The sequence below is a fragment of the Achromobacter sp. UMC46 genome (assembly GCF_014170335.1).
In the GTDB taxonomy this organism is placed as follows: domain Bacteria; phylum Pseudomonadota; class Gammaproteobacteria; order Burkholderiales; family Burkholderiaceae_B; genus Achromobacter.
Map to the genome: position 1 here is coordinate 110,585 of NZ_LZZS01000042.1, position 42,435 is coordinate 153,019.

The following is a 42,435-nucleotide window of genomic DNA, read 5'->3' on the forward strand; positions in this document are numbered from 1 at the left end:
TAGAGTTAAGGTTGCTTCTCAGCGCCCCAAACGGGGCGAGGAGAAGCCATGAAACGGTCGAGATTTATCGAAGAGCAGATCACCTTTGCGCTGCGATTGGCCGATAGTGGTACGCCGTTGGTCGACCTATGTCGGCAGCTGGCGTGTCGGAGGCGTCTTTCTACACGTGGAAGAAGAAATACGCCGATTTCGGGGTGAGTGAGCTGCGTAAGCTCAAGCAGCTTGAGGAGCAGCGTGCAGCGCGCTTGCGCACTGGCGCTGCTGCAACGGTCGACCTGGTACGCCAAGAGTCATGCGCGAAACCAAAGCGCGCTGCGCCAGCGCATTCGCGCGTGAGTGAGCGAATGGATGCTTCTGAGATCTAGGCAGGGCCTACGTTTTCCAACTCACCGACTGCAACCGCTTTTGCCCAACATAATGAGGCCGATTCGTCAGATTCAGAATAAGCCCGACCGCCGCCGTCGTGAACTGACCTCGGGTATCAACGTGAACGTCGCCATAGCTTTTTGCTGAAAGCTGGAGTTGTGCGCACAGGCTCACGATCCGTTCTGTCTTGAATGACACCTTGATTTGATGTGCGAACTCGTTACGCACCTTTCGAATCAGCTCGCACTCTCGATACTCAACCTCCGACAAGAGGCCCAGGGCGAACGCCGACGCGATGCGCGCAGAGAAGGTACCAAGCGGAGCATTGAAGCCGTCGAGCAAAGCCTTGCTCCCTTTGTTCGGAATCAGGAACGATTCGATGATCCGCCCCAGCAACTCATCGAGCATCGCTGCAGCCGCAAGAGCCGTTCCGCGCTCAGTCTCTTTGTTGAACTCGGCCAGGAAATCCATGAAACCGTTCAGGTGCGGATGGGTCTCAGAGAACGGCTTTCGAAGTTCTCCGATCACCGCCTTGCTCGCAAACCTCCCGGCCTTCATGTCCTCGACTGATCGCAGCAGCACGGCCTGGAATTCCTTCTGCTCTTCGTCCATGGCATTCCAAGATTTGATAGTTGCGGTCGAACCAGCGGTCTGGTCAATATTTGAAATATTAGGCTCGAAGATCATCGCGAGGCTCAAGCCCCAAACTTATGATCGATTGTCCGTAGGTGCATGCCTGTGGGCGCTGGATTTGTCCGCATCACTTCAGCGACACAACGATGCCGATCACAGCCAAGGCATTGCCGGTGATCCACTGCCAGTGCTTCAGCCAGAAGGTACCGAGCAACTTAACTGCCGTTGCAAGCGGCGGCTGAAGGAATATTTGCATGTCCGATAGCCCCCGACAACTGCCTCAGTCGCGCTAGAACGTCTTTCGCCTCATCAGGACGTGCCGCGCGTAAGGTAAGCAATGCTGCGGCAAGTGCTGCCTTATCGGTGTACTGCAATAGCTCCGCAATTTCCTCGGTAGGCGCAGGCAACGCATTACACATGTATTCAAGGACGTCAGCCTCGATCCGTTGGGTTAACACCCGCTCTATTTCGTCTTGTTGCGCTGCGGCTACGACTTTTCTCCACTGAGTCAACCTGGTACTCCGCAAAGCGACGGGGTCCAGACCGTAACCGAATTTCTCAACTGCTCGCTCTACGTAGGGGTCGAACTTATACGCAGGCCATTCGCGGTCCAGCCGAAATTGAAGTTGTGCGACAAGCTGTTCACCGTCAATGGGATCGCTCAGTTGATCACAGGTCCTAATTGCGAGCGTCAGAAGTTCCGACAGCTCGATGAGGAGCGCGTCAAAACAGGCCTTCCACTGGCTTGGGCTTACGGGAGTGCCGGCGCCACATGTTTTTGCAAACCAGTCCGCGGCACTGCGCAGAGTCTTGATGTCGCGCGTGCTATCCAACGCAAGGTTGTGGCTCGTCGCAGTACGTAACGCGCCAACGTGGGGGAGCAGGGCGCTTGCCACGCTCCAGGGGGGAAGTGACTTCAGGAAGCCTAACGGGACCTTTGCCGTTTCGTTGAGCATGACGTAACCCCACGCCACCAAACGATAGAAAGAAAGCTCGTCGGAATCGCCTTGCGGCGGCTCGAGCGTGATCTCGGCCAGCGGCGGAGATACGTGCACCGCGAGGCGTCGCCGCAGATTGGTCAACGAAGAATGCAGCATTACGAATGTCATGGCTTTCCTCCGATACGGATCGGATCGGCGATCGGCCCGAGGAAATTGAATGCGATGTTGAATTCCCGGATTTCTCGTCCGTTTCGGAGGTCCTGTTCTGGGAACTGCCTGGCCTCAAGATCGATCGTCCCGGAAAAACTCTTTACTGAAATTGACCAATTGCCCTCCTTGCGGAGGCGTTCCACCGTGCCACGATATCCTTCCGGGTCCTTGCTAACCAGGAGTAGCCGACGTACGACGCGAGAGCCATCCTCAAAGTCCGAGTCACGCGACAATTGGTTGAATTGCTCACGTGCCAGCGTGGGATTGCCGACGATCCAGTGCAGTGCCGCCTCGAGGAGGCGATAAACATTGGATGCGCCGGTCCCGGACAATTCATTCAAGGAGCGCACATATTTCAGAATCGTATTCTGGAAGGTAGGGTCTTGCGGAATGACGCATCTATCACGTCGCAGTAGTCGATCGCCCGCTACGGCTAGCCATCGCAGCTGGATCAATAGCTGCAGGGCGCGAGCGTCGTGGACAATTCTCTCGTATCGATCTTCAAGATAAGTGGCGCCGCTGTCAGCGTCTCTTAGCATTGCCGCGTCAACAGGGGCTGCTCCGTCGAGTACGTCTGGGCAAAACGAACGCGCGCGCAAATAATAGGCCGTAGCGGGCTTGAGTAACTCAAGTTTATTAAATGAGGTTTCCTCGAGTTTGTTGTCTCGAAGTACTAGTGCAACCTTCAGACGCCGCTCCTCGAACTCCGGCCGATAGCGTTGCAGACTGTTGTCCGCATTAAAACTGTCAATCGTGGAATAGATATCGGCGACCAATTCCAGCTTTCCTTCGTCTGAGAGAACATTCTCTCGCACGATAAGCGCGGGTGCCCACATCGCAACGTCGAACGGATGGAATGAGTTCGCTGTGGATGCGGTAGTTATCGCTACTCGCGCAGCGCCGTAGGCGATCATTACCTGTTCGGCACTGGCGTTTCGGCTGGCCAGCCCACATGCCTGATAGCAATATATCGTTGCGCGTTCAACGTATAAGCTTTGCCGTGTTCTCTTGCCTGCGGACAGCTTTCCAGCCGCTGTCTCTCTTAGTGCAATTTCGATTACTTCTCGCGCCTCTTCAAGAATTTGGTCGCGCTGCTCGTCGGACAGCCGGTCGTTCTCATCAGCCGTCTGATCCGAAATGTAGACCGTGTCGCGGCGGAACGCCGACTCCTGGAGCATCAGGCTTGCATCATGCACGTTGTACCGCGTGCGCAATTCCGTCAGGGCACGAGCGAAATCCAAATATCCTTTCTGGTAATTCTTTAGCCTCGGTCCGTCACGGCGCATCTTGTGCAAAAGGTCGAGCAGGAAGTCGCGCTCGGCCGTGGCGTCTACGCTAGAAAGCCGTGCTGCGCGGATTAGCTCCACAATGTAGCTGACCTCACGCGATGTATTGGTCAAGCGTCTAGCGCAAATCAGCTCGGCCTCCAGCTGCAATCGAGGGAACACTAACAGATCGTTGCCCTCAGTGTCGGCCATCTTCCACCGGAAAAGGTCCAGCTGGTCGAACATGTAGAGGATTTGCGCGTAGTCTAAGTTGTTATTGACGTTGCGTATTGCACGAAGCAACAAGTTGACAGGAACAGCGCAGTCAAGCCGTCCGGCGATCATTACGTAATCAACGAAACGCCCCGCAGCATCCTCGCCGTCGGCTACTGCGGCACCTTCGTCGAAAATGTCCATGTTGCCTTCGACTAAACCAGCGTCAATCAGCTTTTGCGCAAGCTGCGACTGGATACGTTGCGGCCTCGGGACATTCCGCGCTCTAAGACGGATCAATTCCTCCGTAGCACGTGCCTCGTCGTTGACACCCCCGACGAGGCGCGCTCGGCTGACCGACAGATGTCGATACAACATAGGAAGCACTTGGTCGCCGGCGCGATGGTAGTCGATTCCCACGCTTTGCCCGAACCGCGCAATTAGTGTTTTGAGTCGCATGGACTCGCCAGGGCTTAAGGTCGGTAAGGCTTCCGCATATTTCGCGTCCGGAGCGCGTGCCTTTTCTTCGAGTCGATAGCAAGTGCCGATGAGGATGACTCGACGACCCCGACTCTTCAGACCATCTATCAGTTCCCTGTAGCGGCGGATATCGGAATTGCAATCACACAAAATCGCCGTGCATTCAGCGCCGCTGCGTTCTGCTATCTCGCAAAACGCGTCTAATTCCGTCGGCACCGGCACGCGGGCCCACGAATACAGCACTGGTAGGTTGAACTCGTTCCGCAACCGCAGCGCGGCGCGTGCGATCGCGAGGCTTTTCCCCATGCCCGACTGGCCATGAACGATGAGCAAGCTTTCTCCTTGCCCGGGCCGCTGCACAATTTGCTCCAAATAACCCCAGAGCTTCGCCTCGAAGTCTCGAGTGATCGAAAATTCTCTAGCTGTGCCCTCAACTAATCCGCGGGCACCGGCCAAGTCGCCATGGAACCTACGAAAGGCTTCGGTCAATTGGAAGTTGTCGAGTGGCTCGGGTGGATCAGTCCACGTGTCGTCTACGACAGCTGCTGCGGCCTCAACGCGGAGTCGCGTGCCCGCTGGCAGGCGTAAAAATCTGTCGCCGCCCAACATGATGGTGCCGGAGTCGGACTGAAAAATTGTCGGCGCGCTGGGAGACGAGTCTTGCGCAATTTCAATTGCCAGTACAGCCTCTTCAAGGCTTCGCTCGTCAAAGTGCAGATTGCCGCTGGCGACGAGGTCGGCAAAAAACTCAGACGGTGGCGGTGTTTGGTGCGCGAGGAACCAAATAATGCGTAGACCAGGCTCGGAGGACAACGGCGCGAGCAGTTCATCGACTGCAAGCCAATCACCAGCGTCAAGGCCTGCGACTACTAGAAGGCCTAGCGATGTGGCGGTCTCGGGAATTCGATTGATCAGGGCATTGGCGTGAACCAGGCGCCGTGTTTGTAAGTCCTTTCGTGATCGTGGTGCGCGAGTTTCCGGTGATGTCTCATCAGCCCGACCGAAAAGATAGTGGACTCCTGGGCGGGCGCGGCTCCGGGGCACTCGCGGGAAATGATCCTTGGAAAGAACAGACTCTGGGATTCGCCCCCGCGTCTCGAGCCGCATTACGATTCGAGGATCTACGGCTGACGTAAAAACCGCACTCCATGCGACCTGAAATATCTGCTCAAGCGTCTCGGATAGCACTTGGCGCTCAAAACGCTCAACGATCCAGCCATAGATTTCATCATTCAATGGCTGCTGCAATACGGAGGTCCACGTTGGATGAGGACTGGGCGTGCCGAGATGTTCTTCAATCTTGGCCACGAGGGGGTCCGGACCGGCGCACGGGCTGGAATATTTCTGCCCCAAGAATAGGACAACGGGTCGACTGCTCGTGATAGCGTCACCGAACTGCTTCAAAACCTCGTCGGACACACCTGGCCTCTCGCATAGTTACTAGGAAGGCGTCTCCCTTTAGATCAACGCCGAAGAACTGCTGGTAATAGGAATGCAGAAGCCTAGCATCCGGGTCGCCGAGTCCGCATAGCTTTCAGATCGCAAGAAATAATAAGATATATTTTATTACAAAATCGGGCGCGTGGAGCGCCGCTCGAGTCGATTTTATTGAAGCGATTATGGAGATCGAACGACCGAGCGACATGGGTCGGCGGTCGCCACTCATTTAGTCGACGACCTTTGAATTGGTTGAGCGCCAAGAGCCGCTCGCGACCAAATCGGATGCGCCGCCTGCGATGGGCTTCCAGCGACGGGCGGCCGCCTGTCTTTATCAAGTGGGGCTTAGTTTAGTTTCCATATCGTTGGGGCAGCCCAGCGACACGAACCCCACGCGCGGCGCGCGACCCGGATCCGCGCCCTGCGCGGCGGCCGTGATGGCGTTCAGCGTCGAGTTGCTGCCATCGCTGGCGGAAGTGCCGGCGCCTTTGCCGGGCCGGGATTGTTCAAGGATTTCCAATCTAGTTCACCGTAGGTTCGCGCACCGGCTCTTGCGGTGCGGCGGGGTATTCGTCAAGTGTTCGGGTTCAGGCGGATTCGCCTGGGTGGCGGGGCGGCAGGTCGCGCAGCGTTTCCGGGTGGAGGATGGCCACTTGCAGCAGGGTCTGGGCCGCTCCCGACGGATGGCGGCGGCCCTGTTCCCAATCCTGCAAGGTGCGCACGCTGACGCCCAGCAATTGCGCGAAATCCGCTTGCGGCAAACCGACGCGGCTGCGCGCTTCGCTGATATGCGACGCCTGCCACCGGGCGGGAAGCGCCGGCGGAGCTACTTTCTTCATGACTCGTTCAATTTACGGGCAGCGCCGCCTCTCGCCATCGCCTGGGTTCATGCGATGCGCCGGGAGCAGCAACTGCGGGGAAGCGGGGAATTATACGGCAATGCCGTAGGGGGCGATAGCGAAAGGGTTCCGCGGTGTGGCGTAGGTGGGCGCGGTACACGATATGTCTTCGCAACGCCGGTGCCGCGGATAGTGGAAACGATTAGCAATGGTGCGTCCCTGATTGTTGGCCGCGCCTCCAGGGCGCCCTAATCCCTTTTGCCCTTTACGGCGCTCCGCGCCGGTACAGCGCCAGCGTTCCCGCCAGGCCGATCATCAGGCTGCCGCAAACGCGGTTCAGCCAGCGCAGGCCCGACCCCTGGAAGGCGCGCACCAGTTGGGCGCCCAGCGTGGCGTAGACCAGCATGGTCAATATATTGATGGTGGCCAGGACGCAGGCCACGATGGCGTATTGGGTCGCCAGCGGCGCTTGCGGGTCGATGAACTGGGGCAGGAAGGCCGACATGAACAGCAGCGCCTTCGGATTGGTCAGCGCCACCATGAAGCTGCGCATCCCCAGCGCCAGGCCCACGGGCCGGTCCGCGCCAGCCGTGGCCGACGGCAGGACGAGCGCCGCGTCCGAGCGCAGCATCTTCCAGCCCAGATAGGCCAGATAGGCCGCGCCCACCCATTTGATGAGCAGGAAGGCGACTTCGGACGCCGCCAGCACCACGCCCAGGCCGGAGGCCACCGCGCCGACCAGGATCAGGTCCGCCAGCACCGCCCCGGCCATCCCCCAGCCCGCGGCGCGCACGCCATGGCGCGAGCCGTTGCTCAGGGCCAGCAGGGTCGTGGGGCCGGGCGTCACGATGGCGACGGCCGAGGCCAGGATGAACAGCAGCAGCGTGGCGGTGGTCATGACGAAAGCGCTCCCGGGTAGGGGCCAGTTTGACGCGCGGGCCGCCATTCGTCCAGGTGCGGCTACCATATCGGTCTTATCTTCTGAATTCCCACCATGTCCACGCGTTCCGACTCCCCCCATCTGGCCCCCCCGCTTTCCTCCGTTCTTCTTTCCAGCGCGGGGGTGGTCGAGGGCGTGCTGGACGGCCGTTCCCTGACGGACGCGCTGACGGACGTGAGTTCCGCCCTGCGCCCGGCCACCCAGGCCGTGTCGTTCCATGCGATGCGCTACCTGGGCTGGGCCGACGCCGTGGGCCGCGAACTGGTCCAGCGCTATCCCAGCGTGCTGTTCGAATCGCTGCTGCTCGTGTCGCTGACCTTGCTGAAAGAAGAGGGCGAAGCCGCCTCCGCGCTGCCCGGCATGCCGGTGTACGCGCCGCATACGGTCGTGGACCAGGCCGTGACGGCCGCCTCCAATACCCGCGCCCTGGCGTCCTTCAAGGGCATGCTCAACGCCTGCCTGCGCCGTTTCCTGCGCGAGCGCGCGGCGCTGGAAGCCGCAGTGGCGGATAGCCCCGAGGCCCAGTGGAACCACCCCGGCTGGTGGGTCAAGCAGCTGGGCGTGGCCTATCCGCAGCAATGGCGCGAGATCCTGGCCTCGGCCAACGTGCCCGCCCCGCTGACGTTGCGCGTGAACCGCCGCCGTGCCAGCCGCGAGCAGGTGCTGGCGGCCTTCCAGGACGCCGGCCTGTCGGCGGAGCCCGTGGGCCAGTCCGGCCTGGTGATGAGCAGCCCCAAGCCCGTGACCCAGTTGCCCGGCTTCGCCGAAGGCTGGTGGTCGGTGCAGGACGCCGGGGCGCAGTTGGCGGCCGAACTGCTGGCGCCGGCCGACGGCATGCGCGTGCTGGACGCCTGCGCGGCGCCCGGCGGCAAGACCGCCCACCTGCTGGAGCTGGCCGATATCGACCTGGTGGCGCTGGACGCCGACGGCGAACGGCTGGAACGCGTGGAGCAGAATCTGGACCGCCTGGGTCTGGCCAGCAGCCGCGTCCAGCTGGAAGCGGCCGACGCGTCGGACCTGGACGCCTGGTGGGACGGCAAGCCGTTCGACGCGGTGCTGGCGGATGTGCCCTGCACGGCGTCGGGCATCGTGCGCCGCCACCCCGACATCCGCTGGCTGCGCCGCGAAAACGACGTTCGCCGCACGGCCACGCTGCAGGCCAAGATCCTGGATTCGCTGTGGCAGACCGTCGCGCCCGGCGGCCGCCTGCTCTATGTGACGTGCTCGGTCTTCCCGATCGAAGGCGCGCGCCAGGCCCTGGAATTCCTGCAGCGCCACCCGGAGGCCCAACGCCTGGACGCGCCGGGCCAATTGCTGCCAGTTGCGGTCGATGCAACACCGGCGGCCCAACATGACGGGTTTTTCTACGCCTTGTTTGCCAAGCAGTCCTGAATCCCCAAGAATAGGGGCATGACGGTGTTTCGGTGTCGTATGTCCATTATTTCGCGTTTATTTCTTGGGTTGTTGCTCGTATCCGCCTTGCTTTCACTGGTGCCGGGCGGCGAGGTATATGGCGCCGAGCCGAAGGTCGTGCGGGTCGAACCGGTCGTGCGCGACGGCCGCCTGGAGATCGACGCGGACATCGAATTCGAACTGAACCAGCAGTTGCGGGACGCCGCCCAGCGCGGCGTCCCCCTGTATTTCACGGCCGATCTCACCATGACGCAGGAGCGCTGGTGGTGGTTCGACAAGGCGCTGGTCGACACCTCCCGCACGTGGCGCGTCGTCTATAACGCGTTGACCCGGCAATGGCGCGCGGGGGTGGGCGAGCTGTCCTTCCCGGTGGCGTCGCTGGACGACGCCATGAGCGTCATCCGCCACATCCGGAGTTGGTCGGTGGCGGATGCCGGCGACTTCGACGAAGGGGTGTTGTACGCCGGCCAGCTCCGGCTGCGCCTGGACACCTCGCTTTTGCCCCGGCCGTTCCAGGTGAACGCCTTGAACAGCAGCTCGTGGGCGCAGGGGACTCCCTGGATGGACTTCTCGTTCACGCTGAGCGGCAAGGAGAAAGATCCCTCATGAGGCTGTTGCTCCGGCTGGCCCTGATGGTGGGTGCCGTAAGCGGCCTGGCGTTGCTGGGTTTGCTGGCATGGTCCACGGGCAATGCTTCGCGCTTTGCGCGCTATTACGACACGCTGCTGGTGCTGAACGGCATTTTCGCGCTGGCGCTGTTCATCTGGGTGGTGGCGCTGACGGTGCGGCTGGCCCGCCAGATCCGGCGCCGGCAGTTCGGCGCGCGCCTGACGGCGCGCTTTTCGCTGGCGTTCGCGCTGATCGGCGTGGTGCCCGGAGCCCTGATCTACACCGTGTCGGTGCAGTTCATGTCGCGCTCCATCGAATCCTGGTTCAACGTGCGGGTGGATACGGCGCTGGAGGCGGGCCTGAACCTGGGCCGCGCCGCGCTGGATTCGCTGCTGGCCGACCTGGATGCGCGTGCGCGCTCCATGGCCATGGAGTTGAACCGCAGCACGGACAGCGGCGTGATGCTGGCCTTGACCCGGCTGCGCGAAGCCAATGGGGTGCAAGAGGCCATGGTATTCACGGGCAGCGGGCGCATGGTGGCGTTTTCCACCAGCCAATATGGTCAGTTGCTGCCCGCGATGCCGCCGTCGACGGTCATGAACCAGCTGCGGCTGGCGCGCGGCTATTCCGCGGCCGAAGCCGACGACCCGGTCACGGCGGGCGCCGAAGGCGGCTTGCACCTGCGCGTGGTGATTCCGCTGACGGGGCCTGACCGCTACGACAACCTGCTGGGCGCGGCGTCCGAGCCGCGCTGGCTGCAATTGCTGCAACCGGTGCCCGACCAAATCGCGCACAACGCCAACCTGGTGCAGCAAGGCTTTCGCGACTATCAAGAGCTGGCGCTGTCCCGCCTGGGGCTGCGCAAGCTTTATGGCATTACGCTGACGCTGGCGCTGCTGCTGGCCGCGTTCGGCGCGATCGCGGTGGCGCTGTCCCTGTCCAAGCGCCTGGTCCGGCCGCTGCTGAGCCTGGCCGGCGGCACGCAGGCCGTGGGCGTGGGCGACTACCGCCCGCTGCCCGAGCCGCCCGAACGCGACGAAGTCGGCCAGCTGACACGCTCGTTCAACGCCATGACGCGGCAGCTGGACGAAGCCCGGCGCATGGTCGAAAGCAACCGGCAGCAGCTGGAGCGGTCCAACGTCTATCTGGAAAGCGTGTTGTCCAACCTGTCGTCCGGCGTGCTGGTGTTCGACGAGTCGTTCCGCGTCACTACCGTCAACCAGGGCGCCCAGACCATCCTGGGGGCGGACCTGCGCTCGGTGATCGGCCGTCCGCTGGAAACCGTGGACGGCATGCTGGAGTTCGCCAATATCGTGCGCCAGGCGTTTTCGACCCACGCGGCCGTGGGCTCGGAGCGCCAGCACTGGCAGCAGCAGTTCGAAATCAGTCCGGCCCAGGGCGACGCGCCCGCCCCGCCGCAGCCGCTGACCCTGCTGGCGCGCGGTACCCACCTGCGGGTGGACGGGCGCGGCAACGGGTATCTGGTGGTGTTTGACGATATTACCGAAGTGATTTCGGCCAACCGGACCGTGGCCTGGGGCGAAGTGGCCCGCCGCCTGGCGCACGAGATCAAGAACCCGCTGACCCCCATCCAGCTGTCGGCGGAGCGCCTGGCCATGAAGCTGGAAGGCAAGCTGCAGCCGGCCGAGGCGCAGATCGTCGAGCGTTCCACCAACACCATCGTCAACCAGGTGGCGTCGCTCAAGCAGATGGTGGACGATTTCCGCGAGTACGCCCGCACGCCGCCGGCCGTCATGCAGCGCATCGATTTCAACGCGCTGGTGGCCGACGTGCTGTCGCTGTACGGCTGGGAGCCGGACGGCGGTTCGTCCCGCCTGACCGGCAAGGCCCTGAACCTGGACGTGAACCTGGGGGCGGACCTGCCGCCGATCGAAGGCGATCCCACGCAGTTGCGCCAGGTGATCCACAACCTGATGTCCAATGCCCGCGACGCGATCGCCGAGCTGGGCGGCGAGGGCCGGGTCAGCGTGACGACCCAGCTGATGCGCAGCGAACAGCCCGACCGGGCTGATCAGCAGGCGCTGAGATTTACCGTTGCCGACACCGGGCCGGGCTTCCCGCCGCAGGTGATGCAGCGCGCGTTCGAGCCCTACGTAACCACCAAGTCCCACGGGACTGGGTTAGGATTGGCAATCGTACGCAAGATTGTGGAAGAGCATGGCGGACGTATCGACCTTGCCAACCGCAAGGAAGGAGGCGCGCGGATTTCCATCTTGTTGACCCGGTTGGCTCCCGGGGCAGATACTATGGACGCGACCGCGCAAGAAAAGGATAATGCGGCTACGCAATAGGTGGATGCTTTATGGCCAGAATTCTGGTGGTTGACGACGAAGTCGGTATACGTGAGCTTTTGTCGGAGATCCTTTACGACGAAGGACACACGGTCGAGCTGGCCGAAAATGCGGCGCAAGCGCGTGCCGCGCGCCTTCGCATGCGTCCTGATCTGGTGTTGCTGGACATCTGGATGCCCGACACCGATGGCGTGAGCTTGCTGAAAGAGTGGGGCTCGCAAGGCCTGCTCGACATGCCCGTGATCATGATGAGCGGCCATGCCACCATCGACACGGCGGTCGAGGCCACGCGCATCGGCGCCATGGATTTCCTGGAAAAGCCCATCACGCTGCAACGTCTGCTGAAGACCGTCGCGGCTGGGCTGGCGCGCGGGCGCGCCCCGCATCCGGCGCCTGCCGCCGCGAATCCGGCTGCCGCCAACGCCGCCGTGGCGCTGGAAGACGAGCTGGATCCCCCGGTCCTGGCGACGGCGCCCGCCAACGAAGTGCCGGTCACGTCCAACGGCCAACTGGGCAGTATTTCGCTGGACCAGCCGCTGCGTGAAGCGCGCGACGAATTCGAGCGCATCTATTTCGAATACCACCTGGTCCGCGAAAGTCACAGCATGACGCGCGTGTCCGAACGCACCGGGCTGGAACGTACCCACCTCTACCGCAAGCTCAAGCAATTGGGCATTGAGTCGGCGCGCAAGCGCAGCACATGAAGATCCTGATCATGGGCGCTGGTCGCGTAGGCACCAGCGTGGCCGAAAACCTGGTGTCCGAAGAAAACGACATCACCGTGGTGGATTCCGATCCCACGCAGCTTCAATACCTGCAAGAACACTTCGACCTGCGCGTCGTCCATGGCGACGGCTCGCAGGTGTCGGTGCTGGAAGCCGCCGGCGCCGCCGATACCGACCTGCTGATCGCCTGTGCGGCGTCCGACACCGCCAACATGGTGGCCTGCAAGATCGCCCGCCAGCTGTTCAATATCCCCCGCCGCATCGCCCGCATCCGCTCCGCGGAGTTCCCGGAACACCCGGAACTGATGAGCGAAGAGGGCTTTTGCATCGACGCCCTGATCAGCCCCGAACGCAGCGTCACCACCTACCTGCACAGCCTGATCGAATTTCCCGAGGCCTTGCAGGTCGTGGAATTCGCCGAAGGCCGCGTGTGCGTCGTGACCGTGCGGGTGGGGCATGGCAGCCCGATGGCGCATTCTTCCGTCGACAAGCTGCGCGACGTGTGGCCCGACGTGAAGGCGCGCGTGATCGACGTGCTGCGCGGCGGGCGCCCGTTGCGGGCGGGCAGCGGCACGGTCATCGCGCCGGGCGACGAGGTCGTGCTGGTGGTGGATTCGCGCGACGCGCGCCGCGCCGTGCGCCAGTTGCGCGAGGCCGAACGGGCCGTGCGCCGCGTGATGATCGCGGGCGGGGGCAACATCGGCCTGCGCCTGGCGCGCCAGCTGGCCGAAGAGAAATACAGCGTCCGCATCATCGAGCGCGACCTGAAGCGCTGCGAATACCTGGCGACCCAACTGCCCGACAGCGTGCTGGTCCTGCATGGCAGCGGCACCGACGAAGCCTTGCTGGAACGCGAGAACATCGAAGACATGGACACGTGGCTGGCGCTGACCAGCGACGACGAAGACAACATCATGTCGTCGCTGCTGGCCAAGCGCCTGGGCGCCCGCAAGGTGATCGCGCTGATCAACCGCCAGGCGTATGGCGAATTGATGCAGGGCAGCCATATCGATATCGCCGTGTCGCCGTCGCAGGCGACGATGAGCGAGCTGCTGCGCCACGTGCGCCGCGGCGACGTGGCCGCCGTGCACCGCTTGCGCCAGGGCGTGGCCGAAGCGCTGGAAGCCATCGCCCACGGCGACCGCTCGACCTCCAAGGTGGTGGGCCGGCCGGTGGGCCAGATCAGCCTGCCCAAGGGCGCCAGCATCGGCGCGCTGGTCCGTGGCGACGAAATCATCCTGCCGGATGCCGACACCGTGATTGAAACGGACGACCACGTGATCGTCTTCGTGCCCTCGCGGCGGCAGATGCCGCGCGTGGAAAAGCTGTTCCAAGTGTCGGCGTCGTTCTTCTGATGCGGATCCGCCCCATGCTCCGCCACGGGCCGCGCGCCACCGGATAGGCTCCCATGAAGCGCGTCCTGGGCACCCTCTATATCCTGGGCCTGACCATGGTGATGTTCGCCCTCACCATGCTCATCCCGCTGCTTGTCGCCTATGTGGGCGGCGATGCGGCGCGCGAAGCCTTCCTGAACGGCTTCCTGATTTCGGTGGGCATCGGGGGCGGGCTGGCCGCCTTGACGCGACGCAGCCGCTGCGAACTGCGCGCCCGCGACGGCTTCGTGCTGGTGTCGGCCGTGTGGGCCGGACTGCCGCTGCTGGCGGCCATTCCGCTGATGCTCTACTTCCACGGGGCCGGGCTGCCGCTGTCGTTCACCGGCGCCTACTTCGAAGCCATGTCCGGGCTGACGACCACGGGCGCCACGGTGCTGACCAACCTGGATGCGTTGCCCGCGTCGATCAACCTATGGCGCGCCACGCTGATCTGGATCGGCGGCATGGGCATCCTGGTGCTGGCGGTGGCGATTCTGCCCCTGCTGGGGGTCGGCGGCCACCAGGTGGTGCGGGCCGAAACACCGGGTCCCATGAAAGACGAGCGCCTGACGCCGCGCATCGCCAGCACGGCCAAGGCCCTGTACGCGGTGTATTTCGTGTTCTCGATCCTGTGCTTCCTGGCCTACCGCGCCGTGGGGCTGTCGTGGTTCGAGGCCTGGTGCCACATGGCCACGACGATGGGGCTGGGCGGGTTTTCGACCTGGGACGACGGTTTCGCCCATTTCGACTCGGTCGCCGTGGAAATGGTGGCCATGGTGTTCATGCTGATCGCCGGCATCAACTTCGCCACCCACTTCAACGCGTTCCGCCAGCGCAGCGCGCGCGCCTATTGGCGATGCCCGGAAGCCGTGCCCTACCTGGTCCTCGTGCTGGGGGCGGGCCTGGTCATTTCCATCTTCCTGTACGTGAAGGGCGTCTATGGCTCGCCGCTGGAGGCGCTGCGCTATGGCATGTTCAACACCATTTCGATGGCCACCACCACGGGCTACGCCAACACCGACTTCGCGCAGTGGCCCCTGTTCGCGCCGCTGACGATGCTGCTGCTGTCGGGTTTTGCCACGTCGGCGGGGTCCACCGGGGGCGGGATCAAGATGATCCGAGCGATCCTGCTGGTCAAGCAGGCACGCAATGAACTGGTAACAATGTTGCATCCGCATGCGATCAGTCCCGTGCGGATCAATGGCCGGGCGGTGGACAGCCGGACCATGTCGTCCGTGCTGGCCTTCATGCTGTTCTATGGGCTTTCCATCGCGGTATTCACGAGCCTGCTGCTGCTGTCGGGCCTGGACCCGATCACGGCGTTCTCGGCCGTTTTCGCCAGCGTCAACAACACCGGGCCGGGCCTGGGCCCCGTTGGCCCCATGGGCAACTTCGCGGTGCTGTCCGATTTCCAGATCTGGGTCTGCACCTTCGCCATGCTGATCGGCCGCTTGGAACTGCTGACCGTCCTGGTGCTGTTCACGCCGATTTTCTGGCGCAAATAAGGGCCACCGGGCCCGAAATTTTATAAGGGAAAACCCGAATCAGGGTTATCCCGCCCGGTCTCGGAAACCGCTTCCCGACTGCCATTCCGGCCGCCATCGGCCCGCGAGCCGCGCCATTTCTATGTTGTGAGCGCTTGCTCACTGCCCCTCAGAGGGCAAAACCGAATGCTTCGCGATGTTGCACACAAATGTCACGATTTTCAATCGTTTTGCCACAAACCTGCGGCTATCATGCGTTCACAAGTCGCCGTCTAGTGCCCCCCGGGAAGCTGCCGGGCTTCAAGGTCGAACGGCGCGTCCCTCATCAAACATTCAAAGGAGTCCGAGATGGAACAGATCCCGTTCATTTCGTCGGCCCCCAACACCCTGGGCATCGAACTCGAGCTGCAACTGATCGACCCCCGTAGTTTTGATCTGACCGCAGCCTCTGACGAGCTGCTGGCCCAAATGGCCAACCATCCCATTGCCGACCGCGTTAAACCGGAAATCACGCGGTCCATGATCGAATTGAATTCCTCGGTGCATGAGCACCCCATGGGCCTCTTGGCCGAAATGCGCGAGATGCGCGACGCCTTGGTCGAAGCGGCCGACGCGGTCGGCGTCGCGGTCGCCGGCGGCGGCGCCCATCCCTTCATGCGCTGGCAAGAGCGCTCCATCTCGGATACCCCGCGCTTCCAGTACCTGGCCGAAATGTACGGTTACCTGGCGCGTCAATTTACGGTCTTCGGCCAGCACATCCACCTGGGTGTGAAGAGCGGCGACGACTCTATCAAACTGTTGCGCCGCCTGTCGCCGTATGTGCCGCATTTCATCGCGCTGTCGGCCTCGTCCCCGTATTGCGAGGGCGTCGATACGCTGTTTTCGTGCTCGCGCCTGAACGCGGTCAACAGCTTCCCGCTGGCTGGCCACATGCCGCCCGACGTCAAGGACTGGTACCAGTTCGAGGCCCACCTGTCGCAACTGCGCGCCTACGGCCTGGCCGAGAGCATCAAGGACCTGTACTGGGATATCCGCCCGAAGCCGGAGTTCGGCACGGTGGAGATCCGCGTGTGCGATACGCCGTTGACGGTTGAACGCGCGTGCCAGATCGCGGCCTTCGCCCAGGCGCTGGCGGTCTTGCTGATGCGCGAGGACGATCCCAGCGACAGTGCGTGGCTGTCTTACCGCAGCAACCACTTCCAGGCCTGCCGTTTCGGCCTGCAGGGCAGCTACGTCACGCCGGAAGGCCAGCGCTTGCGCCTGATGGACCATCTGCGGGCGTTGTTTCAGCGGCTGATGCCGGTGGCGGAAGAACTGGGGACGGGCGACATGATCGCTGCCTTGCGCGACGAAGCCATGCGTAGCGGCAACGATGCGCGGTGGCTGCGCAGCCAATTCCATCGCCTGCGTGATCTGCCGCTGGTGGTGGACGCGATGACGCACACCTGGCGTGGCGAGCCGGCCGGGGCTGCCCCGGCCGAACCCACCGCGGTCCTGCGCCGGCGCATCCGCGCCAATTCAGAGCCGATGCAGCCGTTGTCGGCCTCTGAACCCGGCGTCAGCGTGCCGCTGCCGGAACGCTTGCACTAAGTAAGCACGAAGCAACCAGGCACCAAGCACGAAGCGGCCCCGGATGGGGCCGCGCTTCAAGGATTTCCGCGGTGCCGCCCGCCGATCGCGCTGACGGACAACCGGGTCTCTCCAGCCACCGTGCGGTGCGCGGCGGCGCGCCAGGCGTGGCCGTACGCTACTTCGATACTCAAGGCAATCAGGCCATCTGGCCGGCGTTGCGCTTCCAGCGCGGCGTACAGGCGGTCGCGCCAGTCCCGGCCGACCAGGCCGCCGCGGCGGCCCTCGGCAGGATTCCCACCCAGCGCGCGCACATCTTGCAGCAGTTTTTCGGGGCTGCGGTAGGTCAGGGTCAGCAGTTCCTGGTCCATGACCGGATCGGCAAAGCCGTTTTCCACCAGCAGGTCGCCGAAGTCATGCATGTCCACGAAGGACGGCGTGGCGGTCGCGAGGCCGGCATCGGTCAGGGCCTGGCGCAGTTCGCGCAGGGTGGCTGGCCCCAGACACGAGAACATCGCCAGCCCGCCCACTTTCAGGATGCGGCGCCATTCCGCCAGCACCGCGTGCGGGGCGCGGTGCCAGTGCATGGCCAGGTTGGACCATACGAGTTCCAGCGATTCGGGGGCCAGGCCGGTATCCGCCAGATCGGCATTGAGGAAGGCCGGGGCCGTCGGACCGCGGCGGGCCAGCTTGCCGATCCAGGCGCCCAGGCCGGCAGGCGCATGGCGCTTGCGGGCCCGTTCCAGCAACGGCTCGCAGTTGTCCAGCCCGGTATAGCCGGCGTCCGGATAGCGCTCGCGCAGCAGCGGCAGGTTGTCGCCCGCGCCACAGCCCGCGTCCAGCATCGCCTGGGGCTGCACGCGGATGTATTGCAGGCGGCCGAGCATGCGCCGGGCCACTTCCCCATAGAGGAACTGGGCGTCGGACAAGTCGCCACGGCGGGCGAACTGGCGGGGCACGTCGGCGCTGACGAGGGGAAGGGAGGGGAGCGGTGCGGATTCTGGCAGGGACATTTCGGTCGCGCCCGCGTCTTCGCCGCGGGGCGGAACATGATTTCATGAGGGATGGCACACATTATTGCGCATCCCGGCGGCCGGGCCCGATTCTCCCTACAAGGCATGGGGCGGCGGGTGTGGTCGCGGATCGGCTGCGATTGCCCGCTATGCGGCGCGCGGGTGGCGGGCGCGCGGCTGTGCAGTGGCTGCGAAACCGACATCACCGCCTTGCCGGGCGGCCGGTCCCGGTGCCCCCGGTGCGCGCTGCGGTTGCCCGCCCTGGCGCCTGCTTGCCCGGCGTGCCTGGGTGGGTCATGGGCCTACGGGCGGACCTTCGCCGCGTTCGACTACACCCCGCCTGCCGATGCCCTGATCCAGATGCTCAAGACCCGGCTGCGCCTGAGCATGGCGCCAGTGCTGGCCCGGCTGCTGGCCGCGGAGATCCGGCGTGGTGGCGGGTTGCCCGAGGGCTGCCTGCTGGTGCCGGTGCCCGCCAGCCGCGCGTCGCTGCGCCTGCGCGGCATGAACCCGGCGGGTGAAATCGCCCGCAGCCTGGCGGCCGAACTGGCGTTGCCCTTGGCGCGCGGCGCGCTGCGGCGGCGCCGGGAAACGCCCCGCCAGACATCGCTTGGACGGCGCGCCCGCCAGACGGGCGCAACGGGTTTGTTCGCCGCGTCTTCCCGGGTGCGCGGGCGCCACGTGGCGGTGGTCGACGACGTCATGACGACAGGCAGCACGGTGCAGGCGGCCGCAAGCGCCTTGCTGGCGGCAGGTGCCGCCAGCGTGACCATCGTGGTGGCGGCGCGTACGCCTTGAAGGCGAGCGGCAGCGCGTCCCGGCGGCAAATCGGCGACAATCCGCCTGCGCGGCCAATCTGGCGCCGCAAGCCGTCCTAGTTCCTTATCCGCCATGTTCCACGTCATCCTCGTCTGCCCCGAGATCCCCCCCAATACCGGCAACGCCATCCGGCTGTGCGCCAATACCGGGGCCCAATTGCATCTGGTGCGCCCTTTGGGTTTTGAACTGGATGACGCGCGCATGCGCCGCGCCGGCCTGGACTATCACGAGTGGCAGCCCGTGCGGGTGCACGACACGCTGCAAGAGGCGCTGGACGACACCGGCGCCGATGCGTCGAGCATCTACGCGCTGACCACGCAGGCGCAGCGCAGCGTGGCGGATATCGGTTTCAAACCGGGCGACGTGTTCGTATTCGGCCGAGAAACGGCGGGGCTGTCGCCGGAGCATCAGGCGATGTTCGCGCCTCAGCAGCGCTTGCGGCTGCCGATGCGCGCGGGCCAGCGCAGCCTGAACCTGTCGAACGCGGTTGCGGTGACGGTGTTCGAAGCCTGGCGCCAGCAAGGCTTCGAAGGCGGCGTGTAGGCCGCCTGGCCCAGGCGGCGTTTTCCAGGGGGCTTATTCCCGGCCGCTTAGTCCAGCGACAGCTTCAGCTTTTCGATCACCTGGTCCCAGCGCGCCTTTTCGCTCTTGATGCGGGCGGTCAGGGCTTCCGGCGTGGACGCCGCGGGGGTGAAGTACTGCAGGGCCAGCTGCTTGCGCACGGCCTCGCTGTCGATGATGCGGGCCAGTTCGCTGTTCAGCCGTTCGATGATCGGCGTCGGCGTGCCGGCGGGGGCCAGCACGGCGTTCCACGAAATGGCTTCGAAGTCGGGGTAGCCCTGCGAAGCCATCGTCGGGATGCCCGGCAGCGCCTCGCTGGGTTGCAGGCTGGTCACCGCCAGCAGCTTGACCTTGCCGTCGCGGGCCTGCGGCACGGCGATGGCCGGCACCATGAAGCCGGCTTGCACGTCGCCGCCGATGATGGCGGTGATGACCTGCGGAAATCCCGAATACGGGATATGCGCCAGGTCCACGCCGGCGCTTTCCTTGAACATCTCCATCGCCAGGTGGGCCGAGCTGCCCGGGCCCACGGAACCATAGTTCAGCGAATTGCCGCGGCCTTTGACCAGTTTGACGAAGTCCTGGACGTTGTCGACCTTCAAGCTGCCCGGCACGACCAGCACGTTGGGGCTGGTGCCCACCAGCGTGATGGGGGCCAGGTCGGTCAGCGGGTCGTAGCCCAGCGTCTTCTTGTACAGCGTGGGCGCCGTGACCAGCGGCCCGTTGATCGTATAGAGCAGCGTGTAGCCGTCGGGCTTGGCCTGCGACACGACGCGCGTGCCGATGTTGCCGCCCGCGCCCGGCTTGTTGTCGATGACGATGGGCTGGCCCAGCGCCTGTGACAGCGGCTCCGAGATCGTGCGCGCCAGGATGTCGGGCGACGATCCGGGCGGGAAGGGCACGACCATGTGGATGGGGTGGTCGGGCCAGTCGGCGTGGGCGGCGGCCGGCAGCACGGCGGCCAGGCTGAGGCACAGGCCGCGCAGAAGCGGGCCGACCCGGAGTTTTCGGGTTTGCGTCATGAAGGATGTCTCCTCGGAATCGGTGCGGTGTCTTGTTGTTAGGGAGGGGTCAGAGATGGCCGCCCAGCGACGGGTCCAGCGGGCCGCCCGCATCGGCGCTTTCGTCGCGCGCGTCACGCGCGAGCAGGGCGGACACGGCGGTCATGGGCGCCACGCCGTCGAACAGCACGGCGCAGACGGCTTCAGTGATGGGCAATTCGACGTTGATGGCGCGGGCGCGGTTCAGCGCGGCGCGCGCGCAGCGCACGCCTTCGGCCGTGATGCCGCTGGCCAGGATGTCGGCCAGCTTGCGGCCGGCGCCGATCTCCAGGCCGACGCGGCGGTTGCGCGACAGTTCTCCGGTGGCGGTCAGCACCAGGTCACCCAGGCCGGTCAGCCCTGCGAAGGTCTCGGCGCGGGCGCCCAGCGCCACGCCGAAGCGCGTCATTTCGGCCAGGCCGCGGGTGATCAGCGCGGCGCGGGCATTGGTGCCCAGCGCCAGCCCGTCGCCGATGCCGCAGGCGACGGCGATCACGTTCTTCAACGCGCCGCCCACTTCCACGCCCACCAGGTCCGTACTGGCGTAGACGCGCAGCGCGGCGCCATGGAAGGCGGCGGTGGTGGCGTCGCGCAAGGCCGCGCTGGTGCTGGCGACCGTCAGCGCCACGGGCAGGCCCTGGGCGACTTCGCGCGCAAAAGAGGGGCCGGACAGTGCTCCGCCGACTGCGTCAGGCAACGCCTGGCGCATGATTTCGTGAGGCAGCCTGGCCGTGTCGGCTTCAAAGCCCTTGCACGTCCAGACGATGGGGGTGTCCTGCAATCCCAAGGCGGGCAGCCGGCGCGACAATTCGCCGCAAATGGCGGTCAGCCCGGACACGGGCACGCCCAGCACGATCAGGCGGCGCGCGCCCTCGTCTTGCAGGCTGCGCAGCGTGGCGTCGAGATCGGAGGAGACATTCAGGGCCTGGGGCAGGGAGATGCCAGGCAGGTAGCGCGCGTTCTCATGCGTGGCGGCCATGCTGGCGGCCTGCGCGGCGTCGCGCGCCCAAAGCAGGGTGGCGTGGCGGCGGCTGGAGGCCGCCGCCAGCGCGGTGCCCCAACTTCCCGCACCCAGGACGGCGACGCGCAAGCGCGGCTCTGTGGGATGGTTCATCGGGGCAGGGTGTGCTTACTGGCGCGTGGCGCTGGGGGGCAGGATGATGCCCGAGTCGCTGCCATTGCCGTTGCCGTTGGCGGCGCCGCCTTGCTGCTGTTGCAGTTCGGCCAGACGTTGCTCGTACAGGGCCTGGAAGTTGACTTCCGTCAGGTGCAGCGGCGGCATCGACGTGCGGGTGATCGCGTCGGCGATGTTGGCGCGCAGGTACGGGTACAGCATCGTCGGGCAGACGATGCCCAGCAGCGGATCCAGCTGCTCTTCCGGGATGTTGGCGGCTTCGAAGATGCCGGCTTGCGTGCCTTCGACCAGGTACACGACCTTGTCGCTGATGCGGGTGGTGACGGTGACGGTGACCGTGGTCTCGAACACGGTTTCGGCCAGACGCTGGCCGCCCACGGTGATGCTCACTTCAACCTGGGGCGCTTCTTGCTCCAGGAAGACGTGGGGCGCATTCGGCATTTCCAGCGAAAGGTCTTTCAGGTAGACGCGTTGCAGATTGAACGAGGGCGCGTCGTTGCCGCCTTCTTGCTGGGTGTTTTGGTCTTGATCAGCCATGAGTGTTTCCGTTGGTGGGAGGGGCAAAGGTAAGGGCGATTAGCCGTTCAGCAAGGGGGCAAGGCCACCCGAGCGGTCCAGGGCCATCAAGTCGTCGCAACCGCCGACATGGGTATCGCCGATGAAGATCTGCGGCACGGTGCGCCGGCCGGTGCGTTCGATCATGACATCGCGCTGGGACGGGTCCCGGTCGATCTGGATGATCTCCAGGTCGGCCACGCCGCGCTGCTCGAGCAGCGCCTTGGCGCGGGCGCAATAAGGACAATAGTCCTTGCTGTACATGACAACTTTATTCATAGGCGCTCCTGCGATTCGGAGTTGAAAGAAGGGGACGGGCGCCCCGGCTCAACCCTTCTGGGTCACCGGCAGGCTGGCGGCCGACCAGGCGCGCATGCCGCCATCCAGCGGCACCACGTCGGTGAAACCCTGCGCGCGCAGCTTGGTGGCGGCGCGGGCGGAGTCACGGCCATTGTCGCAAACCACGACCAAAGGCTTGTTCTTGGGCAGCGACGCGGCCTTTTGTTCGATGTCGGCGGCCGGCACGTTGCGGGCCTGGGCGATGTGGCCGGCCTGGAACTGCTCGGCGGTACGCACGTCGACCCAGACGGCGTTGCGCTGGTTGACCATCTGGATGGCCTCGCCGGTGCTGACGGCCGAGCCGCTGCGCCCCTTGCGGAGCGCGGGAATGGCTAGCATCACGCCGGCGATGACGGCGACGGCGACGATGAAGACGTTGTTTTTATCGAGCAAGAATTGCAGAAGATCCACGGGGCATCCTGAAGTACGGCGACAAGCCAGGTAGGGGCGAACCCTTGGCGTCGCCTCAGGCGCCGCGCCATGGAAATGGACGGGTGCGCCGGGGCAAAATCAAGGGCAAAATCACTCAATTATAAAATGAGCGCATTCTTTAACCATCCCCTAACTTTAACCCGCGCGGAAAGCGTGCCAAACCATGCATAAACTTGTTCTGATGCGCCACGGCGAAAGCCAGTGGAATCTGGAAAACCGCTTCACCGGCTGGACTGACGTCGACCTGACCGAAACCGGCCGTGAACAGGCCCGCAAGGCCGGAGAATTGCTGAAGAAAGAGGGTTACACCTTCGATCTGGCCTATTCGTCGCTGCTCAAGCGTGCCATCCGCACCCTGTGGATCGCGCTGGACGCCATGGACGCCATGTACACCCCGGTGGGCGTGAACTGGCGCCTGAACGAACGCCACTACGGTGCGCTGCAGGGCTTGAACAAAGCCGAAACCGCCGCCAAGTACGGCGACGAGCAGGTCCTGGTCTGGCGCCGTGCCTACGCCATCGCCCCGGAACCGCTGTCGCTGGACGACGAGCGCCATCCGCGTTTCGACAGCCGCTACGCCAAGATCCCGGCCGACCAGCTGCCGGCCACCGAGTGTCTGAAAGACACCGTGGCCCGGGTGCTGCCGTTCTGGAACGAATCCATCGCCCCGGCCATCCTCGCCGGCCGCAAGGTGCTGGTCGCCGCCCACGGCAACAGCTTGCGCGCGCTGATCAAGCACCTGGACAATGTGTCGGACGACGACATCGTCAACGTGAATATTCCGACCGGCCAGCCGCTGGTCTACGAATTGGATGATGACCTGCGCCCCATCCGCCACTATTATCTGGGCGATGCCGCCGAGATCGAGGCGGCCATGGCTGCCGTCGCAGCCCAAGGCAAGGCTAAGAAGGACTAAAAGGACCTGTTCACACCAGATGGAACCTCGCATGATTGCGCAATCACCCTTCGGGCAGGCTGGAACTCGGGCGCCAAGCGTCGTTGTGACCACCTTGCGTGGTGCAGGCCACGCGGCGTCGGCCACGCCTAGCCTGGCACCCGATTTCCAGCCTGTGCGAGGCTCCCTCCGGTGAGAGCAGGTCCTTCTATGCGTCGCACGGCAGGGTGGTTGTTGGCGGTCATGTTGGCCGGTGGGGGGCTGTCGGCTCAGGCGGCGCCCAACGACCTTGCCGGACGCCAGTCCGACGCCGAACGCCAGCAGGCCGCCTTGCGCGACCGCATCGAGAACTTGCAAAAGGACATCGACGGCCGCGAGGCCGCCCGCAAGGAAGCGGCCGACGCGCTCAAACAGTCGGAATCCTCGATTTCCAAGATCAACCTGCGCTTGCGGGAGCTGGCCGACGCCAACCGCCAGGCGCAGGCCGACCTGACCGGCCTGGAAAAGCAGATCGGCGCCCAAGAAGCCGTGCTGGCCAAGCGCCGCACCGAGCTCGCCGAGCAGTTGCGCACCCAATACACCAGCGGCGTGTCGCCCTGGACGGCCCTGCTGTCCGGCGACGATCCCCAGGTGCTGGGCCGCAATCTGGGCTATCTGGACTACGTGTCCCAGGCCCGCGCCAACGCCGTGCAGGCGCTGCGGGCCGATATCGAACGCCTGGCCGCCTTGCAGACGCGCGCCGACGCGCGCCGCGGCGAAATTGAAAAAGTGGTGGCCGAAACCTCCGAGCAGAAGACTGCCCTGGTTGGCCAGCAGAAAGAGCGCGCCACGCTGCTGGCGCAGCTGGAAGGGCAGATCGCCGCCCAGCGTGCCGAAGCCAACAAGCTGGGCCGCGACGACCAGCGCCTGTCCCGCCTGATCACCGACCTGGACGCGGCGATCACCAAGCAGATCGAAGAGGCCCGCAAGGCCGAAGAGGCGCGCAGGAAGGCCGAAGAGGCCCGCCGGGTAGAAGAAGCCCGCCGCGCGGCCGAAGACGCCAAAAAGCGTGCCGAAGCGCAGCGCCGCGCGGACGACGCCCGCAAGAAGGCCGAGGCGGACCGCAAGCTAGCGGCCGATGACGCCGCCCGGCGCGACCGCGACAGCCGCGATGCCCGCGATGCGGCCCAGGCCCGCGAACAAGTGGAAGCGGCGTCGCGCCAGAACCGCGGCCCGGTCGCCGTGGCCGACCCGGACGCCGCCGGATTACGTCCGGCTGAACAGCGGCACACCCGCCTGACGGATCCGGCAGGCACGCCGCCGCCCGCGGCGGAAAAACCGGCGGAGCCCCCCAAAAAGGCGGAACCCGTCGAGGCCGAAACCACTCCAACCCGTAGTGCATCGGCCCAGCAGGCCGCCCGTGCCGTGCCGCTTGGCGGCGGCAGCGGTTTGAAGCATGGCCTGGCCATGCCGGTGCGCGGGCAGGTGCAGGGCCGTTTCGGGGTCGACCGCCCGGACGGCGGCGTCTGGCGTGGCGTGGTGCTGCGCGCGCCGGAAGGCACCCCCGTCAAAGTAGTGGCTCCCGGTACCGTCGTCTACGCCGAATGGCTGCGCGGTTTTGGCAACCTCATCATTGTGGATCATGGCCAGCAGTACCTGACGGTCTATGCTTACAACCAAAGTCTGCTCAAACGGGTGGGAGATTCGGTGACAGGTGGCGATACTATTGCTACGGTAGGGGCAACCGGCGGCCAAGTGGAATCCGGCCTATACTTTGAAATTCGCCATCGTGGCGCTCCTGTGGATCCGGCCCAGTGGCTGGCCCAGTAGGGGCATTGGCAAAATTGTCGTTGGTAAATAACCGTTGGTGAATTACCAAACCCCATCGGCGAAAACAAAATTCGGGAAGTGTGCATGGGCACTCGCAAGTTTCGCGGTTTCGGTCTGATAGCCATCGGTGCGGTGGCTGGCGTATTGCTTAGTGTTGGAGTGACAGCCGTCGCCCAGCGCGGCAGTCCATTGCCCCTGGACGAACTCAGGCAACTGACCAGCGTTTTCGCCGCCATCAAGAACAACTATGTCGAAGCGGTCGACGACAAGACCCTGATCGACAATGCCATCTCCGGCATGGTCTCCAACCTGGATCCGCATTCCGCCTATCTGGATGCCGACGCCTTCCGCGAAATGCAGACGGCCACGCAAGGCGAATTCGGCGGTCTGGGCATCGAGGTCGGCGCGGAAGACGGCTTCGTGAAGGTGATCTCGCCGATCGAAGGCACGCCCGCCGCGCGCGCAGGCGTCATGGCCGGCGACCTGATCATCAAGATCGACGACACACCCACCAAGGGCATGACCCTGAACGATGCGGTCAAGCTCATGCGCGGCGCACCCAAGTCGCCGATCACGCTGACCATCATGCGCGCCGACCGTCCCCAGCCCATCGTGCTGAAGATCGTCCGCGACATCATCAAGGTGCGCAGCGTGCGCAGCAAGATGCTGGACAACGGCGTGGGCTACATCCGCGTCGCGCAGTTCCAGGAAAAGACCGGTTCGGACCTTGCCAAGGAACTGAAGGAGCTGGGCGCCAAAGAACCGCTCAAGGGCCTGGTCCTGGACCTGCGCAACGATCCGGGCGGCTTGCTGACCAGCGCCATCGGCGTGTCCGGCGCCTTCCTGCCGACCGACGCCCTGGTGGTGTCCACCGATGGCCGCACGCCCGACGCCCGCCACAAGTACCTGGCCACGCCGTCGGAATACGCCCGCGGTGAAAGCAACTACCTGGCCGGCCTGCCGGCCTGGACCAAGACCGTGCCGATGGTGGTGCTGGTGAACGTGGGTTCGGCCTCGGCTTCCGAGATCGTGGCCGGCGCGCTGCAAGACCACAAGCGCGCCAAGGTGCTGGGCAACCGCACCTTCGGCAAGGGCTCGGTGCAGGTCATCCTGCCGCTGTCCGAAACCACCGCGGTCAAGCTGACCACGTCGCGCTACTTCACGCCGAACGGCCGTTCGATCCAGGCCACGGGCATCGAACCGGATTACGTCGTTGCCGACACGGCCGACGGCGACCTGTTCCGCCTGCCGCGCGAAGCCGACCTGCAACGCCACCTGTCCAACCCGGGTACGGCCAACGAAGTGAAGTCCAATTCGGATCAGGACAACGTCGACGTGCCGACCAAGGTGTTCGAATTCGGCGGCAAGGACGACTTCCAGCTGCAGCAAGCGCTGAACGTGCTGGCCGGCAAGCCGGTGCAGAAGGGCTCGGCTCGCGCGCAAGCCAAGGCGGACGCCAAGGCCGGCGGCGGCACGCCCACGCGCATGAAGATCACGCCGACCGGAGTCGAGCCCAGCAAGGACAAATGAACGACGAGCAATTGCTGCGCTACGCCCGCCACATCCTGCTCGACGAGCTAGGCATCGAAGGGCAGGAAAAACTTCTGGCGGCGCGTGTGCTCATCGTTGGGGCGGGTGGACTGGGTTCACCCGCCGCGCTCTACCTGGCCACCGCCGGCGTGGGCGACATCACGCTAGCTGACGACGATGTGGTCGAGCTCAGCAACCTGCAACGCCAGATCCTCCACACCACCGCCAGCGTCGGCCGCCCCAAGGCCGAATCCGGGCGCGACATGCTGGCGGCGTTCAATCCCCAGGCGCACGTTCATGCGCGCGTCGAACGCCTGAAAGACCAGTCGTTGTCCGACGCCGTTGCCGCTGCCGATCTGGTGCTGGACTGCACCGATAATTTCACCACCCGCCACGCCATCAACCGCGCCTGCGTGCAGCACCGCAAGCCGCTGGTGTCCGGCGCGGCGATCCGCTTCGACGGGCAGGTCAGCGTGTACGACCTGCGCGACGACAACGCGCCCTGTTACCACTGCCTGTTTCCGGAAGCGGACGACGTCGAGGAAGCCAACTGCGCCACGATGGGCGTGTTCGCCCCAGTGGTCGGCATCATCGGCAGCATGCAGGCAGCCGAAGCGCTGAAGCTGCTGTCCGGCGTGGGCGAAAGCCTGTCCGGCCGCTTGTTGTGGCTGGACGTGCGCACCATGCAATGGCGCAGCGTCAACGTCCAGCGCGACCCCGAATGCGCGGTTTGCGGCCATCGCGGACACTGAAGCGGGCCCCGGGTCCCAAGCGGCGGATTTCGTCTCACACCATGGCCTTATTGCCCTTCGGGACAATATTAAAGGCTTGAAATACCTGCTATAACGCCAGCCAGCCTACACAATTCAGGTAACGGCGATGGACGTGACGGTGTGGATACAGGACTGAAGTTCAGCTTGCCCAAGTGGCGCCTGACGCGCTGGTTGACGCACGCCGGCCAAGACACGCCCGCGGATATCCGCGCGGCGCTGATCGCCAGCCTGTTCGGTACGCTGCCCATCTTCGCCGGCGGCGTCATCAATACCCTGATGATTTCCGGCGTCGTCACCTGGCGCCGCCCCGAGCCCCTGTACATCTCCTGGCTGGTGCTGGAGCTGGTGCTGGCCGTCGTCCGGGTCTCGATCCTGCGCGCCGCCTTGCGCGCGGCGCCCAAGGGCGGCAACACCCATACCGACGTCTACATTCTGCTGGCGCTGCTGTGGGCCTTCAGCGTGGGCTACGGCGTGTTCATCACCTTCCTGAACGGGGACTGGCTGGCCGCTACCCTGGCGGGCGTGTCTTGCGGCGCGATGGCGGGCGGCATCTGCTTTCGCAACTACGGCGCGCCCCGGCTGGTCGGCGCGATGATCTTCCTGAGCCTGGGGCCCATGTGCCTGGGCGCGTTGTTCACCGGCGAATACGTCACGGCCATCGTCTTCATCCAGATCCCGTTCTATCTCGTCAGCATGAGCATCGCGTCGCACCGGCTGAACCGCATCCTGGTGTCGACCATGCTGGCCGAGCGCGACAGCGAACGCCGCGCCAGCGAAGACGCGCTGACGGGGCTGGCCAACCGTGCCGGGCTGCAGGTGGCGCTTGAGCGCGTCTGCGCCAGCGCGCGCGGGCATGACAGTCACGCCGCGCTGCTGTACATGGACATGGACGATTTCAAGCGGATCAACGACACCTACGGCCATGCCGCCGGCGACCAGGTGCTGACCACCGTCGCCCAGCGCATGCGCGGGATGCTGCGGGTGGACGACGTGGCCGCCCGGATCGGGGGCGACGAGTTCATTGTGCTGGTGACAGGCATCGACGCCACGGCGGCGTTGCGGCTGGGCGAACACCTGCTGCGCGACGCCTCCCAGCCTATCTCGCTGGCGGACGGCACGCGAGTCAGCGTAGGGCTTTCGATCGGCATTTCGATCATTTCGGGCGCCAATCGCAGCCCGCAGGCCGCGCTGGATTCGGCGGACGCCGCGCTGTACCGCGCCAAGGCGCGCGGCGGCCGCTGCTGCGAGATCGTGGGGGACGACGACGTCGAAGATGCCGCGCTGGCCGGCGCCAACGGGGAACCCGCCACGGCCTGAACACGGGCAGGGGCTGATAGTTGGAGGCGGAACTCGGTCAAGAGTTATCAGATAACCTGAAAAATAAGCTTATAATCCGCCCATGCTGACCAAGACCCTGACCCTGACCGAACAGGTCGCCCGCCAGATCGCCACGGACATCGCCGATGGCGTGCACCCCGTCGGCGCCAAGCTGCCGCCCGGCCGCATCCTGGCCGAGCAGTACGGGGTCAGCGCTGCCGTGATCCGTGAGGCGACGGAACGCCTGCGCGCCCAGGGCATGATCCAAAGCCGCCAGGGCTCCGGCAGCACCGTGGTGTCGCGCACCGGGACCCAGGGCTTCCAGGTGTCCAGCGGCATCGGCGTGGACCGCGTGCAACTGGCCGGCGTCTATGAATTGCGGATGGACCTGGAAGGGGGCGCGGCGGCGTTGGCGGCCGTGCGCCGCAACGCCGCCGACCTGACCGCCATGGTCCAGGCGTTGGCCGACCTGGAAGCCCATCTTGAACATCCCGACGAAGGCGTCGAACACGACGTGGCGTTCCACGTCGCGATTGCCGCGGCTACCCACAACAGCACCTATCAAGACCTGTTGCAGTACCTGAATCTGCAATTGCGGTTGGCGGTCCGCACCGCGCGGTCCAACAGCCGTTTGCAGGACGGGTTGACCGCGGCGGTGCACCAGGAACACGTCGCCGTGTTCGAGGCCATCCGCGCGGGCAATCCCGAACAGGCCCGCCAAGCGGCGGTCTTCCATTTGCAGCAGGCGGCGCGCCGCCTGCAACTCGATCCCCTCTTTTCCGCGGCAACGCAGACACCATGAGCGCCTCCGACTTCACGCAACGCCTTACCCAGGCCCTGGGCCCCGATACCGTCTACACCGCCGACGCGGACATCGCGCCCTGGCTGTCCGACTGGCGCGGCCTGTACAACGGCCATGCCCAGGCCGTGGTTCGCCCGCGCAATACGGCCGACGTTGCTGCCTGCCTGGCCTTGTGCCAGCAGGAAGGCGTGCCGGTGGTGCCGCGCGGCGGCAACACCGGCCTGTGCGGCGGCGCCACGCCGGACGGCAGCCCGAAGAACGTGGTGCTTAGCCTGGACCGCATGAACGCCGTGCGTTCCATCGATACCGTCGCGAACACGATGGTGGCCGAAGCCGGCGCCATTCTGGGCAACCTGCGCCGCGCGGCGCAGGACGCGGGACGCCTGCTGCCGTTGAGCCTGGCGGCGGAAGACTCCAGCCAGATCGGCGGCAACGTCGCCACCAATGCCGGTGGCGTGAATGTGGTGCGCTATGGCATGGCGCGCGAACTGGTGCTGGGCCTGGAAGCGGTGCTGCCCACCGGGGAAATCTTCAACGGCTTGCGCACGCTGCGCAAAGACAACACGGGCTACGACCTGAAGCAGTTGCTGATCGGCTCCGAAGGCACGCTGGGCGTGATCACGGCAGTGGCGCTGCGCCTGTTCCCGCGCACGGATGTGCGTTCGGTGGTGCTGACCGCCGTCGAGTCGCCGGCGCAGGCGCTGCAGTTGTTCGAGATCCTGTTCGAGCAGTGCGGCGCGCGCCTGCAGGCGTTCGAGTACTTCTCGGGCGATTGCCTGGATCTGGTGCTGACGCACGCCGAAGGTGTGCAGGAACCGTTCGATCAGCGCTACCCGGCGTATGTGCTGGTGGAGTTGGCGGACACGGCGGACGAGGCAGGCCTGACGACGCTGCTGGAAAGCGTGATCGGCACGGCGTTGGAACGCGGCCTGTGCCTGGACGCGGCGGTGTCGGCATCGCTGTCGCAGCTGCAGACGCTATGGAAGCTGCGCGAGGAAATCTCGGAAGCGCAACGCGCGGACGGCCCGCACCTGAAGCACGACGTGTCGTTGCCGATCGAACGCATTCCAGACTTCATGGTGTCGGCAGAGGCGCGCGTGCGCGCGCTGTACCCCGATATCCGCCCCTTCATCTTCGGCCACTTCGGCGACGGCAATCTGCACTACAACCTGTCGCGCCCGGCAGGCGCTGACCGGGATTGGGTGGCAATAAACGGTGCGGCGATCACGGATGCGGTGCTGGACGAAGTGAACCGCTATGGCGGGAGCATTTCAGCGGAACACGGGATCGGGCAGTTGAAGCGGGAGCATTTCCTGCATAGCAAAGATGCCGTGGAGTTGAGGTTGATGCGGGAGATCAAGCGGGTGATGGATCCGGGTGGGATCATGAATCCGGGGAAGTTGCTGTAGGGAGATTTTTGGGGCGATCTTCGAGTCGGCGGGGTAGTGCTCTGTTGGTTGCTCGCGGCGGAGCTTTGTCGGGTTTTGTTTTGTAGGCGCGGATGGGGAGCTTCGTAGGTCGCTCGTCGCCGGGGTCGGGTGGGTGGCGCGCGCCCACGATTGCGGTCCGGAGCCTTCGCTCCGGACTGCCCTCTCGTCATCTTCGTTGCGGCCTGTGGCCGCTGCCTTCAGATTCCCTCGGGCGCATCAAGGTTGCGCGCCACCCACCCGACCCCGGCGACGAGCTGCGCCGTCTTGGTTTGTGCGCTGCTAGAGCGCTGTTTACTCACGAGATTTTCGGGGCCCGCCTCATGCATCCGCGCGGGCGGCCGCATTCGGCATACGCGTTGTTGATGCGTCGGGGCGGTAGTCGCTTGCGCGCTGGTGATGAGTGGTTTGCTAGTGGTTCCCGCAGTCAGGTGGGGGAGGTGGAGCGACGGGTGGCGCGCGCTAGATAGCTGCTTGCTTTTTCGAGTCTGTACGCGCGCCACCCGTCTAAAAGGGAGGCCGGTGATGGGGGGCGGCGATGACGTTCCTCTGATGGATTGATCGTGAACACACTCCACCCATCCTTGTATGTTTTTATAGCACTTGCCGATCTCACGTCGGAGGTGCTGGGGACCGGGGCGCACCCATTCATCAGCCGTCACTAGCGGACTGACGTTGGTAGATATCCCACCCCGCCCAAATACGTCGATTAAGACTCTAGCGGCCGTGACCGCCGATTGATCGCAAGACGAGGCTGGCGCCTGTCCAGCGATCGGCATAAGCACGTGGGATCGCAAGTTCAGGTCCAGCACGCGTTGGATGCCTTGTCGCAGTTGGCAGATGCGCTTGATGGGGCCGTTCTGGTGACGGCCGTAACCCGCATCCCGTTCGCCTCTTCGGACGCAGTGGTGGCCTGCGCGGGGCTAGACCCCAGGCCCAAAGAATCTGGAGCCTACAAAGGCCTGCGCAAACTCAGCAAGCAGGGCGATGCGGCCCTGAGAAGCCTTGCCTATAACGCGGCAACTTCAGCCAGCCGAACGGCTGCCTTCAAACCCCTCTATGCAGCGTTACGAGCCAAGGGCTGGGCCTCAAGACAGGCCCTAAACATCATCGCCAGAAAACTCCTACGCATCGCCTTCGGCGTATGGAAATCGCGCAAACCCTTCGACGTCAATCGCTTTATCGCCAACCAGGCTTGCGCCAAACCATAGAATCTACGGAGCCCGGCCAGCATTATCACGACGCAACCCACCTACACGCGAAGCGAACCCCGCAACGACGCAAGACGATGCGTAAGCTCCCCAAGGCCGCCCGCGCGGCCGGCCGGGAGCGGGCCCCGCAAGACCCTCCACCACTCCCCACTGTGGAGCAGAACCCTAAGAAAGCCGCCTGCCCCAGGCCACCGACGTGACGGGCGTCTTAAGAACTCAAACGCCCGCCATCAACAAAAAAATCACTGCCGATGATAAACCTCAGCCCCCTTCTTAACGAACTCCACTGACTTCTCCTGCATCCCTTTTTGCAACGCATCCTTCTCGCTGATCCCTTGCGCCGCCGCATATTCCCGGACGTCTTGTGTGATCTTCATGCTGCAGAAATGCGGACCGCACATCGAGCAGAAGTGCGCCACTTTCATGGAATCCTTCGGCAGCGTCTCGTCGTGGAATTCCTTTGCGGTGTCCGGGTCCAGGCCCAGGTTGAACTGGTCGTCCCAGCGGAACTCGAAGCGCGCCTTTGACAGCGCGTTGTCGCGGATCGCGGCGCCCGGGTGGCCCTTGGCCAGGTCCGCGGCGTGCGCGGCGATCTTGTACGTGATGATGCCGTCCTTCACGTCCTTCTTGTTCGGCAGGCCCAAGTGCTCTTTCGGCGTCACATAACAGAGCATCGCCGTGCCATACCAGCCGATCAGCGCGGCGCCGATGCCGGAAGTGATGTGGTCGTAACCCGGGGCGATGTCGGTGGTCAGGGGCCCCAGCGTGTAGAAGGGCGCCTCGTGGCAGTGTTCCAGCTGTAGCTCCATGTTCTCTTTGATCATCTGCATCGGCACGTGGCCTGGGCCTTCGATCATCACCTGCACATCGTGCTTCCAGGCGACTTGCGTCAGCTCGCCCAGCGTCTTCAGTTCGGCGAATTGGGCCTCGTCGTTGGCGTCGTAGCCCGAGCCGGGGCGCAAGCCGTCGCCCAGCGAGAAGCTGACGTCGTAGGCCTTCATGATCTCGCAGATCTCTTCGAAGCGCTCGTACAGGAAGCTTTCCTTATGGTGCGCCAGGCACCACTTGGCCATGATCGAACCGCCGCGCGAAACGATGCCGGTCATGCGGTCGGCCGTCATCGGAATGAACGGCAGGCGCACGCCGGCGTGGATCGTGAAGTAGTCCACGCCTTGTTCGGCTTGCTCGACCAGCGTGTCGCGGAAGATCTCCCAGGTCAGGTCCTCGGCCTTGCCGTCGACCTTTTCCAGTGCTTGGTAGATCGGCACAGTGCCGATCGGCACCGGCGAATTGCGGATGATCCATTCGCGGGTTTCGTGGATGTGCTTGCCCGTGGACAAGTCCATGACCGTGTCGCCACCCCAGCGGATCGCCCAGGTCATCTTCTCCACTTCCTCGCCGATGCCGGAGCTGACGGCCGAGTTGCCGATGTTGGCGTTGATCTTCACCAGGAAGTTGCGGCCGATGGCCATCGGCTCGACTTCGGGGTGGTTGATGTTGGCGGGGATGATGGCGCGGCCGCGCGCGATCTCGTCGCGCACGAACTCCGGCGTGATCGCGGCGGGGATGGACGCGCCGAACGATTGGCCCGGGTGCTGGCGCAGCAAGCGCTTGACCATCTTTTCGCCGTCGGGGCCGCTGTCGCGCAGCGTTTGCAGATAGTGTTCGCGGCGCAGGCTTTCGCGGATCGCCACGTATTCCATTTCGGGCGTGACGATGCCGCGGCGCGCGTAATGCATCTGCGACACGTTGGCGCCGGCCTTCGCACGGCGGGGCGGCCGCTGGAGATCGAAGCGCATGGCCGTCAGCTTGGGGTCGGTCAGGCGTTCGCGGCCGTAGTCGCTGGTGGGGCCCGACAGCACTTCCGTGTCGCCGCGCTCTTCGATCCAGCCACGGCGCAGTTCTGGCAGGCCGCGGCGGATGTCGATCTTGGCGTCGGGATCGGTGTAGGGGCCGCTGCAATCGTAGACGGTCAGCGGCGGGTTCTTTTCCCCGCCGAACATCGTCGGCGTGTCGTCCTGCTCGATCTCGCGAAACGGGACGCGGATGTCGGGGCGCGAGCCCGTTTCATACACGCGGCGCGATTTGGGCAGCGGTGCGACGGCCGCCGCGTCGACTTCGGCGGTAGCGGCCAGGAATTTGGGATTGACGTTCATGGAAAGCTCCAAGCAGAGTTGTTGGAGCCGATCGGGAATGGACTTCCGCCAGGCGTGCGGGGACGCGTGGCGGAAATACGGCTCCCAGCATCGGCATTATCCGTACTGGTACGAAGGGACTCTCTCAACACGTCCTGCCGGAAAGGCGGGACGAGTACCCCTGCGCGAAAGCGAAGTATAGAGCCAACCGCGAGCAGGGCTGGTATTACTGCTTTACATTTGGATTCAGTCTGGGGCGACAGTGTCATTCAGGTTCGGTACACTTTTTCAATGAAACGCCCGGCGGGCAGTCGTCTCGCCGGGACCAGCCCACTTAAGAAGGAATCGAGCATGCAACTGACCCTACGCAAATTGGCGCCCGCCCTGGTTGTAGTGACATTGGCGCTGGCAGGTTGCAAGACCGCCCCGACAAAGTCGTCCGGTGCCGCGGCCACGCCCGAAGCCGGCCAGCAGGCCACGCAGCCGGCCACCGCCTCGTCGGTCGACTTCTATCTGGCACAGCAGCAGCCCGCGCCGGGCCTGCGCGAAATCTCGCTGCCTGACGGCAAGCTCTACATGCAGTCGACGCCCGTGTTGACGCGCGCCGACCTGACCGACGCCGCGGCCCTGGTGGATCGCCAAGGCCAGAACTTCGTGGGCTTGCGCTTCTCGGAAGCCGGCGCGCGTAAATTGACGGACGTGAGCACGAAGAACGTCGGCAACCGCCTGGCGCTGGTGATCGATCAGGAACTGGTCGCAGCTCCCAGCATCGCCGAACCGCTGAACCGCGGCGTGCTGGCGTTTGGCGTGGCCTCGGCCCAAGCCGCCTCTGAAATCGCCGCCAAGATCCGTGGCGATGCCGGGCAGGCTCCGGCCGCAGGCGGTGCGGCACCCGCACCGGCTCCCAAGCCCTGATTCAGGCGGGCCTGCCACCCGCTCCTCCGCGCCTGCCAGCTTCTGGCAGACGACAAAAAACCGCATCGATCGATGCGGTTTTTTTTTGTCCGCGACGGGCGCGTGAAATCAGGGGGAGGGCGTTCCGGTCAGGCCGGGATCAGCCCATCTTGCGCCCGCGCGGCTTGACGGTGCGGCGGGCTTGCGCGGTTTCGATGAAGGTCAGCGTCAGCGCTTCGAGCATCACGCGGTCTTCGGGCGTCAGTCCGTCGAACTGCGCGGGCGCGATATTCGGAAAGGGCCAGGGTGCCTGAGGCCGGCGCCGCTTGGGCAGGCGCGGCATCGTTTCGGCGACGCCGGCGGGCGGTAGCGTGTCGGACAGGTCGTAGCCGTCCATGGGCAGTTCCATGGGGCCCTTGCCGGTTTCCAGCCATTCCGGTTCGATCTTCAGAATCTGAGCAAGCTTGCGCACGGACCGGCTGGAGTGGCGCAGCCCGCTTTCGTAACTGGCGATTGCACTTTGCGAAATCCGCGCCAGACGCGCGAGCGTCTTCTGCGTGTGACCACGCAGAAGACGGGTTTGCTTCAATCGGTCTGAAAATGTCTTCACGCGTCGATTGAAGCTTGCTCATGGTTTACTTTGGTGGCTATAAGCATTACTTAAGTGATAATTTCGGAGGTGCGAACGCATGCGGGAACGGGGCAATGTGTTCGTCGTGCAACTTGATGAAATGACGAGCAATAATTTTGTCGCTGCCTTGCGTGAATTTCACTGGCAAGTCAGCGCGTGCGAGTCGCCGACCGAACTCCTGGACCGCCTGCGCACGCAGGATGTCGATGCGATGGTGCTGCGCGGCCAGGGCAAGCAGGTGCCGCAGTTGATCGCCGCCTTGCGGCGCGCGGCCCCGGATGCGGTGGTGGTGTGGCAGGCGCCTGCGGCCTCGGCACGAGAACGCGTCGAAGCGCTGGAGGCCGGCGTGGATGCCTACAGCTCGGTGCGCATGGATGCGCGGGAATGGGATGCGTTGTTGCGCAACGCGCGCAGGCGGCTACTGCCCCCCGCGACCGACGGGCCGGCGTGGCGGGTGCATGGCGGCGAGCGGGTGCTGTCGGGCCCCGGCGGCGAACGGCTGCCCCTGACCGTGACGGAACGGGCATTCCTGCTTCGGCTGTTGAACGCGCCCGGCCAATGCCTACGCCGCGAACGGTTCTTCCCCAGCGATCCGCAAGAGGGTGCGCGCAGCGTGGATGTGCTGGTGTCGCGGTTGCGCAGCAAGGCGCGCCGCTTTGATATCGATCTACCCGTGCTGGCCGTGCGCGGGTGGGGCTACATTCTTCTGCAGCACTACCCGGTCACGGAACAGCAAGGTTAAATCCGGAAGGAAGGGCCCTAGAGCACGACCAGATTGTCCCGGTGCATGAGCTCGGGGTCGGTCATGCTGCCCAGGATTCGGGCGATCTGGGACGACGGCTGGCGCAGGATGCGCCGCGTGTCCACCGATGAATAGTTGATCAGGCCACGGGCGCATTCGCGGCCCTGGCTGTCCACGCAGGCCACGACGTCGCCGCGGCCGAATTCGCCTTCCACTTCCGTCACGCCAATGGGCAGCAGGCTCTTGCCTTCGCGCAGCAGTGCTTGCACCGCGCCGTCATCCAGCACGACGCGTCCGCGCAGCCGCAGGTGGTCGGCCAGCCATTGCTTGCGGGCGGACCACACGGGCAGCACGGCGCGCAATTCGCTGCCGATGCATTCGCCCTGGGCCAGCCGGGTCAAGACATTGCGTTCGTGGCCCGAGGCGATGACGGTGTGCGCCCCGCTGTGCGCCGCGCGCTTGGCCGCCAGCACCTTGGTCAGCATGCCGCCCGTGCCGATGCCGCTGCCGGCGCCGCCGGCCATGGCTTCCAGCGCCGGGTCGCCGGCTTGCGCGTGCGACATGAACGTGGCGTCGGGATTCTTGCGAGGGTCGGAATCGTACAGGCCGCGCTGATCGGTCAGGATGATCAGCGTGTCGGCTTCGATCAGGTTGGTGACCAGCGCGCCCAGCGTGTCGTTGTCGCCCAGCCGGATTTCATCGGTGACGACCGTGTCGTTTTCGTTCACGATCGGCACCACGCCCAGGCGCAGCAGCGCGAACAGCGTGCTGCGGGCATTCAGGTAACGGTGGCGGTCGGCCAGGTCTTCGTGCGTCAGCAGGATCTGCGCGGTGCGCAGGCCGTATTCGGCGAATGCCGCTTCATAGGCCTGGCACAGGCCCATCTGGCCCACGGCCGCCGCCGCCTGCAGTTCGTGCATGACGGACGGGCGCTTGCGCCAGCCCAGGCGGGCCATGCCTTCGGCGATGGCGCCGCTGGAGACCAGCACGATCTGCTTGCCCTGCTTGTGCAGGGCAGCGATCTGTGCAGCCCAGTGCGCTACGGCGGCGCGGTCCAGGCCTCGGCCTTCGTTGGTGACCAGCGACGAGCCGACTTTGGCGACAAGGCGCTGGGCGTGGGTGACGACGGAAACGGCAGGTGTTTCAGCAGACATGATGGGCGCCGGCTGCGGCGAGAAAAGACGTAATCGTAAGGACTGCGATTATGGCTTATTCGTCGCCGGCGCGCGGCGCGGCGGGCTTGTCGGCATCCGTGCGGGTGTCGTCGAAGCGGGGGTCCGGCGCCACATAGGTGCCGTCTGCCTGGTCGCGCGACACGTATTCCTTTTCGCGCTCGGCGTCCAGGTAGTCTTGCAGCGCGTAGAGCAGGTCTTGCGTGCCTTCGCCGGTCAAGCCGGAGATGGCGAACACCGGGCCCTTCCAGTCGTAGAGTTCCAGGAAGCGGCGCTTGGTGTCTTCGGGGTCCGGCACCATGTCCAGCTTGTTCAGGACCAGCCAGCGCGGCTTCTGGGCCAGCTCCGGATCGTAGCGGCGCAGTTCTTCGACAATGGCGCGCGCGTCGACCACGGCTTGCTCGACGGGGTCGGCGTCCGGGTCCGGCGTGGACACGTCCACCAGGTGCAGCAGCACGCGGGTGCGCGCCAGGTGGCGCAGGAACAAGTGGCCCAGGCCCGCGCCTTCGGAGGCGCCTTCGATCAGGCCGGGAATGTCGGCCACGACGAAGCTGCGCGACGGCGACGTGCGCACGACGCCCAGGTTGGGATGCAGCGTGGTGAACGGGTAGTCCGCGATCTTCGGCTTCGCATTCGAGATGCGGGTGATCAGCGTGGACTTGCCGGCGTTCGGCAGGCCCAGCAGGCCCACGTCGGCCAGCACCTTCAGTTCCATGCGCAGGTAGCGGTGTTCGCCTTCCTTGCCCGGCGTCCATTGACGCGGTGCGCGGTTCAGGCTGGACTTGAAATGGATGTTGCCCATGCCGCCCTGGCCGCCGGCGGCCAGCACGACTTTCTGCTCGTGCGTGTCCAGGTCGAACAGGACTTCGCCGGTTTCGGCGTCATGGATGACCGTGCCCACGGGCACGCGCAGGGTGATGTCCGGGGCGGCCGCGCCGTACTGGTCCGAGCCGCGGCCGTTCTCGCCGCCCTTCGCGCGGTGCAGGCGCGCATAGCGGAAATCGATCAGCGTATTGATGTTGCGGTCGGCCACCGCATAGATGGTGCCGCCGCGTCCGCCGTCGCCGCCGTCCGGGCCGCCTTTGGGGATGAACTTTTCGCGGCGAAAGCTCGCCACGCCATTGCCGCCTTTGCCGGCGACCACTTCAATGGTGGCTTCGTCTACGAATTTCATGGTGTCTGCGCGTGTAGTGGGTAATAGGGCAGCCGCCCGTCGTGGGGCGCTGCCAGGGGGCAAAGAAGAGCTTACTCGTCCTTTGCCTTAAAACTAAACGAGCCCCCCGCGCTGCACACACTTCGTGTGCTTGCTACCCCCCAAGGGGGCGCTTTTTGTCTTGGGGCGGCCCGGCGACAAAAAAGCCCTGCCGCATGCGACAGGGCTTTTGCCGTTCGGGCACGCGTTGAGCCGCGTGCCCTGACCGTGCTTGTCCGATTACTCGGCAGCGATGATCGAAACGGTCTGCTTGTTCAATGCGCCCTTGAAGCCGAATTGAACCTTGCCGTCGATCAGCGCGAACAGGGTGTGGTCCTTGCCCATGCCGACGTTCACGCCAGCGTGGAAGCGCGTACCGCGCTGACGCACGATGATCGAACCAGCGGGAATCAATTCACCGCCGAAAGTCTTGACGCCCAGACGCTTTGATTCTGAGTCGCGTCCGTTTCGCGTAGAGCCGCCGCCCTTTTTCTGTGCCATGTTTAGCTCCTGCTAAGTGGTACCGAGTCGCTTCTTAAGCCGTGATGGCTTCGATGCGGATTTCGGTGTAGTTCTGACGGTGGCCCTGACGCTTCTGATAGTGCTTGCGACGGCGCATCTTGAAGATCTTGACCTTGTCGTGGCGGCCTTGCGCAAGAACCGTTGCCTTGACCACAGCGCCGGGGACGAGGGGCGTGCCAACTTTCAGTTGGTCGCCTTCGCCCACGGACAGCACTTGGTCCAGGGTGATTTCTTGCCCAATGTCTGCCGGTATCTGTTCTATCTTGAGTTTTTCGCCAGCGGCAACGCGATACTGCTTGCCACCGGTTTTTACGACCGCGTACATGGGGTGTTCCTTAAATAGGTAAATGGGTCTATCCGCGCGGGCCCGCCCTGCTGGGTGGGATTGCCGTCCTGGACTGGCCGCTTCCATGTCTTGGTGCCAGAACCTGGCAAGAAGGAAAGCGCCCATGTGCTTTCAAGCGTAGTGCTTGGAAGTATCCAGAGGGTTTACGCGGACAACCGACGTAATTCGGGCATTGCTGACCGAATCTGCGATATTAGCCCGGGACTTTTCAAAAGTCAAAAAGCCGTTGCAGGCTAAGGGCTTAGGTGTGGCGCCCAGGCTTCAAATCGCAGGAATCACCTGCTGCGCGATGCGGCGCGCCACTTCGCGGATGCCGTCCGTCACGGCGCGCCGGTGGGCGTCGTCCAGCCGGTCGGTGGGGATGGACGTGCTGACCGCCGCCCGCTTGCCCAGCGGGGTCACGCCCACATAGGCGGCGTAGCAGACGAGGCCCGTCGCCATTTCCTCGTGGTCCTGGCCCAGCCCGGTCTGGCGCACCTGGTCCAGTTCGCGGTAGAGCGCGTCCGGCGTGGCCAGCGTGCGGTCGGTGACGCGCGGCAGTTCCGCCGGCACACGGGCGGCCAGTTCGTCCGGGGGCAGGTTGGCCAGCAGCGCCTTGCCCAGCGCGCAGGCGTGCGCGGGCAGCCGCAAGCCCAGGTCCGACACCAGCCGCACGGGGCGGCGGGCGTCCTCGCGGGCAAGGTAGACCACGTCGAAGCCATCCAGCACCGCCAACTGCACGACTTCGTTGCAGCGGGCGACGAAATCGCCGGCGGCCGCGTGGAAGGCTGCCGCCAGGCCGTCGTGGCGCAGATAGGCGGCGCCCAACGCCATCAATTCGATGCCGATGACGTAGCCGCCATCCTTGCGTTCGATCCACCGGCGCTGCTCCAGGCAATCCAGCAACAGGTAGAGCGTGCTTTTGGCCAATTGGCAGGCCTGGGCCAGTTCCGCCGCCTTGGCGGGCGTGCGGCGCCCGGCAAGCACCCGCAGGATGTCGTGCGTGCGCCGAATGGCGGGAACGTCGTAATCAGTGGCCATGGGCGGTTTGTTTTCCAACATATTGGAACGAAATTCAGGATGTTGGACATGATAAGGCCATTCCCCTAGACTCGTGCTCCATCAATGCCATGCCGGATCGCAGGCCAATCATTGGCAACGCACGGCGACGGCACGCACAACGCGAGGAGACACCATGAACCAGCAAGACACGTTGCCGTCCGATCTGCCGCAGGCGCTGCTGGTGGGCCGGGTTTGGCGTCCGGCACCCGTGAACGGCCCCAGCGTCGTGGTGGTGCGCGACGGCGAAGTTTTCGACATCACCGCCGTCGCGCCCACCGTGGCCGACCTCCTGGACCGTGCCGACCGTGTGGAGGTCGCGCGCAATGCCCGCGGGGAATCGCTGGGCGACGTGCGGCCGCTGATGGCCGCCACGCTGCAAGGCGGGGACGGGCCGCGCTTATTGGCGCCCTGCGATCTGCAACCCGTCAAGGCGGCCGGCGTCACCTTCGCCATCAGCCTGCTGGAGCGCATGATCGAAGAAGAGGCGGGTGGCGACGCCCGCCGCGCCGACGAGATCCGCGTGCGGATGCAGGCGCTGATCGGCTCGGACCTGTCGCGCCTGCGTCCGGGCTCCGCCCAGGCGGCAAGCCTGAAGGCTGGGCTGGTCGAACGCGGCCAGTGGTCGCAGTACCTGGAGGTGGGTATCGGCCCCGATGCCGAGATTTTCTCGAAGGCCCCGGCGATGGCGTCGGTGGGTTTCGGCGCGCAGATCGGCGTGCTGCCCGAATCCGAATGGAACAACCCGGAACCCGAAATCGTGCTGGCGGTGGACAGTCGGGGCGAGGTCGTGGGCGCCACCTTGGGCAACGACGTCAACCTGCGCGACATCGAAGGCCGCAGTGCCTTGCTGCTGACCAAGGCCAAGGACAACAACGGGTCATGCGCCATCGGCCCCTTCATCCGCCTGTTCGACGGCGATTTCGATATGGACAGCGTCCGCCAGGCCGACGTGTCGCTGCGCATCGACGGCGAGGACGGCTTCGCGCTGAGCGGCGTGAGCCATATGCGGGAAATCAGCCGCGATCCGCTGGACCTGGTGCGCCAGGCCTGTGGCGCGCATCACCAGTATCCCGACGGCTTCATGCTGTTCCTGGGCACGATGTTCTCGCCCAGCCAGGACCGCAAGGGGCCGGGCACGGGCTTCACGCACAAGCTGGGCGACCGCGTGGTGATCGCGTCCGAGCGCATCGGCGCGCTGGTCAACGAGGTGCAGCTGAGCACCGGGATCGCGCCGTGGACCTTCGGGGTGCGCGCGCTGTACGCCAATCTGGCGGGGCGCGGCCTGTAACAGGA

At 64.8% G+C, this 42,435-nt stretch carries 40 protein-coding genes; 21 read left to right on the forward strand and 19 right to left on the reverse strand.

What is annotated here, in order from left to right; translation table 11 throughout:
• Nucleotides 1-128 precede the first annotated feature (128 nt).
• Nucleotides 129-365, forward strand: a complete 237-nt coding sequence (locus A9973_RS31420) for a transposase (RefSeq protein ID WP_370539420.1) — start codon at nucleotides 129-131, stop codon at nucleotides 363-365.
• A gap of 7 nt (nucleotides 366-372) precedes the next feature.
• Here the strand turns inward: A9973_RS31420 and A9973_RS30750 are convergent, their stop codons facing one another.
• The 6 genes from A9973_RS30750 to A9973_RS30775 all read right to left on the reverse strand — a co-directional run bounded on the left by A9973_RS30750 (nucleotide 373) and on the right by A9973_RS30775 (nucleotide 7,282).
• Nucleotides 373-1,065: a transcriptional regulator gene (locus tag A9973_RS30750; RefSeq protein ID WP_255468972.1), complete on the reverse strand. Its 693-nt coding sequence runs from the start codon at nucleotides 1,063-1,065 to the stop codon at nucleotides 373-375.
• 149 nt (nucleotides 1,066-1,214) lie between these two features.
• Nucleotides 1,215-2,108, reverse strand: a complete 894-nt coding sequence (locus tag A9973_RS30755; RefSeq protein WP_183011852.1) for a hypothetical protein — start codon at nucleotides 2,106-2,108, stop codon at nucleotides 1,215-1,217.
• Nucleotides 2,105-5,416, reverse strand: coding sequence for an ATP-binding protein (locus A9973_RS30760; protein WP_183011851.1), 3,312 nt, complete (start codon nucleotides 5,414-5,416; stop codon nucleotides 2,105-2,107). The genes A9973_RS30755 and A9973_RS30760 overlap by 4 nt, the downstream gene beginning before the upstream one ends.
• A gap of 463 nt (nucleotides 5,417-5,879) precedes the next feature.
• Nucleotides 5,880-6,065, reverse strand: a complete 186-nt coding sequence (locus A9973_RS30765; protein ID WP_255468971.1) for a hypothetical protein — start codon at nucleotides 6,063-6,065, stop codon at nucleotides 5,880-5,882.
• A gap of 67 nt (nucleotides 6,066-6,132) precedes the next feature.
• Entirely contained in the window at nucleotides 6,133-6,384 is a 252-nt protein-coding gene (locus A9973_RS30770; protein WP_183011850.1) for a DNA-binding transcriptional regulator, read from the reverse strand.
• Nucleotides 6,385-6,649: 265 nt separating this feature from the next.
• Nucleotides 6,650-7,282, reverse strand: coding sequence for a LysE family translocator (locus tag A9973_RS30775; RefSeq protein WP_183011849.1), 633 nt, complete (start codon nucleotides 7,280-7,282; stop codon nucleotides 6,650-6,652).
• Between the two features lie 96 nt (nucleotides 7,283-7,378).
• Between A9973_RS30775 and rsmB the strand changes: the two genes are divergently transcribed.
• The 7 genes from rsmB to A9973_RS30810 all read left to right on the forward strand — a co-directional run bounded on the left by rsmB (nucleotide 7,379) and on the right by A9973_RS30810 (nucleotide 16,830).
• Complete coding sequence (gene rsmB, locus A9973_RS30780) at nucleotides 7,379-8,716, forward strand: 16S rRNA (cytosine(967)-C(5))-methyltransferase RsmB (protein ID WP_183011848.1); 1,338 nt, start codon at nucleotides 7,379-7,381, stop codon at nucleotides 8,714-8,716.
• 39 nt (nucleotides 8,717-8,755) lie between these two features.
• Entirely contained in the window at nucleotides 8,756-9,346 is a 591-nt protein-coding gene (locus tag A9973_RS30785) for a DUF4390 domain-containing protein (RefSeq protein ID WP_370539419.1), read from the forward strand.
• On the forward strand, nucleotides 9,343-11,658 hold the full coding sequence (locus A9973_RS30790; protein WP_183011846.1) for an ATP-binding protein: 2,316 nt from the start codon (nucleotides 9,343-9,345) through the stop codon (nucleotides 11,656-11,658). The genes A9973_RS30785 and A9973_RS30790 overlap by 4 nt, the downstream gene beginning before the upstream one ends.
• Before the next feature lie 11 nt (nucleotides 11,659-11,669).
• Nucleotides 11,670-12,362 (forward strand): response regulator, encoded by a 693-nt coding sequence (locus A9973_RS30795; RefSeq protein WP_183011845.1) that lies wholly within the window; start codon nucleotides 11,670-11,672, stop codon nucleotides 12,360-12,362.
• Entirely contained in the window at nucleotides 12,359-13,738 is a 1,380-nt protein-coding gene (trkA, locus tag A9973_RS30800) for a Trk system potassium transporter TrkA (RefSeq protein ID WP_183011844.1), read from the forward strand. Before A9973_RS30795 ends, trkA begins: the two co-directional genes overlap by 4 nt.
• Nucleotides 13,739-13,791: 53 nt before the next feature.
• Entirely contained in the window at nucleotides 13,792-15,261 is a 1,470-nt protein-coding gene (locus tag A9973_RS30805; RefSeq protein WP_183011843.1) for a TrkH family potassium uptake protein, read from the forward strand.
• Between the two features lie 327 nt (nucleotides 15,262-15,588).
• Nucleotides 15,589-16,830 carry a YbdK family carboxylate-amine ligase gene (locus A9973_RS30810; RefSeq protein WP_183011842.1) on the forward strand — a complete coding sequence of 414 codons (1,242 nt, stop codon included), beginning with the start codon at nucleotides 15,589-15,591 and terminating at the stop codon, nucleotides 16,828-16,830.
• A gap of 56 nt (nucleotides 16,831-16,886) precedes the next feature.
• Here the strand turns inward: A9973_RS30810 and A9973_RS30815 are convergent, their stop codons facing one another.
• Complete coding sequence (locus tag A9973_RS30815) at nucleotides 16,887-17,822, reverse strand: methyltransferase domain-containing protein (protein WP_183011841.1); 936 nt, start codon at nucleotides 17,820-17,822, stop codon at nucleotides 16,887-16,889.
• Nucleotides 17,823-17,873: 51 nt separating this feature from the next.
• On the opposite strand from A9973_RS30815, the gene A9973_RS30820 reads away from it, so the two are divergent.
• Nucleotides 17,874-18,620, forward strand: a complete 747-nt coding sequence (locus A9973_RS30820; protein ID WP_370539418.1) for a ComF family protein — start codon at nucleotides 17,874-17,876, stop codon at nucleotides 18,618-18,620.
• Between the two features lie 93 nt (nucleotides 18,621-18,713).
• The gene (locus A9973_RS30825; protein WP_183011840.1) at nucleotides 18,714-19,184 is read left to right on the forward strand and encodes a tRNA (cytidine(34)-2'-O)-methyltransferase; all 471 of its coding nucleotides are present in this window, start codon (nucleotides 18,714-18,716) and stop codon (nucleotides 19,182-19,184) included.
• Between the two features lie 47 nt (nucleotides 19,185-19,231).
• Here A9973_RS30825 and A9973_RS30830 read toward each other — a convergent pair whose 3' ends face one another.
• Genes A9973_RS30830 through A9973_RS30850 form a run of 5 tightly spaced genes read right to left on the reverse strand, consistent with a single transcriptional unit; the run spans nucleotide 19,232 to nucleotide 22,682 of the window.
• A complete protein-coding gene (locus A9973_RS30830) occupies nucleotides 19,232-20,224 on the reverse strand; it encodes a tripartite tricarboxylate transporter substrate binding protein (protein WP_183011839.1) in 993 nt (330 codons plus the stop codon).
• A gap of 49 nt (nucleotides 20,225-20,273) precedes the next feature.
• Entirely contained in the window at nucleotides 20,274-21,356 is a 1,083-nt protein-coding gene (locus A9973_RS30835; protein WP_183011838.1) for an NAD(P)H-dependent glycerol-3-phosphate dehydrogenase, read from the reverse strand.
• A 15-nt stretch (nucleotides 21,357-21,371) separates the two neighbouring features.
• The gene (gene secB / locus A9973_RS30840; RefSeq protein ID WP_183011837.1) at nucleotides 21,372-21,914 is read right to left on the reverse strand and encodes a protein-export chaperone SecB; all 543 of its coding nucleotides are present in this window, start codon (nucleotides 21,912-21,914) and stop codon (nucleotides 21,372-21,374) included.
• A 39-nt stretch (nucleotides 21,915-21,953) separates the two neighbouring features.
• The gene (gene grxC / locus A9973_RS30845) at nucleotides 21,954-22,211 is read right to left on the reverse strand and encodes a glutaredoxin 3 (protein WP_006224674.1); all 258 of its coding nucleotides are present in this window, start codon (nucleotides 22,209-22,211) and stop codon (nucleotides 21,954-21,956) included.
• Nucleotides 22,212-22,259: 48 nt separating this feature from the next.
• Nucleotides 22,260-22,682 carry a rhodanese-like domain-containing protein gene (locus tag A9973_RS30850; protein ID WP_183011836.1) on the reverse strand — a complete coding sequence of 141 codons (423 nt, stop codon included), beginning with the start codon at nucleotides 22,680-22,682 and terminating at the stop codon, nucleotides 22,260-22,262.
• Between the two features lie 184 nt (nucleotides 22,683-22,866).
• On the opposite strand from A9973_RS30850, the gene gpmA reads away from it, so the two are divergent.
• The 8 genes from gpmA (at nucleotide 22,867) to A9973_RS30890 (ending at nucleotide 32,467) form a co-directional block, all read left to right on the forward strand.
• Nucleotides 22,867-23,619 carry a 2,3-diphosphoglycerate-dependent phosphoglycerate mutase gene (gene gpmA / locus A9973_RS30855; protein WP_183011835.1) on the forward strand — a complete coding sequence of 251 codons (753 nt, stop codon included), beginning with the start codon at nucleotides 22,867-22,869 and terminating at the stop codon, nucleotides 23,617-23,619.
• A 189-nt stretch (nucleotides 23,620-23,808) separates the two neighbouring features.
• On the forward strand, nucleotides 23,809-25,407 hold the full coding sequence (locus A9973_RS30860; protein WP_183011834.1) for a murein hydrolase activator EnvC: 1,599 nt from the start codon (nucleotides 23,809-23,811) through the stop codon (nucleotides 25,405-25,407).
• A gap of 84 nt (nucleotides 25,408-25,491) precedes the next feature.
• Nucleotides 25,492-26,937: a S41 family peptidase gene (locus A9973_RS30865; protein ID WP_183011833.1), complete on the forward strand. Its 1,446-nt coding sequence runs from the start codon at nucleotides 25,492-25,494 to the stop codon at nucleotides 26,935-26,937.
• Nucleotides 26,934-27,689, forward strand: a complete 756-nt coding sequence (locus tag A9973_RS30870) for a molybdopterin-synthase adenylyltransferase MoeB (RefSeq protein WP_183011832.1) — start codon at nucleotides 26,934-26,936, stop codon at nucleotides 27,687-27,689. The genes A9973_RS30865 and A9973_RS30870 overlap by 4 nt, the downstream gene beginning before the upstream one ends.
• 141 nt (nucleotides 27,690-27,830) lie before the next feature.
• Complete coding sequence (locus A9973_RS30875) at nucleotides 27,831-29,027, forward strand: GGDEF domain-containing protein (protein ID WP_183011831.1); 1,197 nt, start codon at nucleotides 27,831-27,833, stop codon at nucleotides 29,025-29,027.
• Between the two features lie 82 nt (nucleotides 29,028-29,109).
• Nucleotides 29,110-29,829 (forward strand): FadR/GntR family transcriptional regulator, encoded by a 720-nt coding sequence (locus A9973_RS30880; RefSeq protein WP_183011830.1) that lies wholly within the window; start codon nucleotides 29,110-29,112, stop codon nucleotides 29,827-29,829.
• A complete protein-coding gene (locus A9973_RS30885) occupies nucleotides 29,826-31,238 on the forward strand; it encodes an FAD-binding oxidoreductase (protein ID WP_183011829.1) in 1,413 nt (470 codons plus the stop codon). The genes A9973_RS30880 and A9973_RS30885 overlap by 4 nt, the downstream gene beginning before the upstream one ends.
• A gap of 803 nt (nucleotides 31,239-32,041) precedes the next feature.
• Nucleotides 32,042-32,467: a transposase gene (locus tag A9973_RS30890; protein WP_183011828.1), complete on the forward strand. Its 426-nt coding sequence runs from the start codon at nucleotides 32,042-32,044 to the stop codon at nucleotides 32,465-32,467.
• A gap of 242 nt (nucleotides 32,468-32,709) precedes the next feature.
• Here A9973_RS30890 and thiC read toward each other — a convergent pair whose 3' ends face one another.
• Nucleotides 32,710-34,623, reverse strand: a complete 1,914-nt coding sequence (gene thiC / locus A9973_RS30895; protein ID WP_183011827.1) for a phosphomethylpyrimidine synthase ThiC — start codon at nucleotides 34,621-34,623, stop codon at nucleotides 32,710-32,712.
• Nucleotides 34,624-34,953: 330 nt separating this feature from the next.
• Between thiC and A9973_RS30900 the strand changes: the two genes are divergently transcribed.
• A complete protein-coding gene (locus A9973_RS30900) occupies nucleotides 34,954-35,517 on the forward strand; it encodes a preprotein translocase subunit SecD (RefSeq protein WP_183011826.1) in 564 nt (187 codons plus the stop codon).
• A 139-nt stretch (nucleotides 35,518-35,656) separates the two neighbouring features.
• On the opposite strand, the gene A9973_RS30905 is transcribed toward A9973_RS30900, so the two are convergent.
• Complete coding sequence (locus A9973_RS30905; RefSeq protein ID WP_220805319.1) at nucleotides 35,657-36,085, reverse strand: helix-turn-helix transcriptional regulator; 429 nt, start codon at nucleotides 36,083-36,085, stop codon at nucleotides 35,657-35,659.
• A 142-nt stretch (nucleotides 36,086-36,227) separates the two neighbouring features.
• Between A9973_RS30905 and A9973_RS30910 the strand changes: the two genes are divergently transcribed.
• Nucleotides 36,228-36,869, forward strand: a complete 642-nt coding sequence (locus A9973_RS30910; RefSeq protein WP_255468970.1) for a winged helix-turn-helix domain-containing protein — start codon at nucleotides 36,228-36,230, stop codon at nucleotides 36,867-36,869.
• A gap of 17 nt (nucleotides 36,870-36,886) precedes the next feature.
• Here A9973_RS30910 and proB read toward each other — a convergent pair whose 3' ends face one another.
• The 5 genes from proB to A9973_RS30935 all read right to left on the reverse strand — a co-directional run bounded on the left by proB (nucleotide 36,887) and on the right by A9973_RS30935 (nucleotide 41,121).
• Nucleotides 36,887-38,023: a glutamate 5-kinase gene (gene proB, locus A9973_RS30915; RefSeq protein ID WP_183011823.1), complete on the reverse strand. Its 1,137-nt coding sequence runs from the start codon at nucleotides 38,021-38,023 to the stop codon at nucleotides 36,887-36,889.
• 55 nt (nucleotides 38,024-38,078) lie between these two features.
• On the reverse strand, nucleotides 38,079-39,215 hold the full coding sequence (obgE, locus tag A9973_RS30920; RefSeq protein ID WP_183011822.1) for a GTPase ObgE: 1,137 nt from the start codon (nucleotides 39,213-39,215) through the stop codon (nucleotides 38,079-38,081).
• A 258-nt stretch (nucleotides 39,216-39,473) separates the two neighbouring features.
• A complete protein-coding gene (gene rpmA, locus A9973_RS30925; RefSeq protein WP_105558808.1) occupies nucleotides 39,474-39,734 on the reverse strand; it encodes a 50S ribosomal protein L27 in 261 nt (86 codons plus the stop codon).
• Nucleotides 39,735-39,768: 34 nt separating this feature from the next.
• A complete protein-coding gene (rplU, locus tag A9973_RS30930) occupies nucleotides 39,769-40,080 on the reverse strand; it encodes a 50S ribosomal protein L21 (RefSeq protein ID WP_183011821.1) in 312 nt (103 codons plus the stop codon).
• A 282-nt stretch (nucleotides 40,081-40,362) separates the two neighbouring features.
• Nucleotides 40,363-41,121 (reverse strand): IclR family transcriptional regulator, encoded by a 759-nt coding sequence (locus A9973_RS30935; protein WP_183011820.1) that lies wholly within the window; start codon nucleotides 41,119-41,121, stop codon nucleotides 40,363-40,365.
• A 154-nt stretch (nucleotides 41,122-41,275) separates the two neighbouring features.
• Between A9973_RS30935 and A9973_RS30940 the strand changes: the two genes are divergently transcribed.
• On the forward strand, nucleotides 41,276-42,430 hold the full coding sequence (locus A9973_RS30940; RefSeq protein ID WP_183011819.1) for a fumarylacetoacetate hydrolase family protein: 1,155 nt from the start codon (nucleotides 41,276-41,278) through the stop codon (nucleotides 42,428-42,430).
• The last annotated feature ends 5 nt before the right edge of the window (nucleotides 42,431-42,435 follow it).

What these genes read in the sequence shown, in the direction of transcription:
- A9973_RS30770 (WP_183011850.1), bottom strand. Translation starts at nt 6,384, where the DNA reads ATGAAGAAAGTAGCTCCGCCGGCGCTTCCCGCCCGGTGGCAGGCGTCG.
- trkA (WP_183011844.1), top strand. Translation starts at nt 12,359, where the DNA reads ATGAAGATCCTGATCATGGGCGCTGGTCGCGTAGGCACCAGCGTGGCC.
- A9973_RS30795 (WP_183011845.1), top strand. Translation starts at nt 11,670, where the DNA reads ATGGCCAGAATTCTGGTGGTTGACGACGAAGTCGGTATACGTGAGCTT.
- A9973_RS30865 (WP_183011833.1), top strand. Translation starts at nt 25,492, where the DNA reads ATGGGCACTCGCAAGTTTCGCGGTTTCGGTCTGATAGCCATCGGTGCG.
- secB (WP_183011837.1), bottom strand. Translation starts at nt 21,914, where the DNA reads ATGGCTGATCAAGACCAAAACACCCAGCAAGAAGGCGGCAACGACGCG.
- A9973_RS30775 (WP_183011849.1), bottom strand. Translation starts at nt 7,282, where the DNA reads ATGACCACCGCCACGCTGCTGCTGTTCATCCTGGCCTCGGCCGTCGCC.
- A9973_RS30755 (WP_183011852.1), bottom strand. Translation starts at nt 2,108, where the DNA reads ATGACATTCGTAATGCTGCATTCTTCGTTGACCAATCTGCGGCGACGC.
- A9973_RS30860 (WP_183011834.1), top strand. Translation starts at nt 23,809, where the DNA reads ATGCGTCGCACGGCAGGGTGGTTGTTGGCGGTCATGTTGGCCGGTGGG.
- A9973_RS30835 (WP_183011838.1), bottom strand. Translation starts at nt 21,356, where the DNA reads ATGAACCATCCCACAGAGCCGCGCTTGCGCGTCGCCGTCCTGGGTGCG.
- thiC (WP_183011827.1), bottom strand. Translation starts at nt 34,623, where the DNA reads ATGAACGTCAATCCCAAATTCCTGGCCGCTACCGCCGAAGTCGACGCG.
- A9973_RS30825 (WP_183011840.1), top strand. Translation starts at nt 18,714, where the DNA reads ATGTTCCACGTCATCCTCGTCTGCCCCGAGATCCCCCCCAATACCGGC.
- A9973_RS30805 (WP_183011843.1), top strand. Translation starts at nt 13,792, where the DNA reads ATGAAGCGCGTCCTGGGCACCCTCTATATCCTGGGCCTGACCATGGTG.
- A9973_RS31420 (WP_370539420.1), top strand. Translation starts at nt 129, where the DNA reads ATGTCGGCAGCTGGCGTGTCGGAGGCGTCTTTCTACACGTGGAAGAAG.
- obgE (WP_183011822.1), bottom strand. Translation starts at nt 39,215, where the DNA reads ATGAAATTCGTAGACGAAGCCACCATTGAAGTGGTCGCCGGCAAAGGC.
- A9973_RS30830 (WP_183011839.1), bottom strand. Translation starts at nt 20,224, where the DNA reads ATGACGCAAACCCGAAAACTCCGGGTCGGCCCGCTTCTGCGCGGCCTG.
- A9973_RS30910 (WP_255468970.1), top strand. Translation starts at nt 36,228, where the DNA reads ATGACGAGCAATAATTTTGTCGCTGCCTTGCGTGAATTTCACTGGCAA.
- rsmB (WP_183011848.1), top strand. Translation starts at nt 7,379, where the DNA reads ATGTCCACGCGTTCCGACTCCCCCCATCTGGCCCCCCCGCTTTCCTCC.
- A9973_RS30815 (WP_183011841.1), bottom strand. Translation starts at nt 17,822, where the DNA reads ATGTCCCTGCCAGAATCCGCACCGCTCCCCTCCCTTCCCCTCGTCAGC.
- A9973_RS30880 (WP_183011830.1), top strand. Translation starts at nt 29,110, where the DNA reads ATGCTGACCAAGACCCTGACCCTGACCGAACAGGTCGCCCGCCAGATC.
- A9973_RS30940 (WP_183011819.1), top strand. Translation starts at nt 41,276, where the DNA reads ATGAACCAGCAAGACACGTTGCCGTCCGATCTGCCGCAGGCGCTGCTG.
- proB (WP_183011823.1), bottom strand. Translation starts at nt 38,023, where the DNA reads ATGTCTGCTGAAACACCTGCCGTTTCCGTCGTCACCCACGCCCAGCGC.
- A9973_RS30785 (WP_370539419.1), top strand. Translation starts at nt 8,756, where the DNA reads ATGTCCATTATTTCGCGTTTATTTCTTGGGTTGTTGCTCGTATCCGCC.
- A9973_RS30935 (WP_183011820.1), bottom strand. Translation starts at nt 41,121, where the DNA reads ATGGCCACTGATTACGACGTTCCCGCCATTCGGCGCACGCACGACATC.
- rplU (WP_183011821.1), bottom strand. Translation starts at nt 40,080, where the DNA reads ATGTACGCGGTCGTAAAAACCGGTGGCAAGCAGTATCGCGTTGCCGCT.
- gpmA (WP_183011835.1), top strand. Translation starts at nt 22,867, where the DNA reads ATGCATAAACTTGTTCTGATGCGCCACGGCGAAAGCCAGTGGAATCTG.
- A9973_RS30790 (WP_183011846.1), top strand. Translation starts at nt 9,343, where the DNA reads ATGAGGCTGTTGCTCCGGCTGGCCCTGATGGTGGGTGCCGTAAGCGGC.
- A9973_RS30900 (WP_183011826.1), top strand. Translation starts at nt 34,954, where the DNA reads ATGCAACTGACCCTACGCAAATTGGCGCCCGCCCTGGTTGTAGTGACA.
- A9973_RS30810 (WP_183011842.1), top strand. Translation starts at nt 15,589, where the DNA reads ATGGAACAGATCCCGTTCATTTCGTCGGCCCCCAACACCCTGGGCATC.
- grxC (WP_006224674.1), bottom strand. Translation starts at nt 22,211, where the DNA reads ATGAATAAAGTTGTCATGTACAGCAAGGACTATTGTCCTTATTGCGCC.
- rpmA (WP_105558808.1), bottom strand. Translation starts at nt 39,734, where the DNA reads ATGGCACAGAAAAAGGGCGGCGGCTCTACGCGAAACGGACGCGACTCA.
- A9973_RS30820 (WP_370539418.1), top strand. Translation starts at nt 17,874, where the DNA reads ATGGCACACATTATTGCGCATCCCGGCGGCCGGGCCCGATTCTCCCTA.
- A9973_RS30885 (WP_183011829.1), top strand. Translation starts at nt 29,826, where the DNA reads ATGAGCGCCTCCGACTTCACGCAACGCCTTACCCAGGCCCTGGGCCCC.
- A9973_RS30870 (WP_183011832.1), top strand. Translation starts at nt 26,934, where the DNA reads ATGAACGACGAGCAATTGCTGCGCTACGCCCGCCACATCCTGCTCGAC.